Annotated in this window: 63 protein-coding genes and 1 pseudogene (2 of these 64 only partly in view); 25 read left to right on the top strand and 39 right to left on the bottom strand. The window is 63.3% G+C overall.

The features are described 5' to 3' along the window. Nucleotides 1-144, bottom strand: partial view of an RluA family pseudouridine synthase gene (locus K426_RS08505; protein ID WP_066561549.1) — the beginning only. It extends 534 nt beyond the left edge of the window; 144 of the gene's 678 nt are visible here — the first part of the coding sequence; it begins with the start codon at nucleotides 142-144; the stop codon falls past the left edge of the window. Between the two features lie 64 nt (nucleotides 145-208). Between K426_RS08505 and K426_RS08510 the strand changes: the two genes are divergently transcribed. Continuing rightward, the gene (locus K426_RS08510) at nucleotides 209-1,171 is read left to right on the top strand and encodes an acyltransferase family protein (RefSeq protein WP_066555935.1); all 963 of its coding nucleotides are present in this window, start codon (nucleotides 209-211) and stop codon (nucleotides 1,169-1,171) included. A 63-nt stretch (nucleotides 1,172-1,234) separates the two neighbouring features. Here K426_RS08510 and K426_RS08515 read toward each other — a convergent pair whose 3' ends face one another. From K426_RS08515 to K426_RS08550, 8 genes are all read right to left on the bottom strand, one after another. After that, nucleotides 1,235-2,095 carry a sigma-70 family RNA polymerase sigma factor gene (locus K426_RS08515; RefSeq protein ID WP_066555936.1) on the bottom strand — a complete coding sequence of 287 codons (861 nt, stop codon included), beginning with the start codon at nucleotides 2,093-2,095 and terminating at the stop codon, nucleotides 1,235-1,237. Then, complete coding sequence (locus tag K426_RS08520) at nucleotides 2,095-2,550, bottom strand: carboxymuconolactone decarboxylase family protein (protein ID WP_066555938.1); 456 nt, start codon at nucleotides 2,548-2,550, stop codon at nucleotides 2,095-2,097. Before K426_RS08520 ends, K426_RS08515 begins: the two co-directional genes overlap by 1 nt. 184 nt (nucleotides 2,551-2,734) lie before the next feature. Beyond that, nucleotides 2,735-5,521, bottom strand: a complete 2,787-nt coding sequence (locus tag K426_RS08525) for a TonB-dependent receptor plug domain-containing protein (protein WP_066555940.1) — start codon at nucleotides 5,519-5,521, stop codon at nucleotides 2,735-2,737. Nucleotides 5,522-5,701: 180 nt separating this feature from the next. Further along, a complete protein-coding gene (locus tag K426_RS08530; protein WP_066555942.1) occupies nucleotides 5,702-6,466 on the bottom strand; it encodes a metallophosphoesterase in 765 nt (254 codons plus the stop codon). 44 nt (nucleotides 6,467-6,510) lie between these two features. After that, nucleotides 6,511-7,065, bottom strand: coding sequence for a dCTP deaminase (gene dcd, locus K426_RS08535; RefSeq protein WP_066555945.1), 555 nt, complete (start codon nucleotides 7,063-7,065; stop codon nucleotides 6,511-6,513). Nucleotides 7,066-7,072: 7 nt separating this feature from the next. Further along, a complete protein-coding gene (locus tag K426_RS08540) occupies nucleotides 7,073-7,531 on the bottom strand; it encodes a cytidine deaminase (RefSeq protein WP_066561551.1) in 459 nt (152 codons plus the stop codon). Continuing rightward, nucleotides 7,528-8,196, bottom strand: a complete 669-nt coding sequence (locus K426_RS08545; RefSeq protein ID WP_066555946.1) for a glycoside hydrolase family 25 protein — start codon at nucleotides 8,194-8,196, stop codon at nucleotides 7,528-7,530. The genes K426_RS08540 and K426_RS08545 overlap by 4 nt, the downstream gene beginning before the upstream one ends. Before the next feature lie 29 nt (nucleotides 8,197-8,225). Next, nucleotides 8,226-8,708, bottom strand: coding sequence for a UPF0262 family protein (locus K426_RS08550; protein ID WP_066555948.1), 483 nt, complete (start codon nucleotides 8,706-8,708; stop codon nucleotides 8,226-8,228). 135 nt (nucleotides 8,709-8,843) lie between these two features. Between K426_RS08550 and K426_RS08555 the strand changes: the two genes are divergently transcribed. Beyond that, nucleotides 8,844-10,325, top strand: coding sequence for a replicative DNA helicase (locus K426_RS08555; RefSeq protein WP_066555950.1), 1,482 nt, complete (start codon nucleotides 8,844-8,846; stop codon nucleotides 10,323-10,325). Between the two features lie 54 nt (nucleotides 10,326-10,379). Here K426_RS08555 and K426_RS08560 read toward each other — a convergent pair whose 3' ends face one another. From K426_RS08560 to K426_RS08600, 9 genes are all read right to left on the bottom strand, one after another. Next, the gene (locus K426_RS08560; RefSeq protein WP_066555952.1) at nucleotides 10,380-10,775 is read right to left on the bottom strand and encodes an MAPEG family protein; all 396 of its coding nucleotides are present in this window, start codon (nucleotides 10,773-10,775) and stop codon (nucleotides 10,380-10,382) included. Between the two features lie 13 nt (nucleotides 10,776-10,788). After that, a complete protein-coding gene (locus K426_RS08565) occupies nucleotides 10,789-12,681 on the bottom strand; it encodes a CocE/NonD family hydrolase (RefSeq protein ID WP_066555953.1) in 1,893 nt (630 codons plus the stop codon). Nucleotides 12,682-12,786: 105 nt separating this feature from the next. Beyond that, the gene (locus K426_RS08570; protein ID WP_066555955.1) at nucleotides 12,787-13,578 is read right to left on the bottom strand and encodes a phosphoadenylyl-sulfate reductase; all 792 of its coding nucleotides are present in this window, start codon (nucleotides 13,576-13,578) and stop codon (nucleotides 12,787-12,789) included. Next, complete coding sequence (locus K426_RS08575) at nucleotides 13,571-14,011, bottom strand: DUF934 domain-containing protein (protein ID WP_066555960.1); 441 nt, start codon at nucleotides 14,009-14,011, stop codon at nucleotides 13,571-13,573. Before K426_RS08575 ends, K426_RS08570 begins: the two co-directional genes overlap by 8 nt. Next, entirely contained in the window at nucleotides 14,004-15,635 is a 1,632-nt protein-coding gene (locus K426_RS08580; RefSeq protein ID WP_066555961.1) for a nitrite/sulfite reductase, read from the bottom strand. Before K426_RS08580 ends, K426_RS08575 begins: the two co-directional genes overlap by 8 nt. 2 nt (nucleotides 15,636-15,637) lie before the next feature. Beyond that, nucleotides 15,638-15,934: a DUF2849 domain-containing protein gene (locus K426_RS08585; protein WP_066555963.1), complete on the bottom strand. Its 297-nt coding sequence runs from the start codon at nucleotides 15,932-15,934 to the stop codon at nucleotides 15,638-15,640. Continuing rightward, nucleotides 15,931-16,719, bottom strand: coding sequence for a uroporphyrinogen-III C-methyltransferase (cobA, locus tag K426_RS08590; RefSeq protein ID WP_066561553.1), 789 nt, complete (start codon nucleotides 16,717-16,719; stop codon nucleotides 15,931-15,933). The genes K426_RS08585 and cobA overlap by 4 nt, the downstream gene beginning before the upstream one ends. A gap of 96 nt (nucleotides 16,720-16,815) precedes the next feature. Then, the gene (astD, locus tag K426_RS08595) at nucleotides 16,816-18,249 is read right to left on the bottom strand and encodes a succinylglutamate-semialdehyde dehydrogenase (protein ID WP_066555964.1); all 1,434 of its coding nucleotides are present in this window, start codon (nucleotides 18,247-18,249) and stop codon (nucleotides 16,816-16,818) included. Between the two features lie 27 nt (nucleotides 18,250-18,276). Further along, nucleotides 18,277-19,671 carry a protein adenylyltransferase SelO gene (locus K426_RS08600; protein ID WP_066555966.1) on the bottom strand — a complete coding sequence of 465 codons (1,395 nt, stop codon included), beginning with the start codon at nucleotides 19,669-19,671 and terminating at the stop codon, nucleotides 18,277-18,279. A 40-nt stretch (nucleotides 19,672-19,711) separates the two neighbouring features. Between K426_RS08600 and K426_RS08605 the strand changes: the two genes are divergently transcribed. The 5 genes from K426_RS08605 to K426_RS32105 all read left to right on the top strand — a co-directional run bounded on the left by K426_RS08605 (nucleotide 19,712) and on the right by K426_RS32105 (nucleotide 24,186). Continuing rightward, a complete protein-coding gene (locus K426_RS08605; RefSeq protein WP_066561555.1) occupies nucleotides 19,712-20,581 on the top strand; it encodes an alpha/beta fold hydrolase in 870 nt (289 codons plus the stop codon). Nucleotides 20,582-20,596: 15 nt separating this feature from the next. Then, nucleotides 20,597-21,748 (top strand): glycosyltransferase, encoded by a 1,152-nt coding sequence (locus tag K426_RS08610; RefSeq protein WP_066555969.1) that lies wholly within the window; start codon nucleotides 20,597-20,599, stop codon nucleotides 21,746-21,748. 94 nt (nucleotides 21,749-21,842) lie between these two features. Next, on the top strand, nucleotides 21,843-23,246 hold the full coding sequence (locus K426_RS08615; RefSeq protein ID WP_066561557.1) for an NAD(P)H-dependent flavin oxidoreductase: 1,404 nt from the start codon (nucleotides 21,843-21,845) through the stop codon (nucleotides 23,244-23,246). After that, nucleotides 23,246-23,458 (top strand): DUF2093 domain-containing protein, encoded by a 213-nt coding sequence (locus tag K426_RS08620; RefSeq protein ID WP_066555972.1) that lies wholly within the window; start codon nucleotides 23,246-23,248, stop codon nucleotides 23,456-23,458. Before K426_RS08615 ends, K426_RS08620 begins: the two co-directional genes overlap by 1 nt. A gap of 572 nt (nucleotides 23,459-24,030) precedes the next feature. After that, on the top strand, nucleotides 24,031-24,186 hold the full coding sequence (locus tag K426_RS32105) for a hypothetical protein (RefSeq protein ID WP_169576141.1): 156 nt from the start codon (nucleotides 24,031-24,033) through the stop codon (nucleotides 24,184-24,186). Between the two features lie 91 nt (nucleotides 24,187-24,277). On the opposite strand, the gene K426_RS08625 is transcribed toward K426_RS32105, so the two are convergent. Both K426_RS08625 and ygfZ read right to left on the bottom strand, forming a co-directional pair. Next, nucleotides 24,278-24,988, bottom strand: a complete 711-nt coding sequence (locus K426_RS08625) for a glutaminyl-peptide cyclotransferase (RefSeq protein ID WP_443018223.1) — start codon at nucleotides 24,986-24,988, stop codon at nucleotides 24,278-24,280. A 32-nt stretch (nucleotides 24,989-25,020) separates the two neighbouring features. Further along, the gene (gene ygfZ / locus K426_RS08630; protein WP_066555975.1) at nucleotides 25,021-25,758 is read right to left on the bottom strand and encodes a CAF17-like 4Fe-4S cluster assembly/insertion protein YgfZ; all 738 of its coding nucleotides are present in this window, start codon (nucleotides 25,756-25,758) and stop codon (nucleotides 25,021-25,023) included. A gap of 61 nt (nucleotides 25,759-25,819) precedes the next feature. Here ygfZ and K426_RS08635 point away from each other — a divergent pair, with 61 nt between their 5' ends. Next, nucleotides 25,820-27,145, top strand: a complete 1,326-nt coding sequence (locus tag K426_RS08635; protein ID WP_066555976.1) for a dihydroorotase — start codon at nucleotides 25,820-25,822, stop codon at nucleotides 27,143-27,145. On the opposite strand, the gene rarD is transcribed toward K426_RS08635, so the two are convergent. Next, the gene (gene rarD, locus K426_RS08640) at nucleotides 27,142-28,011 is read right to left on the bottom strand and encodes an EamA family transporter RarD (RefSeq protein ID WP_066561558.1); all 870 of its coding nucleotides are present in this window, start codon (nucleotides 28,009-28,011) and stop codon (nucleotides 27,142-27,144) included. The genes K426_RS08635 and rarD overlap by 4 nt on opposite strands. Nucleotides 28,012-28,049: 38 nt before the next feature. Further along, entirely contained in the window at nucleotides 28,050-28,271 is a 222-nt protein-coding gene (locus K426_RS08645; protein ID WP_066555978.1) for a hypothetical protein, read from the bottom strand. Nucleotides 28,272-28,431: 160 nt separating this feature from the next. Here K426_RS08645 and K426_RS08650 point away from each other — a divergent pair, with 160 nt between their 5' ends. The 6 genes from K426_RS08650 to K426_RS08675 all read left to right on the top strand — a co-directional run bounded on the left by K426_RS08650 (nucleotide 28,432) and on the right by K426_RS08675 (nucleotide 32,653). Next, a complete protein-coding gene (locus K426_RS08650) occupies nucleotides 28,432-29,127 on the top strand; it encodes a hypothetical protein (protein WP_066555979.1) in 696 nt (231 codons plus the stop codon). Nucleotides 29,128-29,351: 224 nt separating this feature from the next. Continuing rightward, the gene (gene crcB, locus K426_RS08655; protein ID WP_066555980.1) at nucleotides 29,352-29,735 is read left to right on the top strand and encodes a fluoride efflux transporter CrcB; all 384 of its coding nucleotides are present in this window, start codon (nucleotides 29,352-29,354) and stop codon (nucleotides 29,733-29,735) included. After that, nucleotides 29,732-31,042, top strand: coding sequence for an RluA family pseudouridine synthase (locus K426_RS08660; RefSeq protein ID WP_066555982.1), 1,311 nt, complete (start codon nucleotides 29,732-29,734; stop codon nucleotides 31,040-31,042). The genes crcB and K426_RS08660 overlap by 4 nt, the downstream gene beginning before the upstream one ends. After that, entirely contained in the window at nucleotides 31,039-31,707 is a 669-nt protein-coding gene (locus K426_RS08665) for an HAD-IA family hydrolase (RefSeq protein ID WP_066555984.1), read from the top strand. Before K426_RS08660 ends, K426_RS08665 begins: the two co-directional genes overlap by 4 nt. Further along, on the top strand, nucleotides 31,704-31,961 hold the full coding sequence (locus K426_RS08670; RefSeq protein ID WP_066555985.1) for a hypothetical protein: 258 nt from the start codon (nucleotides 31,704-31,706) through the stop codon (nucleotides 31,959-31,961). Before K426_RS08665 ends, K426_RS08670 begins: the two co-directional genes overlap by 4 nt. Further along, the gene (locus tag K426_RS08675) at nucleotides 31,958-32,653 is read left to right on the top strand and encodes an ATP12 family chaperone protein (protein WP_066555988.1); all 696 of its coding nucleotides are present in this window, start codon (nucleotides 31,958-31,960) and stop codon (nucleotides 32,651-32,653) included. Before K426_RS08670 ends, K426_RS08675 begins: the two co-directional genes overlap by 4 nt. An 18-nt stretch (nucleotides 32,654-32,671) precedes the next feature. Here the strand turns inward: K426_RS08675 and K426_RS08680 are convergent, their stop codons facing one another. From K426_RS08680 to K426_RS08690, 3 genes are all read right to left on the bottom strand, one after another. Beyond that, on the bottom strand, nucleotides 32,672-33,352 hold the full coding sequence (locus tag K426_RS08680) for a murein L,D-transpeptidase catalytic domain family protein (RefSeq protein WP_066555989.1): 681 nt from the start codon (nucleotides 33,350-33,352) through the stop codon (nucleotides 32,672-32,674). Nucleotides 33,353-33,477: 125 nt separating this feature from the next. After that, the gene (locus K426_RS08685) at nucleotides 33,478-33,771 is read right to left on the bottom strand and encodes a hypothetical protein (protein WP_066555991.1); all 294 of its coding nucleotides are present in this window, start codon (nucleotides 33,769-33,771) and stop codon (nucleotides 33,478-33,480) included. Nucleotides 33,772-33,775: 4 nt separating this feature from the next. Further along, nucleotides 33,776-35,248 (bottom strand): L,D-transpeptidase family protein, encoded by a 1,473-nt coding sequence (locus K426_RS08690; RefSeq protein WP_066555993.1) that lies wholly within the window; start codon nucleotides 35,246-35,248, stop codon nucleotides 33,776-33,778. A 58-nt stretch (nucleotides 35,249-35,306) separates the two neighbouring features. Here K426_RS08690 and K426_RS08695 point away from each other — a divergent pair, with 58 nt between their 5' ends. Then, nucleotides 35,307-36,230: a histone deacetylase family protein gene (locus K426_RS08695; RefSeq protein ID WP_066561560.1), complete on the top strand. Its 924-nt coding sequence runs from the start codon at nucleotides 35,307-35,309 to the stop codon at nucleotides 36,228-36,230. On the opposite strand, the gene K426_RS08700 is transcribed toward K426_RS08695, so the two are convergent. From K426_RS08700 to hisB, 7 genes and pseudogenes are all read right to left on the bottom strand, one after another. Next, complete coding sequence (locus K426_RS08700) at nucleotides 36,231-36,812, bottom strand: hypothetical protein (protein ID WP_066555995.1); 582 nt, start codon at nucleotides 36,810-36,812, stop codon at nucleotides 36,231-36,233. A gap of 77 nt (nucleotides 36,813-36,889) precedes the next feature. Beyond that, nucleotides 36,890-37,210 carry a phosphoribosyl-ATP diphosphatase gene (locus K426_RS08705; RefSeq protein WP_066555996.1) on the bottom strand — a complete coding sequence of 107 codons (321 nt, stop codon included), beginning with the start codon at nucleotides 37,208-37,210 and terminating at the stop codon, nucleotides 36,890-36,892. Nucleotides 37,211-37,252: 42 nt separating this feature from the next. Then, nucleotides 37,253-37,402 (bottom strand): annotated as a pseudogene (locus tag K426_RS32490) (PEP-CTERM sorting domain-containing protein); the annotation flags it as partial. A gap of 69 nt (nucleotides 37,403-37,471) precedes the next feature. Continuing rightward, the gene (gene hisF, locus K426_RS08710; protein ID WP_066555999.1) at nucleotides 37,472-38,236 is read right to left on the bottom strand and encodes an imidazole glycerol phosphate synthase subunit HisF; all 765 of its coding nucleotides are present in this window, start codon (nucleotides 38,234-38,236) and stop codon (nucleotides 37,472-37,474) included. A gap of 10 nt (nucleotides 38,237-38,246) precedes the next feature. Continuing rightward, nucleotides 38,247-38,984 (bottom strand): 1-(5-phosphoribosyl)-5-[(5-phosphoribosylamino)methylideneamino]imidazole-4-carboxamide isomerase, encoded by a 738-nt coding sequence (gene hisA, locus K426_RS08715; RefSeq protein ID WP_066556001.1) that lies wholly within the window; start codon nucleotides 38,982-38,984, stop codon nucleotides 38,247-38,249. Then, complete coding sequence (gene hisH / locus K426_RS08720; protein WP_066556003.1) at nucleotides 38,981-39,598, bottom strand: imidazole glycerol phosphate synthase subunit HisH; 618 nt, start codon at nucleotides 39,596-39,598, stop codon at nucleotides 38,981-38,983. The genes hisA and hisH overlap by 4 nt, the downstream gene beginning before the upstream one ends. Further along, a complete protein-coding gene (hisB, locus tag K426_RS08725) occupies nucleotides 39,595-40,182 on the bottom strand; it encodes an imidazoleglycerol-phosphate dehydratase HisB (RefSeq protein WP_066556006.1) in 588 nt (195 codons plus the stop codon). The genes hisH and hisB overlap by 4 nt, the downstream gene beginning before the upstream one ends. A 99-nt stretch (nucleotides 40,183-40,281) precedes the next feature. Between hisB and K426_RS08730 the strand changes: the two genes are divergently transcribed. The 4 genes from K426_RS08730 to gmk all read left to right on the top strand — a co-directional run bounded on the left by K426_RS08730 (nucleotide 40,282) and on the right by gmk (nucleotide 43,319). Then, nucleotides 40,282-40,758, top strand: coding sequence for an SspB family protein (locus K426_RS08730; protein WP_066556007.1), 477 nt, complete (start codon nucleotides 40,282-40,284; stop codon nucleotides 40,756-40,758). Nucleotides 40,759-40,825: 67 nt separating this feature from the next. Next, complete coding sequence (gene fumC / locus K426_RS08735; RefSeq protein ID WP_066556008.1) at nucleotides 40,826-42,211, top strand: class II fumarate hydratase; 1,386 nt, start codon at nucleotides 40,826-40,828, stop codon at nucleotides 42,209-42,211. Nucleotides 42,212-42,260: 49 nt separating this feature from the next. After that, nucleotides 42,261-42,602: a hypothetical protein gene (locus K426_RS08740; protein ID WP_066556010.1), complete on the top strand. Its 342-nt coding sequence runs from the start codon at nucleotides 42,261-42,263 to the stop codon at nucleotides 42,600-42,602. Between the two features lie 51 nt (nucleotides 42,603-42,653). Continuing rightward, nucleotides 42,654-43,319: a guanylate kinase gene (gmk, locus tag K426_RS08745; protein WP_066561562.1), complete on the top strand. Its 666-nt coding sequence runs from the start codon at nucleotides 42,654-42,656 to the stop codon at nucleotides 43,317-43,319. A 49-nt stretch (nucleotides 43,320-43,368) separates the two neighbouring features. Here the strand turns inward: gmk and K426_RS08750 are convergent, their stop codons facing one another. From K426_RS08750 to rpsF, 6 genes are all read right to left on the bottom strand, one after another. Continuing rightward, on the bottom strand, nucleotides 43,369-44,436 hold the full coding sequence (locus tag K426_RS08750; RefSeq protein WP_066556011.1) for a class I SAM-dependent methyltransferase: 1,068 nt from the start codon (nucleotides 44,434-44,436) through the stop codon (nucleotides 43,369-43,371). Beyond that, nucleotides 44,426-45,292, bottom strand: a complete 867-nt coding sequence (gene lgt, locus K426_RS08755; RefSeq protein WP_066556013.1) for a prolipoprotein diacylglyceryl transferase — start codon at nucleotides 45,290-45,292, stop codon at nucleotides 44,426-44,428. Before lgt ends, K426_RS08750 begins: the two co-directional genes overlap by 11 nt. 87 nt (nucleotides 45,293-45,379) lie before the next feature. Continuing rightward, nucleotides 45,380-46,819 (bottom strand): hypothetical protein, encoded by a 1,440-nt coding sequence (locus K426_RS08760; protein WP_066556015.1) that lies wholly within the window; start codon nucleotides 46,817-46,819, stop codon nucleotides 45,380-45,382. 172 nt (nucleotides 46,820-46,991) lie between these two features. After that, nucleotides 46,992-47,588, bottom strand: coding sequence for a 50S ribosomal protein L9 (rplI, locus tag K426_RS08765; RefSeq protein ID WP_066556016.1), 597 nt, complete (start codon nucleotides 47,586-47,588; stop codon nucleotides 46,992-46,994). Nucleotides 47,589-47,601: 13 nt separating this feature from the next. Continuing rightward, nucleotides 47,602-47,826: a 30S ribosomal protein S18 gene (rpsR, locus tag K426_RS08770; RefSeq protein ID WP_004212076.1), complete on the bottom strand. Its 225-nt coding sequence runs from the start codon at nucleotides 47,824-47,826 to the stop codon at nucleotides 47,602-47,604. Nucleotides 47,827-47,839: 13 nt separating this feature from the next. Further along, on the bottom strand, nucleotides 47,840-48,280 hold the full coding sequence (rpsF, locus tag K426_RS08775; protein ID WP_066556017.1) for a 30S ribosomal protein S6: 441 nt from the start codon (nucleotides 48,278-48,280) through the stop codon (nucleotides 47,840-47,842). A 218-nt stretch (nucleotides 48,281-48,498) separates the two neighbouring features. On the opposite strand from rpsF, the gene K426_RS08780 reads away from it, so the two are divergent. Next, on the top strand, nucleotides 48,499-49,902 hold the full coding sequence (locus tag K426_RS08780) for a GntP family permease (RefSeq protein WP_066556018.1): 1,404 nt from the start codon (nucleotides 48,499-48,501) through the stop codon (nucleotides 49,900-49,902). A 48-nt stretch (nucleotides 49,903-49,950) separates the two neighbouring features. Here the strand turns inward: K426_RS08780 and K426_RS08785 are convergent, their stop codons facing one another. After that, nucleotides 49,951-50,322 carry an RcnB family protein gene (locus K426_RS08785; RefSeq protein WP_066556021.1) on the bottom strand — a complete coding sequence of 124 codons (372 nt, stop codon included), beginning with the start codon at nucleotides 50,320-50,322 and terminating at the stop codon, nucleotides 49,951-49,953. Between the two features lie 412 nt (nucleotides 50,323-50,734). Here K426_RS08785 and fabD point away from each other — a divergent pair, with 412 nt between their 5' ends. The 5 genes from fabD to fabF all read left to right on the top strand — a co-directional run. Next, nucleotides 50,735-51,670 (top strand): ACP S-malonyltransferase, encoded by a 936-nt coding sequence (gene fabD, locus K426_RS08790; RefSeq protein ID WP_066561564.1) that lies wholly within the window; start codon nucleotides 50,735-50,737, stop codon nucleotides 51,668-51,670. After that, a complete protein-coding gene (locus K426_RS08795) occupies nucleotides 51,667-52,473 on the top strand; it encodes a crotonase/enoyl-CoA hydratase family protein (protein ID WP_066556023.1) in 807 nt (268 codons plus the stop codon). Before fabD ends, K426_RS08795 begins: the two co-directional genes overlap by 4 nt. A gap of 1 nt (nucleotide 52,474) precedes the next feature. Next, nucleotides 52,475-53,215 (top strand): 3-oxoacyl-[acyl-carrier-protein] reductase, encoded by a 741-nt coding sequence (gene fabG / locus K426_RS08800; RefSeq protein WP_066556025.1) that lies wholly within the window; start codon nucleotides 52,475-52,477, stop codon nucleotides 53,213-53,215. 215 nt (nucleotides 53,216-53,430) lie between these two features. Further along, a complete protein-coding gene (locus tag K426_RS08805; RefSeq protein ID WP_007689016.1) occupies nucleotides 53,431-53,664 on the top strand; it encodes an acyl carrier protein in 234 nt (77 codons plus the stop codon). A 194-nt stretch (nucleotides 53,665-53,858) separates the two neighbouring features. Beyond that, a protein-coding gene (gene fabF / locus K426_RS08810; protein ID WP_066556027.1) for a beta-ketoacyl-ACP synthase II crosses the window boundary here: on the top strand, nucleotides 53,859-54,475 show its 5' end (the start). The gene runs 643 nt beyond the window's last position; 617 of the gene's 1,260 nt are visible here — the first part of the coding sequence; the start codon lies at nucleotides 53,859-53,861; its stop codon lies beyond the right edge, outside the window.

Below are 54,475 nucleotides of genomic sequence, written 5' to 3' on the forward strand. Positions count from 1 at the left end.
CTGGAAGCCGAAGGTCAGCGAGGAGAGGTGGTTTTCCAGGGAAAGCGACCCGTCGCGCGGCGCGTCGACCGGCAGGCCGGCGGGCTTGTCGAGGATGATGGCCTCGCCATCGATAAACAGGACTCGGTCGTGAAGCAGGGACAAGAGGCGTTTCCGTAAATAGGAGGGCGATTGACGCGCGTGCGGCTTCCTATAGGGCGTGGAGATCATGGAGAACAGGGGGCATGAGGCGCACCCGCCGGGCGGAGGGCGGCTGGAATGGATCGATGTCGCACGCGGCATCGGCATCGTCGCCGTGGTCGTCGGTCATGTATGGACGCGGGGCGCGTTGCGCGACGCAATGTACAGCTTCCACATGCCGCTGTTCTTCCTGCTATCGGGCCTGCTGTCGCGGCCGCAGCCGGTGACGCGCTTCACCTGGCGCCAACTCGCGTCGCAGATGCGGCCCTATGCGGCCTTCCTGATTTTGCTGATCCTTGCCGACCAGATCATCGAAAGGATGAAGGGCGGGCGCCCAATCTTCCATAGCTGGCCGCAGGATGTGGCGCCGGTCCTGTTGGGCGGCTCCTGGCTGCGCGGGCCGTTCACCATTTTCTGGTTCGTGCCCTGCCTGATGATGGCCCGTATCCTGTTCAATATGGCGCTGGCCCGCTGGCCCGATCCGCTTGATCGGCGCTGGACGTTGCTGATGCTGCCCTGCCTGTTGCTCGCTTATGGTGTGGGCAAATTCACCAGCCTGTCGCCGCTTGGCCTGCTCACCGTGCCGATGGCGCTGGTCCTGCTGTGGCTTGGCGCGGTGTGGCGGCTTGTGACGTGGCGAGGCTGGATGCTGGCGCCTCTGATCCCGCTATCGCTGGCGGGGTTGATGGCGCTGCTGCCGACGCTCAATATGAAGGCGGCGGATTATGGCTGGCCGCTCCTGTCGGTCGGCTCGGCAGTGGCCACCAGCTTCCTGCTGTTCCGCCTTTCAGTGCGGATCGCGCCCTTTGGCGGTTGGATCGCGGCGATCGGTCGCGCGTCGCTGGTCATTATGTATCTGCATGTCGCGGTGATCCACTATCTCTCGCCCTATCTCAGCAAGCCGTGGCTGCTGATGCAGGCGCTGTTGCTGCCGATAGCGGCCTATTATCTGATCCGGGCCGTGCCTGGAGCGCGACGGATTTTCCTTTAGGGCTGCCTTATCCTGAAACACGTTCAGCATGACGATGTGCAAAGGATGACCGCCGACAAAAGTTCAATGCAGATGCCGCAGCTTGTCGGGATTCCGCATCACATAGATGCCGGTGACGCGCCCATCCTCGATGTCGAGCGCCGTCGTCTGGAACTCGCCATCCGCCTCGCGGGTGACGAAGCCGGGCAGGCCATTGATCAGCCCCAAGCGCACCAGCGTCGAGCCATATTTGCCGAACAGCACCGCCAGCGCCTTGTGGATCTGCATGACCTGGCCGAAGCCGAGCACCGGAACCACCGCTGCTGGCCGCTTGCCGCCGCCGTCGCTGTGGAGGCTGACATTCTGCGCCAGCATCGCACCCAGCGCCGTCATGTCGCCGCTGCGAGAGGCCGCGAAAAAGGCGCTGGCGATCTCCAGTCCGCGCTGCTTTTCAAGCCGGTAGCGAGGCCGGGCATCCCGCACATGAGCCCGCGCCCGCGCAGCCAATTGACGACAGGCCGCCGGATCGCGATCGACCGTCGCGGCGATTTCCTCAAAGCCGACGCCGAACACGTCATGCAACAGGAAAGCGGCGCGCTCCAGCGGCGAGAGACGTTCGAGGGCGAGCATCAGCGGCAAAGTCACATCCTCCTCTTCCTCAGCATCCTCGATCACCGGATCTGGCAACCAGGGGCCGACATAGGTTTCGCGCTGGTGCCGCGCCGATTTGAGCTGGTCGAGGCACAGCCGCGTCACCGTGCGCCGCAGGAAGGCCTCCGGTTCGCGAACGGCTTCGCGATCCACCCCCATCCAGCGGATAAAGGCCTCCTGCACCATATCCTCGGCATCAGCGACCGATCCCAGCATGCGATAGGCGACGCGGGTCAGGCGGGGACGCAGCGGGTCGAAGCTCTCCGCCGCGTCCGCATGCGTCCCCTGGGCCATCACGCAGCCGCCTTGGCCGGGGTTTCGTACCAGAGGCCGAAACCGACCGCGATGCGGTTCCAGCCGTTGATGACATTGATCATCAGGGTCAGCTTCACCCGTTCCTCCTCCGAAAACTCGGCTGCCAGCGCCGCATAGGCCGCGTCATGGCTGTGCCCTTCGGAGAGGCGCGTCAAGGCTTCCGTCCATTCCAGGGCAGCCCGCTCGCGAGACGTGTAGCAGGGCGCCTCGCGCCAGGCCGACAACAGATAGATGCGCTGCTCGCTCTCACCCTGGGCGCGGGCGTCGGTCGTGTGCATGTTGATGCAATTGGCGCACTGGTTGATCTGCGAAGCGCGTATCTTCACCAGTTCGATAAGGCTCGGCTCCAGGCTGGCATTGACGGCGTTGGATGTTGCGAACCAGCTTTTCATGAGCTGGGGCGCGGCGGCAAAGGGATCGAGCTTGGCAGTCATGGTCGGCACCTTTCTTCCTGGATTGTGCTGACATGACGAGACAGGATCGGCCACTGTGACATGAACTGTGAAAAATTGCAGCGTGCATGACGGAAAAGAGGGGAAGGCAGGCATTTCCGCCTTCGTCATCCGCGCTTCCGCGAGGATGACCAACTTCGAAAATATCCGCGCCCGGCCGGTTCAATCAGAATTCGAAGTTCAACCGGCCGTAATAAAAGCCGCCGCTGGTCCCGTAGGGCGAATATTGGTTGTAGAGGGAGAAGCCATTGCCCTGCAGTACGGGCAGCAATTTATCGGGATAGCTGTTGAACAGATTGTTGGCGCCCGCTGACAGCTTGATGCCCTTGCGCAGTTCCACCCCGGCTTCCAGGTCGACGATGATCTCGGGATCGATTTCCGCATCCAGCGAGGGCGTGGTCGGATGGACCATCGTCACCTTGCCAAAGCGGGTGGCGCGCAGGTTCAGGCTCGCCGGTCCCTTGGTCCAGAGGATATTGGCGATGAACTTGTCGCGCGGCGTGCCCTTGGTGAAGTCGCCCTGCTTCGACCGGCCGATCAGCGCCAGCCCGGAACTGGCCAGTACGCTCGGCACGGCATCGACATGGGTGAAGACGGTCTTGTTGAAATTGGCCGACAGGCTGAACACCGCATGGCCCAGGTCGTTGAAATCGGCGCGCCAGGTGCTGACCACATCGATCCCGCGCGTCCGCGTATCGGCCGCGTTGGAGAAGTAGAAGCCGCCCGCCGAAGAGGTGATGCCCGCCGCCGCCAGCACGCTGCGCACCAGCGGACCCTGCAGGGTTTCGGACAACAGGATGCGATCCTTGATCTTGATCTGATAGGCGTCGACCGTGATGTTGAGGCGCGGCGTCGGCGTGATGACGATGCCGGCGGAAAGGTTCCTCGACTTTTCCGGTTTCAGCGGTGTTGCGCCCAGAGCGATGGCCGCCGCTGAATCCACCGGCAGCGCCGATACGGGCAGCAGCACACCGCCCACATTGATCGTGCTGGCGGAGGAATAATGCTGCTGTTGCAGCGTCGGGGCGCGGAAGCCCGTGCTTGCCGTGCCGCGCAGCGCCAGGCCGCGCACCGGCTCGATACGCAGCGACGCCTTGCCGGTGTCGGTGGTGCCGAAGTCCGAATAATCCTCATGCCGCCCGGCCAGCGCGACCTCGAACCCCTCTATGACCTGCTGTTCCAGGTTCAGATAGGCGCTCCAATTGTCGCGGTGCCATTTTCCGGCGGAGGAGAGGGGGAAACCTGTCACACCCTGCGATCCGGATGTCCGCAGCACCCCTGCATTGGCGCCGCTGGTCGAGCGATATCCGCCGTCGATATAGGATTCGGGGTCGCCCGAACCGATGGCGTAGCTGTTCCAGCGATATTCCACCCCCAGCGCCACCAGCAACGGTTCAGCCAGGCCCAGATCGACCGTCTTTTGAAGGTCGAGATTGGTCGTCCACTCCTTCGACGTGACGGAGCCGATATACATGTCGGCAGGGCTCGCCGGGCCGAGCGACGCGTTGACGACCGAGCTTTCCCGATATTTCACCCAATTGCGGGCAAAGCTGCTGGACAGGTCGTAATGGAATGTGTCGGAGAGATCTCCACGCAGTCCTGCCGCCGTCTGGAAATCCTCGTCATAAATGTGGAGGTGCGGGCTGTAGCCGTTGGGGAAAAGCTCCGGAATATTGTTCGGCGCATCGGGGAAGCGATAGGTCAGCCAGGCGTCGCTATGCCGCCGGGAAGCCGTGCCGAACAGGTAGAACTGTACCGCCTCGCTTACCGGCAGCGACACGTCATAGGCGAAGTTGATGCCCGAAACCTGCGGCTGGCCACCCTTGTTCACGTCGCGGTTGACGGTCGCTTCACGTGGATCGGGCGTGCCAGTGGTCGCTGAATAAGGCTGGCCGAGATATGCATAAAAGCGGCCGGGGTTCAGCGCGCTGCGATAGGTGCGTCCCTGAAGGAAGGCGTCCAGCGTGAAATGGACATGGCCGCCATCACCGATGCCAAAGCCCTTGCTGATCTGGAGCCGGCCCTGTTCGCCGCCGCCGTCCGCCGTGGCGCCGCCCAGGAAGGAAGCCGTGCCGCTGGCGTCATCCTTCAATAAGATATTGACGACGCCTGCAATCGCGTCCGAACCATATTGCGCCGACGCCCCGTCGCGCAGTACCTCTATGCGTTCGATGGAGGAGGAGGGGATGAGGTCCAGGTCCGGCGGCGACTGGCCGTTTTGGGTCGTGCCGTTGATGAAGAGGGTCGCCGTATTGTGGCGCCGCTTGCCGTTCACCAGCACCAGCAACTGGTCGCCCGCAAGCCCGCGCAGCGACAGCGTCTTAACCGCGAAGCTGGCCCCGGCGCCGCTGTTCGACACGTTGATCGACGGCACCAGCGTCCCCAGCAGGTCGCGGACCGATTGCTTGCCGCTCGCTTCCATATCCTTGGCGCTTAGTACGTCGATCGGCGCGAGGCTTTCCGCGACGGTGCGCGTGGTCTGGCGGGTGCCGGTGACGATGATGGGGGCGGACGTCTCCTCCGCTTCGGCGCCCGGTGCCATGGCGACCGGAGCTGCCGCGCCCGCGATGCCGATCTGCGCGAGTTGAACGGCCAGCGGGCGGCGGTGGGCGGCGCTCCGGTTGGCGGGGATCGCGAGCGCAATGACGCCCACGCCCGCCTCGCTATGCTTGAGCGCGGTTCCGGCGAGCAGCCTTTCCAGCGCATCTTCGGTCGATAACCAGCCTTGCACGCGCCGGCTGCGTATCGCGGCTACTTCGTCATAGGGAAACAGGATGCGCACGCCCGACTGCGTCGAAAGCTGGCGCAGGGCGCTGCTCAGCGGCTGCGGTGGAATGTCGAACTTGTGACGCTGCGACAGAGTGGCGTCCGTCTTGGGGGCCGCCAGAAGCTCCGTGGGCGAAACAAGGCAGGTGGCAAGGGCCAACCCTGCCAGCGCATGGCGAAAACGCATTGATTGTTCCCCTGTAGCAGACGGCATTATCGTGCCGTTCCGATTGCATCGAACGAAGCAAAGCTCCCGATCCGCTATCCGGCGGGCGGGAACGATCGATTGCGAGCGATAGATGATCGGAAAATACGCTTAAAATGAGAGTTTCTTATTATAATATTACAACTGCGGCGATGCAGTCGTTCAGGCGCAAGTTTGCAGGAACCAGCGTTGATTTTCCTCCAGCCCGATAGCGGTTAGTCGACCGCTACGGAAAGCGCCGGTGTCGATGCCGATCCGATTGGGCTGAACGTCGACATCCTCGCTGATGCTATGGCCGTGGACGACCATCTTCCCGAACTGTCCCCGGTGGTTCAGGAAATCGCCCCTGATCCAGCGCAGATCGGCGGGAATCTGCGCGTCGAGCCCGATGCGCGGCCGAACCCCGGCATGCACGAACAGATAGTCGCCCACCGGCAGCATGTCGGGAAAATCGTCCAGAAAATCGATATGATCGCGGGGTATATGGGTCAGCATCCATTGGGCCAACGTCTCGTCGCCCATGGTGGCACAATCGTCTGGATCCAGGCCATAGCTGGCCAGCGTCTCGACCCCACCATATCGCCGGAAGAAGCGGGCGGCCTGCGCCCGACCGCGAGCAGCAGCGATGAACATTTCCTCATGATTGCCCTTGATGAAGCGGACATCCTCGCCTGATCGCGCCAGTCCCATCGCCCGTTCGACAACCTGCGCCGATTGCGGTCCGCGATCCACCAGATCGCCCAGCAGGATCAGCAGCCGGGGCAGGGGAGGACGATCCGCTTCATCTCGCCCAATCTTGTCCAGCAATTCGGCAAACAGATCGTCGCGGCCATGAATGTCGCCAATCGCATAGACGCGCGCATCTCCGCCCACGTTGGGGGCTAGCGGTTCGGCAGACGCTTTCCGGCGGCGGAAGGGCATCAGCATGGCGGACAAGGCTCACACATCATGTCCGCCAGTGTCGCATGGCTTCAAAGGCGGGGCAATGTGACGCCCTGCTGCCCCATATATTTGCCCGCGCGGTCGGCATAGCTGGTCTCGCACGGCTCATTGCCCTTGAGGAACAGGAACTGGCAGGCGCCCTCATTGGCGTAGATCTTGGCGGGGAGCGGCGTGGTGTTGGAAAATTCCAGCGTCACATGACCTTCCCAGCCCGGCTCCAGCGGGGTGACGTTCACGATGATGCCGCAACGCGCATAGGTCGATTTGCCGAGGCAGATCACCAGCACGTCACGCGGCACGCGGAAATATTCGACCGTCCGGGCCAGCGCGAAGCTGTTGGGCGGGATGATGCAGACGTCGGTCTTGCGGTCGACGAAACTGTTCGCGGCGAAATCCTTGGGGTCCACCACGGCGCTGTTGACATTGGTGAAGATCTTGAACTCGTCCGCCACCCGCGCATCATAACCATAGGAGGAGAGGCCATAGCTGATGCAGCCGTCACGCCGCTGGCTCTCCACGAACGGTTCGATCATGTTGTGGGTCTGGGCCTGTTCGCGAATCCACTTATCCGACAATATCGACATGGCTGGTTCAGCTCTTTCCTGGGAATATGCCGAGATCCCGGGGACCAAAGGCATGAGGCAATAGTTCAGCGACGCTATGTTCGACCATGGCGTCCCCCTCCGGCGCCGCGCAGTAGATGGCGAGCGTCCGCCCGGCCATCTGCTCGGCTTCGTTCATGATCTGGCGGCACCGGCCGCAGGGCGTGACGATGGCATCGCCTGTGATGGAGCCATCCGCGCCCATGGCGCCCCCAACGACCGCGATCGCCTCCACATCGGCAAAGCGTCCTTGCGCATTCACCGCCGCGAGCGCCACCGTTTCGGCGCAGAGCGACAGGCCATAGCTTGCATTTTCGAAATTGCAGCCGGTGATGATCTGCCCGTCGGTCAACCGCACCGCAGCGCCGACGGCAAAGCGGCTGTATGGCGCATGGGCATGGGCCATAGCCCCGCGCGCCGCCTCGATCAGTTCTTTCGTCGCGCTCATCGCGCCATCGCATCCCATCGCACCGGACCCTCGATGCCGTCGATATGCCGCATATCGCTGGCTGTCCACATCACCCATTTGCGCTTTTCGCTATCAGGGGGAAAGAAATTGCGGTCGAGCCACAGCGTCCGGTTGATCCCCGAGGCAATGCCATATTGCGCGTCGAAATCGTCGCTGACGTTCAGCACCACCGACGTGCCTGCATGGCTCTCGATCAGGTTGATCAGCGTATTCAGTTCTGACAGCACCGCATCCTGCCCCAGCCGCGCCCGGCAGCCAGGCTCGAACGCCAGCCGGATCACCGGGGGCAAGGCGGCATTGTCGCGGGGCACCATGGTCATGAACCCGGTCGCCTGATCGGAAGCCTTCGCACACAGGCTGAATTCGAGCACCGCGCCATAGCGCATTCCGGCCGCTCGCGCCGCCGCCCAATTGGCCTCAAACGCCGGATCGCGAAAATGTCCGCCGCTGGCTGCGCGGATATAGGCGAAATCCGCCCCCTGTGCCGCCAGCGTACCCCATTCGATGGTCCCGTCGGCGGATGATACGGAGACGCCCTGGGTCGGAAATTCTTCGCGGCTCGGCGCCCAGTCGCGGGCATAAAGCCACCCGCCCAGAGCCAACAGGCCCAGAACGGCACAAACCACGCCAAAACGGGCCAGCAAATGGCCGGCACTGATGATACGGATGCCCCTTACCCCTTGATATGCAGGACGCAAATCAGCGTGAAGAGGCGACGGGCCGTATCGAAGTCGACCTTGATCTTGCCCTCCAGCCGCTCGATCAGCGTCTCGGCGGCGGCATTGTGGATGCCGCGGCGCGCCATGTCCACTGTCTCGATCTGCGCGGGCGACGCATTGCTGATCGCCTGGAAATAGCTGTCGCAGATCGCGAAATAGTCCCGGATCGGGCGGCGGAAGCGACCCAGGCTCAGGATGATCGCCTCCAGCGGATCGCCATTGTCCCGCCGGATTTCGATGACCAGCCGCCCTTCCTCGACGCGCAGATGCACCTTGTAGGGACCGGCATAGCCGTCCTCATGGACGCGCTGGGGTTCGAAATAATTATCTTCCAGCAGGTCGAAAATGGCTATGCGCCGTTCCTGCTCGACATCGGCATTGCGCCAGAGGATCGTCCGCTCGTCGAGCGTGATATCGATGATGCGCGGATCGGCCATGGACGCTATGGTCAGTGCGGCGGCGCACAAGGAAATGCAACCGGGAAAAGCAATGGCGACTCTTGTCCACAGCTTTTCCAAATGCTTTCAACGTTCCACCTTGCAAGGGCAGGTCTGCGGCGCGATGAGGGGGCCATGGTCGAACTCGTGCAATTCAACGCCGCCGCGGAATCTGGCATCACTGAACTCCCCCGCAATGTCGAGGCGGAGGCGGCGCTGCTGGGCGCATTGATGATCGACAACCGCATTGCCGAAGATGTGCAGCTAAAGCTCAAGCCCGAGCATTTCTTCGAGCCTCTGCACGGCCGCATCTATGAATCCGTGATGAGGCTGGTCGAGCGCGACATGATCGCGAACCCGGTGACGCTCAAGCCCATGCTGGAGCAGGACCCGGCGCTCAAGGAACTGGGCGGCGTGGGCTATCTGGCGCAATTGACGGGCAATGGCGCCGCGCTGCTGGGCGCGCGCGATTTCGCGACCCAGATTTACGACCTGGCCCTGTTGCGGCAGCTTGTTCATGTCGGTCGTGAACTGGTTGAAAATGCACTGGATACCAGTGAAGATGTCAATCCGCGCGAGCAGATCGAACAGGCCGAAGTCGCGCTCTACAAGGTTTCGGGAGGCGAGGGCGAAAGCGGCTCGGTCAAGAGCTTTGCTGCCGCCACCACCATGGCGGTCCAGATCGCGGAGCGCGCACTCAACAGCGGCGGCCATGTGTCGGGCATCACCACCGGCATTAACAGCCTGAACGAAAAAATCGGCGGCATGCACAATTCGGACTTGATGATCCTCGCGGGTCGTCCGGGCATGGGCAAGACCTCGCTCGCCACCAATATCGCCTATAATGCTGCCTCACGCTGGCTGCGCGATCATGCCGACGGCATTCCACCCGAAAAGAATATGGGCGCCAAGACCGCGTTCTTCAGCCTCGAAATGTCCGCCGACCAGCTCGCTACCCGCGTATTGGCCGAACAGTCGGGCATCAGCGGCGAAGCGCTGCGCATGGGTAAGATCAGCCGCGCGGACTTTCAGAACCTCTCCCGCGCGGCGCGGGAGTTGCAGGAATTGCCGCTCTTCATCGACGATACGCCCGGCCTTACCATCGCCGCGCTGCGCACCCGCGCCCGCCGGTTGAAGCGCCGTCATGACATCGGCTTCGTCGTGGTCGACTATCTCCAACTGCTCCAGGGCACTGGCAAGGGCGATAACCGCGTCAACGAAATTTCAGAAATTTCCCGTGGTTTGAAGACCTTGGCGAAAGAACTTAATTGTCCGGTTCTGGCGCTTTCGCAGCTCAGCCGCGCCGTCGAACAGCGCGAGGACAAGCGCCCGCAGCTCTCCGACCTTCGTGAATCAGGCTCTATTGAGCAAGACGCGGACATGGTCTGGTTCGTGTTCCGCGAGGATTATTATGTTGCCGCCAAGGAGCCGGGGAACAAGGAAAGCTCCGAGCATCTGGAATGGGCGCAGGAAATGGAGCGCATTTACGGTTTGGCCGAGGTGATCGTGGCGAAACAGCGTCACGGCTCCACCGGTCGCATCCGCATGAAGTTCGACGCCAGGATCACCCGCTTCTCTGATCTGGCGGAGGGCAGCTATCTTGAGGATATTGAATAGGGGAAAAGGTGTCCGATCCCCGTTCGTTTCGAGCCTAGTCGAAAAACCTTCGCGCTACCCCGAAACAAAAGCCTGAAAAACCAGCGCCAGCCCCACCATGCTGACCAGATAGGCGACAGTCCGCACCACCGGCACGCCCATGCCGTAAAGCGGCAGATACACAGCCCGAGCCCCCAGCCACATCCATCCGCCAACCGCGGTCAACCCGCTGGTTTTCGCGGCAACCACCACGCCCAGCAGCGTGATGATCGCAATCGGATAGGTCTCCAGAAAATTCGCCTGCGCGCGCACCAATCGCCCGCCCACAGGGTCGAGGGGCGGCAACTCCTCATCACGCGCCCCCATATTCCATTTGGTGCCATATTGCCGCGTCTTGATATGCGCCGCCGCGAAGATGTGGACCAACAGCAACACACAGCTCCACGCCAATATCTTCAGCTCAACGGCCATATCATTTCCCCTTTCAGTCACCCATTGTCGGCAACCATATCGCGCTTGCATGGCCCGCGCCATAATGCACGCTCTGCGTCGCGATCCTGTAGTCGCTCTTCTTCGCCTCAAAGATCGACGGCACGAAACTCTGCGGATTGCGGTCATAGAGGGGGAACAGGCTCGACTGAACCGTCACCATGATCCGGTGGCCTGGCTGGAACACATGGTTCACATTGGGCAGGCCGAATTTGTAATTTTCGATCCTACCCGGCACCAGCGCCTCCGGCTCGTCGAAGCCATGGACATAGCGCCCGCGATAAATCTCCATCCCGATCGGCAGTTCATAGCCCGCCATCTTGGGGACATTGCTATATTGGTCGGGATAGACGTCGATCAGCTTCACCACCCAGTCGCTGTCCGTGCCGGATGTCGCCGCGAACAGATCAACCATCGGCTGTCCGGCAATATGCACGGGCTTGTCCAGCACCGGCGTCATATAGCTCAGCACATCGGTCCGTCCGGACACGAAACGCTGGTCCTTCACCAGCCAGGTCTTCCACGCATCATCCTTGTTCGGCAGCACCGGGCGGGGGAGATAGGGCACCGGCTTTGCCGGATCGGAGACGTAGCTGTCGCTTCCTTCGGCGCCCGGCTTGCTCCAGCTCAGCCCATTGCCGCCAGCCAGATACAGCGCCTTGGGCGAGCCGCCCGGCCACTTCGCCATCACCTGCCATTTGTCCGCCCCGGTGGCGTAGGTAAGCGCCCCCGGTACTTTATATCCCTTGGGAGGATTGTCCTTTAAATAATGGTCTAGAAAGGGTTTCATGGTATCGCGCCGGAACTGAAGCCCAGTGTCGCCCGCGAAGTCCAGATCGCCCAGATGTGACCCGTCATAGTTGACGCCACTATGCCGCCACGGCCCGATGACCAAGCTCACCATGTCGTTAGTCTTGTCCTGCGGTTCCAGCGCTTTGTAGACTGCCGGCGCGCCATAGCTGTCTTCCTGGTCCCACTGTCCCACGACCAGCATGGTCGGCACGGTCAGCTTGCGCTTGGCGAGCAGCTTGTCGAGTGCCTGTTCCTGCCAATAGCTGTCATAGGCCGGATGCTGCATCAGCTTCTGGGAAAAGGGAAAGCCGTCCAGCCCATAGGCGCGCGCGAAATCGCCCGCCGACCCTTCCTTCAGATAGGCATCATATTCATCGCCCGTTCCAAAGGGCACGGCCCCGCCGCCCTTCTTCGCGGTCTGGCCCAGCACATAGTTGAAATTGGGTTGGCGAAAGGCGCCATTGTGGAACCAGTCGTCCCCGATCCAGCCATCCACCATCGGGCTTTGCGGCACGGCGGCCTTGAGCGCCGGATGCGGGTCTATGAGCGCCATCAACGAGGTGAAGCCCAGATAGGACGATCCAGTTATCCCAACCTTTCCATTGCTTTCCGGGACATTTTTCACGAGCCAATCGATGGTGTCATAGGCATCGGTGCTGTGATCGACCTCTGTGTGATTCAACGGCCCCCGTAAAGGCCGGGTCATCACATAGTCACCCTCTGAGCCATCCAGCCCGCGCACATCCTGATAGACGCGGATATAGCCGTCATCGACGAACTCGGCATCGGAAACGGGCAGGATTTCCTCGATCTTCTGGCTGCGGTTGCGGGAGGTCGCCTTGCCCGCATTATAAGGCGTGCGGCTGAGCAATATGGGGCCGCGAGTGGTGCCCTTGCGCATGACGATCACGGTGAACAGCTTCACCCCGTCGCGCATCGGGATCATCACTTCGCGCCGGATATAATCGGCCTGGGGGCGTGCCGGATCGTAAGTCTTGACCGTATCCGGTGTCATCGGATCGATCTGCGCGCCGAGCGGCGGTCCGAACGCCGTCAGGGTCAGAGCGAGGATGGAAATCCGCGCGAATGTTCTCATGGCTTCTTGCTCCCTTGCAGGTGGCAAGGGGTAGTCATTGAACGACTGTATAGCAATATCTGCCAAAATCCTCCCTACGCGAAGCGCGGGGAGGATTGGGAAAGATCAGAACACCGGCTGGTTTGCTGGATCGTCCGGATCGACGGCAGGCGTCGGGATCGGCGTCACTGGCGAGTGGATGCCGCATTCCACCTTGTCCCACCCGCGCCAGCGTCCGGCGCGCGGGTCTTCGCCCGGCAGCACCTTGGACGTGCAGGGTTCGCAACCGATGGACAGATAACCCTGCGCTTCCAGCGGATGGCGGGGCAGGTTTTCCGCCTCGAACCAAGCCTCCAGATCGTCCTTGGTCCAATCGCCCAGCGGATTGATCTTAAGCCGCCCATCCTCGATCTCGAAGCGGGGCAGGTTCTGCCGCGTCACCGACTGGAACGCCTTGCGCCCGGAAATCCAGGCATCCAGGCCTTCCTTGGCGCGGTGCATCGGTTCAACTTTGCGGATTTCGCAGCAGCCGTCGGGGTCGTAGGACCAGCGCAGGCCGGTTTCGTCCTTCTTTGCCAGCACTTCCGCATTGGGTACCACGGCCCGGCTGTCGGTAAAGCCCAGCGTGTTGATCAGCGTCTCGCGATAGTCCAGCGTCTCGCCAAACATCTTGAGCGTATCGACGAAGATCACCGGCACCGTCTTGTCCGCCTTGGCGATCAGCGACAGCAGCACCGCGCTTTCCGTGCCGAAGGAGGACACGACCGCCACATTGCCCGCTAGCCCTTCGGCAAAGACGGTCTTGAGCATCGACAGCGTGTCGACGCCTTCGAAACGCGCGTTGAGCGCGTCCGCGTCCGCCTGGGTAAAGGCGGGGCGGGCGTCGATCACGTCAAGCTTGCGGGCAGGTTCAGCCATTCACAGTCTCCGGGTGCCGTTTCGCCCACAGCGGGCGGCGGCCGTCGACCGTCTTTTGATAGACGTCGGCATAACGATTAAGGGCGCGCTCCACGGCGGCATCGTCCAGCGCCTTGTCGGGCCGGAAACTGTCGAAACCGCAGCGGCGCATAGCATTGAGCTGGTCCACCAGCACATCGCCTACGGCGCGCAGTTCGCCCTGATATCCCGCCTCACGCAGGATACGCGCCGCCGAATAGCCGCGCCCGTCGCCATAGGCGGGGAAGTTCACCTCGACCAGCGACAGCCGGTCGATATAGGGCAGCAATTCGCGCGCATCCTCGCCCGCTTCGATCCGCACGGCGGTCGAGTTGGACTGGCCGGTGAAGGATTCGACCGTCACAGCCGGTTCCTGCGTGGCTTCGCCTTCGCGGAAGGTCAGGAACTCAACCATAGATCGCCTCCTTGAAGGGCTTCATGCCAAGACGGCGATAGGTGTCGAGGAAGCGTTCGCCTTCCTCCCGCTGCGAAAGATACAGGTCAGTGACCTTCTCGATGGCATCGACCACGCCGTCCTCCGAGAAGCCGGGGCCAGTGATCTGGCCGACGCTGGCATCCTCCGCGCCCGATCCGCCGAGCGAGAGCTGGAAATTCTCCACGCCTTTCCGGTCCACGCCCAGCACGCCGATATGACCGGCATGATGGTGGCCGCAGGCATTGATGCAGCCGGAAATCTTGACCTTCAGCTCGCCCAGATCCTTCTGGCGCTCCACAGAACCGAAGCGCTCCGACAGCTTCTGCGCCAGCGGGATCGAGCGTGCGTTGGCGAGGCTGCAATAGTCCAGGCCAGGGCAGGCGATGATGTCCGTGATCAGGTCCAGATTGGCCTCGGCCAGCCCGGCTTCGTCCAGCTTCTGCCAGATGGCGTAGAGATCGGCCTGCCTGACATGCGGCAGGACGAGGTTCTGCGCATGGGTCACGCGCAGTTCGTCGAAAGAATAGGTTTCGGCCAGATCGGCAGCCAGTTCGATCTGCTCTGCCGACGCGTCGCCCGGAATCCCGCCCTTGGGCTTGAGGCTGATATTGACGATGGCATAGCCCGGCTGCTTGTGCGCGGCGACCTGCCGGTCGACCCATAGGGCGAAGGCCGGATCGGTCCGGTCAATCTCGTCGCTCAACCCCTGCTCATAGGCCGGATTGGCAAAGAAGGGCCGGATGCGGTCCAGTTCCTCGGTAGGCGGGTTGAGGCCGAGTTCGCGCATATGCGCATATTCTTCCTCGACCTGCCGCTTATATTCCTCGACGCCCAGTTCATGGACCAGGATCTTGATCCGCGCCTTGTACTTGTTGTCGCGGCGACCGTAGCGGTTATAGACGCGCAGGCAGGCCTCCAGATAAGAGACGATCTCATCTTCGGGCACGAAGTCCTTGATCTGCGGCGCGACCATCGGCGTACGGCCCATGCCGCCGCCGGCATAGACTTCCGCGCCGATCTGGCCATCGCGCAGCACCAGCTTGAGGCCGATATCATGCAGCCGCATCGCCGCCCGGTCTTCCTCATTGGCGATCACGCAAATCTTGAACTTGCGCGGCAGATAGGTGAATTCAGGGTGGAAGGTCGACCACTGGCGCAGCAGTTCCGCCCACGGGCGCGGATCGGTCACTTCATCCGCCGAAACGCCCGCATATTGGTCGGACGAGATATTGCGGATGCAGTTGCCGCTGGTCTGGATGGCATGCATCTCGACCGTCGCCAGTTCGGCCAGGATGTCCGGCGCATCGGCCAGCTTGATCCAGTTATATTGCAGATTCTGGCGCGTGGTGAAATGGCCATAGCCCTTGTCATACTTCGCCGCGATCTCGCCCAGCTTGCGCATCTGCTTGCCGGAGAGGGTGCCATAGGGGATCGCCACGCGCAGCATATAGGCGTGCAACTGGAGGTAGAGTCCGTTCATCAGCCGCAGCGGCTTGAACTGATCCTCGGTCAGATGCCCGGCCAGGCGGCGCTGCACCTGATCGCGAAACTCCTCGACGCGGGCGTCGACGATGGACTGGTCGTAGCTGTCGTAACGATACATGGTCAGATCACCCAGTTGCCGGCATCGGCGTCATTCGGTTTCAGCGTCAGGTCAGGGCGAACAGTCGGCCCCAGAGCGCGGATACGGTCCTTGATATGGGCCGGACGGACGCCTTCGTCGGTCACGGTCGCATCGATCACATAAGCGCCGACAACGCGCAGCGCGGCTTCCTCGGCTCGGGCCAGTTCGTCGCCCTTGTCGCCCACGTCGACGGAGTCCCCGACCTGCCGCGACCAGCCGTCGCCCGCCCACCAGATCACGTCCCCGGTGCCGAGGTCATTGCCGGTCAAAATCTTCACGAAAGCATCTCCGCCCCATTATTTGCCTGCGCGGCCCACCCGGCCAGCACATCCTGCGCCAGCGCATAGGCCGTTACGTCCCCAACGACAATCAGCGCCGGGCTCTCAACCTTTTCCCGCACCACCATGTCGCCCAGATCGGCGAGCAAGGTGCGCAAAGTCCGCATGTCGGCGCGCGTGCCATTTTCCAGCACCGCCACCGGAATTCCCGGCGATACGCCATCCGCGATCAGCTTGTCGGCAATATCCGCCGCCGTCGCCACGCCCATATAGATAACGAGCGTGCGGCCCGCGCCCGCCAGTCCCGACCAGTCCTGATCGGTCAGCCCCTTGCATTGCCCCGCGACGAAGGTGACGGCGCTGGCCGCATTGCGATGGGTGAGGGGCAATTGCGCCTGCGCCGCGCAACCGATCGCCGCGCTGATGCCCGGCACGATTTCGACCGGCACGCCGGCAGCGCGGCAGGCTTCCATTTCCTCGCCGCCGCGCCCGAAGATGAAGGGATCGCCGCCTTTCAGCCGCACCACCTTCCGCCCGGCGAGCGCCAGTTCGACCAGCAGGGCGTTGATCCCGTCCTGCGGCACGGAATGGCGGCTGCGCTGCTTGGCGACCGAAATCAGCTCGGCATACGGAGAGGCGAGCGCCAATATCTCGGTCGAGACCAGCCCGTCATGCACGATCACCTCCGCCTCACCGATCAGGCGCGCCGCGCGCAGAGTCAGCAGTTCCGGATCGCCCGGACCGGCGCCGACAAGGGTGACAGTGGCAGGTGGAGTTTCAGCCATGTTGGGCAAATGGCGAAAGCGGCCAACGGTTTCAATCCAGAATGCTTTGGCCAAGGCGAAGGAAAATTTGGGGGAAGGCTAATTAAACTCCGCCGCTCACTCCCCCATCGTGGCGGTATCGATATCCTTCAGCCCCACGCCAATGGACGCGCGAGGCTGTTCTATTTCCACCGAAGCCACCGGATAGGCGCAATAGTCCGCCGCATAATAAGCGCTCGGCCGATGGTTTCCCGAAATCCCGACGCCGCCGAAGGGGGCTGAGGAAGAGGCGCCGTTGGTCGGCCGGTTCCAATTGACGATCCCCGCCCGGATATTCGCCCAGAACTGGTTATATTGCTCCGGCGTGCCGCCGATTAGCGCCGCCGACAGCCCAAAGCGGGTATTGTTCGCCTCCCTTATCGCAGATTCGAAGTCGGGCACCCGGATGACCTGAAGCAAAGGCCCGAACAGCTCCGTATCCGGTCGTTCCGTCATGGCGGTCACATCGATGATCGCCGGGGTCACGAAGGGCAGACCCTTGGTCGTGCGAACCATATGCTTGATGGGCTTGCCGCCATTGCTCATCAGGTAGAGGAAGCTCTCCGTCAGATGGTCCGCCGCCTGATTGTCGATCACCGGCCCCATATAGGGCGCGGGGTCGGCATGGGGATGCTCGACGATCAGCCGGTCGGCCAGCTTCTTGACCTCCGCGATCAGCGTGTCGGCCAGATCCTCCTTGACGATCAGCCGGCTCGCCGCCGTGCAGCGTTGCCCGCTCGACAGGAAGGCGGATTGCACGATCAGCGTTGCCGCGCTGGCCATATCCGCCGTGTCCCAGGCCAGGATCGGGTTGTTCCCCCCCATTTCGAGGGCCAATATCTTGCCCGGATTGGCCGCGAATTGCCGGTTGATGGCGATCCCCGTCTGCGCCGATCCGGTGAAGAGCACGCCGCCCACATCGGGATGCGCGGCCAGCGCCTTGCCCTCGTCCGGTCCGCCCAGCACCAGCCGCACGGCATCCTCCGGCACGCCCGCTTCATGATAGAAGCGCACCAGCATCTCGCCCACGGCAGGCGTCTTTTCCGAAGGCTTGAAGACCACTGCATTGCCCGCCAGCAGGGCAGGCACGATATGGCCATTGGGCAGATGCGCGGGGAAGTTGTACGGCCCCAGCACGGCCATCACGCCATGGGGCTTGTGCCGTACGGACTGGCGCGCGCCCATGGCTGCCTCCAGCCGCCGCTGTCCGGTGCGTTCGGAAAAAGCCGCGACGGAAATGTCGACCTTGTTCATCACCGCCGTCACTTCGGTGCGCGCATCCCACAGCGGCTTGCCGGTTTCGCGCGCGATCAGGTCGGCCAGCGCTTCCTCATTGGCGCGTACGACATTGACGAAGCGGCGCAGCGTCTCGATGCGATAGGCGATGGGCTGCGCGGCCCATTTGGGCCAGGCGGCACGGGCGCGGGCGACTTCCGCCTCCACCTCGCTGGCAGTCCCCTGCCACAAGAGAGCGCCAGTGGCGGGTTCTATCGAAGTCAGCGCGGCGGACATGGTCCCGATATGGAGGATAATTGGGCGTTAGGGAAGAGGTGGCGCGTCTCCCAACGCATCGCCCATGTCCCGGATCGACGCGACCTTGGCATGGAGCGGTCCCCAGTCATCGTCCTTATCGATAGCGCCCCAGATCGCCTCGACCTCATCGATGTGCATGGAGCAAGGCGAAGGCGCGCTCCAATAGAGGTGATCCTTCGGCCCGCTGGCCTCAAATCCGGCAATGGCTTCGCGGAACCCGGCCCATTCCTCGCCCGTATAGGGAGCGCCCTGACGAGAATCGCCACCGCGCCAGTCCTGAAAGAAGCGATCGATCGGCCTTTGTGTGCCGACCATCCCCCGCACCGCTGCCTCGATCATGGCCGACGCATCGCCGCTCTGCACGACGCCCAAACGCCAGCAGAAGCGCCGGACCATCGCCTCGCCATACAGCGCTGGAAAGCGCTCCAACTGCGCGATCAGCGGTTCCGCCTCCACCAAGGGCCGCAGCGATACGGCGAGTTGCGCCACGTCCCAGTGGATCGCCTCCGCCTGCCGCCCAAAGGCATATAGACCCGCATGATCGAAATAGGCGGCGGTGAAGCCCGGCTCCCACAGCGGCGTGAAGCGCCAGGGGCCGTAATCGAAGCTTTCGCCCGTCACATTGATATTGTCGCTGTTGAGCACGCCATGGACGAAGCCCGCGACCATATAGCTCGCCGCCAGATCGGCGGCGCGCTCGACCACGCGGCCCAGCAATTGCGCGGGCGGGTTATCCCCCGGCACCTCGCCATAAAGCTTCGTCAGCGCATAATCGGTCAGCCGCTCCAGCAAGGCCTTGTCATCGAAATAGGCCGCCCGCTGGAATGACCCGATGCGGACATGCGAATGGCTGAGGCGCACCATCACGGCGCCACGGGTAGGGGATGGCTCGTCATTGCGCTCCAGAGCCTCGCCCGTTTCGATGATGGAGAAGGTCTTGGACGTGTTGACGCCCAGCGCCTCCAGCATCTCGGTCGCCAATATCTCCCGCACCCCGCCTTTCAGTGTCAGTCGTCCGTCCCCGAACCGGCTGTAAGGCGTCTGGCCCGACCCCTTGGTGCCAAGGTCGAGCAACCGTCCGGCGCCGTCCCGCAACTGCGCGAACAGGAAGCCGCGTCCGTCGCCAATATCCGGATTATACACCCGGAACTGGTGCCCGTGATAACGCAGCGCCAGCGGCCCCGGCAGCGATCCCTCCAGCGGCTGAAACCGCCCGAAATGCGCCACCCATTGCTCATCGCTCAGATCGCCAAGTCCCACCGTCGGCGCCCAGCGGTCATTGCGGAACCGCAGGATCGTCTGCGGGAAGTCCGCCGCCGTGACTGGATCGGCAAAATCGGGTTGCAGCGCGGCGATTTCATTCGCGGGGCTGAATTTGGCGGGTTGCAGGGTAGAGCGCATGCGGCGATATGGGGGATGCAGGGCGGAAGGATCAAGCAGCTTGAGCAGCTATAGCGACGGATATTGGTGGTCCCCCGATGGGCTGAGGCTCCATTATCGCGATTATGCAGGGGGGGAGGATGGCCGTCCGCCCTTGCTCTGCCTGCCGGGCCTGACACGCAACGCCCGCGATTTCGAGCCGCTCGCCGCCCGTCTGGCCGGGCAATGGCGTCTGATCTGCCCGGACATGCGCGGCCGCGCCGAAAGCGCGCAGGCGAAGGATCCGATGACCTATGTCCCGCTTACTTATTTGCAGGACATCAGCCGCCTGTTGGCCGACCTGGCCATCACCCGTTGCGTCGCCGTCGGCACGTCGCTGGGCGGCATCATCACCATGCTGATCGCCGCGACCCATGGTGAATGGCTGGCGGGTGCGCTGCTCAATGACGTGGGGCCCACGCTGGAGGAGCCAGGCCTCGCCCGCATCCGTACCTATGTCGGCATCGGCCAATCGCATCCAAGCTGGGTCCATGCGGCGCGCGCGCTGGAAGAAGCCAATCGCGACGTCTATCCCGGCTATGGCCTCGACCAATGGCTGGCTATGGCCAAGCGCCTTTATCGCCTCAACAGCGCGGGGCGCGTCGTCCTGGACTATGACATGCGCATAGCCGAGCCGCTGCGCGTTGCGGGCAGTGAGGCAGGCGTCGACATGTGGCCGGTCATGCAGAGCTTTCGCGGAATTCCGACGCTGATCCTGCGCGGTGAGCGTTCCGACCTGTTGTCCGCCGCCACGACCGCCCGCATGGTGGAGGAAATCGGCCCGGATGCCGAGTACGCCACCATCTCCAATGTCGGCCATGCCCCTGTTCTCGACGAACCGGAATCCGCCGCCGCCATCGACCGGCTGCTTGCGCGGGTTCTGAATGGCTGAAGTGATTTGAGTGAAATGGAAGATTTCACGGCTCGACAATCACGGCAGACAGATGAGCCGCCCCGGTTGCTTCACGTCCACGGCAGCTTCTCCCTGGGTGGCAAGGAAGCGCGGGCCGTCCGCCTCATGAATCTTTGGGGAGAGCGCGCCCATCACAGCATCGTCAGCGCGGCGCCTCATCTGATGAGCGCTCGCGACGCCATTGATCCGGCAACGCCGGTCGATTTTCCCGAGCCGCCTCCACTCGCGGGCAAGCCCGGCATCAAGCGCTTCAGGGCGATCGCGCGGTTCCTGTCGGGATATGACCTGATCCTCAGCTATAATTGGGGTGCGATGGACGCGGTGATGGCGCATCGCATCCATGGCGGCCCTCCGCTGATCCACCATGAAGACGGCTTCAACGCGGACGAGGCGGCTGGGCTCAAGCCCCAGCGCAACCTCTATCGCCGCCTCGCGCTCCAGCGCGCCCATGCGCTGGTGATCCCGTCGATCCGTCTCGACGCCATCGCCCGCATGGTGTGGCGTCAGCCCGTCGCCAAGGTGCACCTGATCCGCAACGGCATAGACACGGTACGCTATGCGCAGCCACCTCTGCCCAACGCCATTCCCGCCCTTCATCGCACGCCCGGCAAGCTGCTGGTCGGCACGGTTGCGGGTCTGCGCGCCGTCAAGAATATTCGCCGCCTCGTCCGCGCCGTCGCCCCGCATCGCAACCACCTGCAACTGGTGGTGGTGGGGGAGGGGCCGGAACGCGATGCCATATTGGCCGAAGCCAAAGCCCATGGCCTGGACGATATCTGCATGGCTGGCTTCATGAGCGAGCCCTGGCGCTTCATGGGGCTATTCGACATTTTCGCGCTATCCTCCGACAGCGAGCAATTTCCGTTCTCGCTGATCGAGGCGATGGCGGCGGGCCTCCCCATCGCATCGATGGATGTAGGCGACGTCGCCAATATGGTTGCGCCGGAAAACCGGGCGTTCGTCGTTCCGGATGAGGCGGCTCTGGCCTCCGCCCTCGAAGCCCTGGCCAGCGACCCCGACATTCGCCAACGGTTGGGTGAAGCCAACCGCCAGCGCGCCCGGCGCGATTTCACGGAAGCCGCCATGGTCGACGCCTATGCAAGCCTTTATGGGCAGGCACTATCCAGCCCCCATATTTTGCGGTAGGGCGCCCCCAAATATTCGTCATCCGACCGTAAAGCTGCTATAGGGCCGCATTTAAGTGGTCGGGGGCCACTGGATTTTTGCGCGGGAGATTGCGTTGTTCAAGGGGTTGAAGCCCATCATTTACGGCGGCCGTGAAGTCTGGCCGCTGGTAGAGGGCGGCAAGGGCGTAGCTGTTTCCAACCATGCCAGCTCCGGCGCCTGGGCGGCGGCCGGCGGCATCGGCACGGTGTCGGCGGTCAACGCGGACAGCTATGACAGCTTCGGCAACGTCATCCCCCAAATCTATCATGGCCGCACCCGCCGCGACCGGCATGAGGAGCTGATCGCCTATGCCGTTGACGGCGCGGTCGAGCAGGTGAAGCGCGCTTTCGAAATCGCGGGCGGCAAGGGCGCGATCAATATCAACGTGCTGTGGGAAATGGGCGGCGCGCAGCGTGTTCTCCACGGCGTATTGGAAAAGACCAGGGGCATGGTCGCGGGCGTCACCTGCGGCGCGGGCATGCCGTACAAGCTGTCGGAGATCGCCGCCTCCTATGGCGTCAATTATCTCCCCATCGTCAGCTCCGGCCGCGCCTTCCGCGCACTGTGGAAGCGCGCCTATTCCAAGGCGTCGGAATGGCTGGCGGCGGTAGTCTATGAAGACCCGTGGCTGGCGGGCGGCCATAATGGCCTCTCCAACGCCGAAGATCCCAAGGTGCCGCAGGACCCTTATCCTCGCGTCCGGGATTTGCGCGCCACCATGCGCGAAGGCGGCATTTCGGATGACGTGCCGATCGTCATGGCAGGCGGCGTCTGGCATTTGAAGGACTGGAACGACTGGATCGACAATCCGGAACTGGGCGCCATCGCCTTCCAGTTCGGCACCCGTCCGCTGCTGACGCAGGAAAGCCCGATCCCTGAGGAATGGAAACAGCGCCTGACCCAGCTTGAACCGGGCGACGTGCTGCTGCATCGCTTCTCACCCACCGGTTTCTATAGCTCGGCGGTCCGCAATCCTTTTCTGCGCCAGCTCGAAGCCCGCTCCGAACGGCAGATTCCGTTCAGCACGGAACAGGCGGGCGACCATACGCACCAGCTTGACGCGGGCGTGAAGGGCAAGAATTTCTGGGTGACGCGGGGCGACCTGCTGCGCGCCCGCGAATGGGTGGGACAGGGCTTCACCTCGGCGCTCAAGACGCCGGACAACACGCTGGTTTTCGTGACCGAAGAGGAAAAGGCCGAAATCCGCAAAGATCAGACCGACTGCATGGGCTGCCTCAGCCAGTGCGCTTTTTCGAGCTGGATGGACAGCGAAACCAACTCGACCGGCCGCCTGGCCGATCCGCGCAGCTTCTGCATCCAGAAATCGCTGCAGGAGGCCGTCCATGGCGGCGACCTCGACAAGAATCTGCTCTTCGCGGGCCATGGCGCCTATAAGTTCAAGCAGGACCCCTTCTATTCCAACGGGTTCGTGCCGACCGTGAAGCAACTCGTCGATCGCATCCTGACCGGCGACTGATGGCGGATATTCAGGGACTGGCGGTGCTGCATTACGACACGCCGCATTTCGACATCGTGCGCCCGGGGCAGTTCGTGCTCTGTGCCGTTTCGGGTGCGCGGATCGAGCTGGACGACCTCAAATATTGGAGCGCGGAGTTCCAGGAGGCCTATCGCGGGCCGGAAGAGGCGACACAGTCCTTTTTGAAGCATCGGGGTTCGACATTCCGATAAGCATCTGATTAAAAAGAAGATGAGTGGATTTTTGCGATAAACGGGCGATTGTCCGCCCGACTGCGCAACCTGAGTTCAAGGTGTGGCTCTTTCAGTCTGGCGTTTATGTGCGCCATTTCGCCGCACTTATCCTGTTTCTTTGCTCGCACTAATGGTTTATCCTTCTTCAACGAAGCGACGAAGATCGCTCGATTGAGGAAGGATGAGAGCGATGTCGCGTATCGACATTTTCGGTGACCGTATATGCGTGGTGACGAGCTTGCTGATTGTGGGCTGGTTTATCTACAATGTAGCGTTCTGACGGACGCATCGCACCCCCTCTTCCTTGCAAGGTTTGCGCTTCCCGTCCGTTCAAGGCGAACATAATGTCCGCCATGCCGTGAAACTTGTCGTCCTGATGCCTTAAGCAAAGCTATCTTCCCTCTCTCTATAAATGAGTAGATATAGGCTTGAGCATGAATGCTCCGCGGCTTTTGAAGGATGTCAGCTTGCTCCGCGTCACCAACGGCTAAAGCGCACGGTACTGAAGCGACCACGCAAGGTTTCGTGTTCCTCCTCAACAGGAGAAGACGATGACCCAGAATGCATCTCGTACCCGCCGGTCGCGCCGCGTGGCCGCCAGCCCACAAATCCATATCCCCCATTCGTCGTGGAACCGCGTGGAACGCGTGCCCGAAAGCGCCGCGCCGGTGAAGCCGGATGAATTCTGGAGCCGCCTGGGGCTTTAGGGTGGTGGTTGTCGTGAGTTGGAGCCTACGACCACCATGATTTCCCGCTTTCAGCCGGAGCCGAGAGTGACCAAAACGCCACCCGGCATCCTCACTTCACAACCTTTATCTCGAACAGCTTGGCCCAATTCTTCCCCGTCACGAACAGGCGATCGGCTTTTGCGTCATAGGCGATGCCGTTCGCCACTGCCTCGCTGTCTTTCGCGCCGCTGGCTTTCAGAAGCGGCGCGATGTCCAGCCAGTCGATGACAGCTCCTGTGCGTGGATCGATCCGCGCAATATGGGTGTCGTACCAGATATTGGCCCAGATCTCGCCTTTCACATATTCCAGTTCGTTGAGCCGATCGACCGGGCGACCGTTCCACGTCACCGTGATCCGCCGCTCCACAGTCAGCTTATCGGGGTTCAGGAACCGCAACTGCGCGGTTCCGTCGCTCATGATGAGGCTGCGCCCATCCTGCGTCAGCCCCCAGCCTTCGCCTTCATAGCGAAACTGGGAAACCGGCGAAAAATCATTCAGCTTCCAGACGAAACCTTGCCTATGCCGCCAGGTCAGGCTGATCAGCCGATCCTTCCAGTTGACGATCCCCTCGCCAAAATAGGGGCGGGGGATGGTTCGGCGGTCCAGTAGCTTGCCGTTCTTGAGATCGACCTTGCGGATCTCGGATTCGCCCTCCAGCCCGGTGCTCTCGTACAGCGCGCCGTCATGGTAGAAGAGCCCCTCGGTAAATGCAGCCGGATCATGCGGATAGCTTCGGACGAGTTTCCACCGCGTCTCCGCCTGCGCCGGAGCGATCAGCAACCATGCGCCCAGCAGCGCAACAAGGGCGCGCCTCATTCGGCGGCCTGCTCCGCCATCGCGCCGGAGAGCCAGCCGGGCAAGGCGGCGGGATCGATATCCTCCACCCGCCGCAATTCGATCGACAGGCCAAGGTCGGGCAGCGCTGCTTTCTGGCGCTTCTCATCGGCTTCAGCGATCGGCACAGCCACCAGGCGCCGGTTCACCTTGTTGCGATAATGCATGCGGGCGGTGTTTTCCTGCCCGACATAGCAGCCCTTGTCATAATCGACGCCGCCCAGTTCCGCGGCATTGGTTTCGAGCCATAAAATCTGGTCCTGCCCCAGTTCGCCGGCCCCTTCGAACACGCCCAGCGACAGCCGGTGCGCCCGGAATGCCGCCGAAGCGTCGCCCTCATCCGGCGGCGCGATCCAGCGATGTCCGAGTTGGGGTAGGCGTGGATCGAAGGGCTTATCCTGTGCCGCCAGCGCCCAGTGCACGGCCAGAGCCTCCTCTCGCGCGATCACGACCTTGCGCCGCAGCCGATAGAGTGTCAGGCGCTTGGCCAGCGCATCGACCTGCGCGGCTTCACAATCGATCAAGACATCATCCCCATCAGCCCAAAGGATGAAGTCGAACAGCGCCTTGCCCTGCGGCGTCAGCAGCGCGGTCCAGCGCGGTTCGCCCTCCTTCAGCCCCGGCACATCTCGCGTCAGCAGGCCTTGCAGAAAGATTTTCGCTTCCTCGCCCGAAATTCTGAGGAGCGCGCGGTCGGTTAGGGTGGTGCCGGTCATCGGCTTTAGGTAGGACACTCGGCAATCATATCCAAGCCCACCCTAAGCAGGCGACACCGACATGACTTTCGACCTCCTTCTCAAGAACGGCACCGTCCACACCCCCGGCGGCGCGGAAAGCGCGGATGTGGGCGTATGCGGCGGCAGAATCGTCGCCATCGGCACATCGCTGGGCGGGGCGGGAGAGGTGATCGATTGCGCCGGACTCGACGTGCTGCCCGGCTGCATCGACAGCCAGGTCCATTTCCGCGAACCGGGGCTGGAGCATAAGGAAGATCTGGAATCGGGCAGCCGCGCCGCGGTGCTGGGCGGCATCACCGCCGTGTTCGAGATGCCGAACACCAACCCCAACACCGACACCGCCGACCGCGTGCACGACAAGCTGAAGCGCGCCCATCACCGCATGTGGTGCGACCATGCCTTCTATGTCGGCGCCACCGCCGACAATGCCGAGCAGTTGAAGGAACTGGAGCGCATTCCCGGCACGTCGGGCGTCAAGATCTTCATGGGCGCCTCGACCGGCAGCCTGCTGGTGGATGATGACGATGCCCTGTCACGCGTCCTTGCGAGCGGCACCCGCCGCGTCGCCATTCATGCGGAAGACGAAGCGCGCATGAACGCCCGCAAGGACTTGCGCGTGGAGGGCGACCCGTCCTCCCACCCCGTCTGGCGCGACGATGAAAGCGCCATGATCGCGACGAAGCGCATCATCGACCTGGCCCGCAAGGCCCGCCGCCGCATCCACATATTGCATGTGACTACCCCCGCCGAGCTGGAATATATCGCCCAGCACAAGGATATCGCGACCTGCGAGGTCACGCCACAGCATCTCACCCTGGCGGCGGAGGATGCCTATCCGCGCCTGGGCACCTATGCGCAGATGAACCCGCCGATCCGGTCCGGGGCGCATCGCGACGGCCTTTGGCACTGGCTGAACCAAGGCGTGCCCGATGTCCTGGGCAGCGATCACGCCCCCCATACGATCGAGGAAAAGGCGAAGGCCTATCCCGCATCGCCCAGCGGCATGCCCGGCGTCCAGACGCTGGTGCCGCTGCTGCTCAACCATGTCGCGGAGGGGCGCCTGTCGCTTCGCCGGTTCATCGAACTGACCTCTTCGGGCCCGCAGCGCGTCTTTGGCCTGGTCGGAAAGGGGCGCATCGCGCTTGGCTATGACGCCGATTTCACCGTGGTCGACCTGAAGAAGCGTTGGACCGTCGGCAGCGACTGGCTGGCCTCGCGCTGCAACTGGTCGCCCTTCGAGGGGATGGACCTGACCGGCAAGGCTGTCGGCACCATCATCCGCGGCCATCGCGTCATGTGGGAAGACACGCTCGCCAACCAAGCGGTGGGCGAGGCTGTCCGTTTCGAGGCGACCGAGTTCGCCTAAACGGTTGCCAGCCGATTGCGGCGGGCAGCGGTCAGGCTGTCCGTCGCGAACAGGATCAGGCTCAGCCAGATCAGTGCAAAGCTTGCCATCTGCCCAGCCGTCAGCTTTTCCCCGAAAAGCAGGGTGCCGCACAGAAATTGCAGCGTCGGCGCCAGATATTGCAGCAGGCCGAGCGTCGTCATCGACAGACGCTGGGCGGCGGTCGCGAACAGCACCAGCGGCACCGTCGTCACTGCGCCGGCAATGATCAGCAAGATGGTCGTCATCATGTCCTGTCCGAAACTGACTCCGCCATGCGCCGACAGCCAGAACAGATAGCCGATGGCAGGCGGCGTCAGCAGCAGCGTCTCCACGCCCAGGCCCATCATCGGCGCTACAGGAGTCAGCTTGCGGATCAGCCCGTAGAAAGCGAAGGTCAGCGCCAGCGTGACGCTGATCCAAAGCGTGGTCAGCGCGGTCGCCGCCATGATGGCGACGCCGACCGCCGCGATCCCGATCGCCGCCATTTGTCCCCGCCGCAGTTTTTCATGGAGCAGCAGCACGCCAAGTCCGACATTCACCAGTGGATTGAGGAAATAACCGAGGCTGGTGGCGATCACATGGCCTGCATTCACCGCCCAGACATAGATCAGCCAGTTCATGCCGATCATCAGGGCCGATCCCGCGAGCGGCAGCATGAGCCGGCGATCCCGTAATATGGTCGACAGCCCGGGAAGGCTCTGCCGTGCCAGCAGGAGCGCCATGACCAACAGCAGCGACCAGAGGATGCGCTGGCCGACGATCTCCACCGGGTTCACATGATGCAGCAGCCGGAAAAAGATCGGCAGCAGACCCCATGCGCCATAGGCGGCAACTGCGGCGAGCAAACCCCGACGGATCACCTGTTCGGATGTGGGCAGGGGACTCAGAGGATGCCTCCGCCCAGGAACAGCCGCAGCGCTCCGAATGCCGCCACGATCAGACAGAAATTGCGTCCGCCATTCTTGGCCGAGAGCATGCCGACAAATGCGCCGAACAGCGCGACCGGCACGAGCAGCCAGTTGAGCGCGCCCAGCAGCGGAAACACTGCCGGGATCATCAGGATCAGGGTGAAAAGGCCGATCAGCGCTGACAGGATGTTAAGCATGGCCGCACAAATGGTGCTTCTGCTCCTTCGCGGCAAGCCGGATGGCGATGCCACTTGGCGGAGACTGGCCCGGACAAAGGAAAAATTCCGGGATTCACCAAAATCCCTAACGGAAAATTAACCTCTGCTCTTCATCCCTTGTTTACGAAGGAGTGAAGCCATGGCGCCTGTTCGATCTTTCTGTGTTCTTGCGCTACTTGCCGCCATGCCGCTGGCGGGTTGCGGCAAGAAGGAGGATGATCTGAACGCGCTGGACGCGCAACTCACCAACAATGCGGTCGACGCGCTGGCCGGTCAGATCATGGTCGACCCCAGGCTTGCAGGTCAGTCGCAGCGGGCTGCGAAGCTGCCGGTGTTGACGGGAGCGGCTGGCAAGGCGCTGGCTGATTCGGTGAAGCTGGCGGGCGGCACCTTGCTCGCCACACCCGCGCCTGTGCAGGAGGAGGCGAAGGAATCCGCGTCCATGCTCGCCGCCGTGGCCAGCGAACAGAAAAAGCCCGGCGGGAACGCCTTCTGCCGCGAGCGACTGATCTATGGCGCCCAATGGGCCAGCCGCTTGCCCGAACCCTTTACCGTCTATCCCGGCGCGCAACTTGTCGAAGCGGCAGGGGCGGAAAAGGACGGATGCACGCTGCGCGCCGCGACTTTCGTGACGCTGGTGCCACGGCAGAGCGTGATGGATTTTTATTACACCCAGGCTCGCCGCGCCGGTTTCGACGCCGAGCATAAGGTGATGGGCGGCGACCATGTGCTGGGAGGATCGCGCAAGGATGACGGCAGCGCCTTCCTACTGCTGTTCACCGAAGCGCCCGGCGGCAAGACCAGCGTGGACGTGCTCGCGGATAACGGCCGCTAGGGGTCGCCGGGGCTGTATTTCGGCCAGAAGTGGACGTTGATAATATCGTCATCCCAGCGAAAGCTGGCATCTCGTGAGGTTAGGTCGTGCGCCATCGCCTGAGATCCCAGCTTTCGCTGGGATGACGGAAATGAGGTCCGATCTCCACCTCATCCGCCGGCCCGTCATTTCCCAAACCAATGACCGCTTCCCAATCCTTGCAAAAATGCTCTAGGGCGGGCGGCATGACCAATATCTTTCTCGTCATGACAGGCGGTGCCGTCGGATCGGCGTTGCGCTACCTGCTCGGACGTCTCTCGGGCCATCTGGCCCCCGGCGCGCTGTGGCCATGGGGCACCTTCGGGGCCAATATCATCGGCGGTTTCGCCATGGGCCTGCTGGCCGGGTGGCTGGCGCGCTTCAGCACGGGCTCAGGCGAACCGATCCGCTTGCTGCTCGCTGTCGGCGTGCTCGGCGGTTTCACCACCTTCTCCTCGTTCAGCCTGGAAACCGTACTGATGATGGAACGCGGCCAATTCGGCATGGCGCTGGCCTATGCCGCCTTTTCGGTCATTGGTGCGGTCGGCGCGCTGGCCGGTGGCCTCGCTGTCATGAGGAGCGTCGCATGAAAGGTCGTCCTCCCGGCAAATCATCCGGCCCTCGCAAGCCCGGCGCCGTTCCCCAGGGTCGCGCTCGAGGCGCCGTCAAGGCCGCTCGCGCTCGCAAGCCCGACGCGCCCAAATCCGCTCCGAAGCCACCGGCTGCCAAGCCGGCCACGGCAAAGCCAGCAGTCCGGCCCGCCAAATCGTCCCCGGCCAAGGGTGTTTCGCTCGACGTCCGGCAATTCCGCGTGGGGGCTGACGATGACGGCATCCGGCTCGACCGCTGGTTCCAGCGGCATCTGCCCGATGTCGGCTTCAATATCGTGTCGCGCTGGGCGCGCACCGGCCAGTTGCGCGTGGACGGAGCGCGCGCCGCGCCGGGCGACCGGGTTGCGGAAGGCCAGAGCATCCGCGTGCCTCCCGCCGAGCCCAAGGCCGTCGAAACCGCCAAGCCCAAGCGCGTCCGCCCGGAACTGAGCGACGATCAGGTCGCCTTCGCCCAGGGACTGGTCATCCACCGCGACGCGCAAGCCATCGTCATCAACAAGCCGCCGGGCCTGGCGACGCAGGGCGGCACCAAGACCGAAGATCATGTCGACGGCCTGCTCGATGCGCTGGAATATGAGCTCGACCAACGGCCCAAGCTGGTCCATCGGCTCGACAAGGACACGTCGGGCGCGCTCCTCATTGCCCGCACCGCCCGGTCTGCCGCCTTTTTCGCCAAGGCCTTCTCCAGCCGCACCGCGCGCAAGGTCTATTGGGCCATCGTCATGGGCGTCCCCTCGATCGAGGACGGCATGGTCGAGCTGCCCATCGCCAAGCAGCCCGGCACCGGCGGCGAGAAAATGCATGTGGATCAGGAGGAGGGGCTTCCCTCCCGTTCGCGCTACCGCGTGATCGAACGCGCAGGCAATCGCGCCGCCTGGGTCGAACTGCAACCCTATACCGGCCGTACCCACCAGTTGCGCGTCCATATGGCGGCAATCGGCCATCCGATCGTGGGTGACGGCAAATATGGCGGCAAGGAGGCCTTTTTGAGCGGCGCGATCAGCCGCAAGATGCACCTCCACGCCCGCCGCATCCGCGTCGATCATCCCGATGGCGGCCGTGTGGATGTTCGCGCCGAACTGCCCGATCATTTCGCCTCCAGCCTTGCCTCGCTGGGTTTCGACCTGTCCGCCGGCGATCTGCCGCTGGACGAGGAAATCGCGCGCGCTCCCACCCGCGAGGATGAGAAGAAGGCGGCCCGAGCCCATGCCAAGCAGATCCGCAAGGGCCGCAAGGGCGAAAGGCGCGCGCGGGGCTCCGGCGGGGGACCGCGCAAGAAGTCATGACGAACAAGCTCGCCGTATTCGACTGCGACGGCACATTGGTCGACAGTCAGCATAGCATCTGCACGGCCATGATTCGTGCATTCGAGGGGGAAAAGCTGCTCGCGCCGGATCGCGCGACGATCCTCTCGGTCGTCGGCCTGTCGCTGCCGCTTGCCATGGCGCGGCTGCTGCCGGAGGCGGAGGCTGATTATCATGACTATCTCTCCGAAAGCTACAAGCTTGCTTTCCAGCAGCTTCGCCGGGAAAATGCGGTGTCGGAGCCGCTTTATCCGGGCATAGCCGAACTCATCCGCCAACTGGATGCCGATGGCTGGCTGTTGGGTGTCGCGACCGGCAAATCGGACAGGGGGCTCCAACTTTGCCTCACCCATCACGGCATCCACGCTCATTTCGTGACATTGCAGACCGCCGACCGCCATCCGTCCAAGCCGCATCCCTCCATGCTGCTCGCCGCCATGGCCGAAGCGGGGGCCGCGCCCGAAACCACGGTGATGATCGGTGACACCAGCTTCGACATCGACATGGCTCTGACCGCTGGCGCGCGTGCCCTTGGCGTCGGCTGGGGCTATCACACGCCGCAGGATCTGATCGCGGCGGGCGCGCATAGCGTAGCGATGGACAGCGCGGAATTGCATGGCCATATCCACGCCTCCGACATCAAATGACCGACCTGCCTCCACTTCCGCCAGCCGACCCTGAAAAGGTCGCCCGCCAGCGCTTCTTCGCGCTCGGCCTGTTCCGCCTGTCGGGCGCTTTGCTGGTGATGTTCGGCTTCCTCATATTGATGCAACGCTTCCATTGGGTGCAGGGGAGCAAGGCCAAGGCGATGGGCGCGATCTTCGTCGTCGTCGGCTTGTTCCAGTTCGTGATCGTGCCGCGCCTGCTGCTCGCATTGTTCAGGAAACCGCCGCAATCATGAAACGCTTCTACAAGGACGTCACGGTCGTTCCGGGTGAAACCGGTTTCGAGCTTCGGCTCGATGGCCGCCCGGTCCGCACGCCAGCCCGCGCCGCTTTGGCTCTGCCCAATGTACGCCTTGCCGAAGCGATCGCGGACGAATGGCGCGCCCAGGGCGATATGATCGATCCGCGCTCCATGCCCTTCACTGGCCTTGCCAATGGCGCCATCGACCAGATCGCGCCCAATCGCGAAAGCTTCGCCGCGGATATTGCGCGCTATGGGGAGAGTGATCTGCTCTGCTACCGCGCGGAAGGGCCGGCCGAACTGAACGCCCGCGAAGCTGCGGCCTGGGATCCGCTGCTGGATTGGGCCCGTGGCCGCTATGACGTTGCTTTCCGGGTGACGCAGGGCATCATCCCGGTCGAACAGCCCGCCGAGACTCTGGAACGGCTGGGCGGGGCGGTGGCTGTCTTCGACCCCTTCACCCTTGCGGGCCTCTCGACATTGGTGACGCTGTCCGGATCGCTGGTTTGCGGGCTCGCGATCGTGGAAGGCGGCTATGATGGCGATATGGTCTGGACCGCTTCCGAAATCGACGAGGCGTGGGAAGTCGAGCAATGGGGCGACGATGCCGAAGCCGCTGCCCGGTCGGCACGGCGGAAAGAGGAATTTGCCATGGCAGTGGCGTTTTGCGGGATGACTCGTGCCTGACGGGTTACGGCAAAGGCCTCAAGCCACCCCGCCGATGATCTTGTCGGCAAAGAGCAGCCTGCCCGGACCCATCAGCCCGATAAATTGCGGCAACATATGACGCGCCAGCGCGAAGCACCCTTCGCTGCGGCCAATCTTGCCCCAGGTCGCGATGTGATCTTCGCTCACATAATCCGCGCCATGCACGACGATGGCGCGCATTTCCGCATTGTTGTTCTGCGGGTCCAGCCCCGCCAGGCGCATCGCCCGGCCATGCTGGCCTTCGTAGATTTCGCCCGTCTTGAAGGCGCCCGAACAACTCGCTAGCGAATTGGGCTCGTTGGAAAATGTCTGGAGCCAGCCTGAATGTTCGGGGTCGGAACCGCGGCCATGGGCGACCAGATAGGAACTGGCCTGTCCGCCGATCAGATCGACCACATGGAAACGCAATTCCCGCGAGGGCGCGTTGAAGTCGGCCAATCCCACCCGGTCGCGCAGCGTGAACATATGGCCGTGCTGGTCGAGTGCAGCCTTGGCGCGCTCCAGCAGTTTCGCATAGGGCTGGGTAGCAAGCGGCCCTGCTGAGACCGGACGCGGTGCCGGCGGAGCAGCAGGCTGCGGCGGCGTTTCACCGAACGACGCAGCGCGCCCGGCACTGTCGGCAAGGAATGAAAAAGCCAGCCCGCTCAAAGCGAGCTTGGTGAAACTACGACGATCCATGAATCGCAATATAGCAAAGGAGCGGGGCCGGTCCAAGGGGAACGCCGGATTGCCACCGTCGTCCGTCCCACTCTTTGCTGCAAAACCGCCGTGCCGCCTCGTTTCCGGGGCGGGACGCGCCGATCCTATTGGGTGGCGTTCGCGCCCTCGTCCGCGCCTTCCCGATTCAGGCGCGCGGTCATGCCGGTGGCTGCGGCGTCGTCCTCGATTTGCTGCTGTTCGGAAATGGTCGGGGCGGGGGCAGGAGCGGGCGCGGCGTTATTGCTCGGCTCGGGAGCAGGAGCCTCCGGCTCCTCAACGATCACATTCTCGACCGGCGGTTCGACCAGATTGTTGGTCACCGGCGCCTCTTCCTCCTTCTTCCCGCAGGCGGCGAGGGCGAGCGCGCCGGCAAGGGCGATGAGGGCGAATTTGCGCATGAAATCAGTCCTTGGATGCGATGGAGGCCGCAGGCGCGGCGGTCGGGTCGACACGGCGGCTGGATGCTTCGATCTTTTCCGCAAGCAGCTTGTCCCAGCCATAGGGATCGGAACGGAAGCTCATCGTGCCGTTATTGCTGGCGAAAGCAGTCCAGTAAAGCAGATACACCGCCACTTCCTTGGGCAGCGAAACCCGCTGGGTTTTGCCGGTGTCGATCAGCGACTGGATCTGCCCGGCAAGGTCGGGGTTGCCCGCCACCATCAATTCCGCCAGCGGCACCGGCTTTTCCAGGCGAATGCAGCCATGGCTCGCCAGGCGGTCATAGCTTGAAAATTTCGCCCGCGACGGCGTGTCGTGCAGATAGACGGCAAAGGGATTGTTGAAGTCGAACTTCAACCGTCCCAGCGCGCTGTTGGGCCCGGCGGGTTGTACGATCCGCTCGCCCGTCTCCGGCGTGCCGACGATCTTGTAGCCCTGACGGATCAGCGTCGCGCGCCCCTTGGGCCATAATTCGCGCTTGGCGATGGAGGTGGGGACGTTCCACGGCGGATTGACCACGATCGAATGGATGCTGGATGACAGCATCGGCGTCGCATTGTCCGGCGCCCCCGTCACGGCGCGCATCGACGTCACCGGCTGATCGCCCTCGAACACCGTCAGCACGGCGGCGGCGATGTTTACCTGCACCCGGTTCACTGGCAATTGGCGCGGCATCCAGCGCCAGCGCTCCATATTCGCCATGATCGCGGCGATGCGGTCGTCGACCGGCACGTTCAGTTCCCTGAGCGTCCGCGCATCCAGCAAGCCGGTGGGGTTGAGGCCATAGCGCCGCTGCGCCCGTTGCAGCACGTCGGTCAGCTTTTCGCTCGCCGTGACGCTCTTGTCCTCTATGGCGATGCGGGCGCGCACGGTAACGGGCGAGGATTGCGCCGTCAGCGCAGGCCAACCTCCCGCGTCGCGAATCCGCTCATAATTGGCCAAACCTTTGCGCAGCCCGTCATAGCCCGCATAGGGCGGCGTCAAATTGAGCGCCCATTGCGGCAACCGATCCTCGCTGATCGCCTTGGCCAGGCCCGGTCGCGGATCGAACGGGGCAGGGCGCAACGCCCAGATCGCCAGAAAGTCCGCCGTGTCGACGCGCCCCGTGCTGAGCGCCCTGGCCCGGTCCAATGCTGCCGAAAGCAGGGCATCGCCCGTCAGGTCGCTGGTTGCCTTGCTGCGCGCCATCAGCCCTTGCTGCGTGCCGCCCTTCAGCCAGTCGTTGAGCCAGCGTTCCTGCGTGGCGGACAGGGGGGGCAGCGGTACAGGGGGAGGCGGCGTCACGATGGACGGCGGCAGGATCACCTGCGGAGCAGGGGGGGAGGATGGGGGCGCGGGCAGGATCGGCGCAACCGCCGGAGGCTGCGCCACGGACGGCACCGCGGCCGCACCCAGCAGACAAAAAACGGAAAAACGGATCAATTTGGGACGGTTCATGCTGGACCAGATAGCGCAAAGCCCGCATCGTTCAAACTCGAAGATAGCGGAAAAGATGATGCTGCACGTCGTTCACCATCCAGCCTATGTCTCTCCGGCAACAGCGGGCAGTTCCTTTCGCTTCGACAAATATGGGCTGGTGATGGAAGCGCTGACCATGGCCGCGGCGCCCTTTACCGTGCATGAACCCGCCCCCATGCCGCGCCAATGGATAGAGGCGGTCCATGATCCCGCCTATGTCGATCAGGTCGCGACGCTGAGCCTGCCGCCCGAAAAGGAAAGACGCATCGGCTTTCCCGTGACGGAGCGGGTGATGCACCGCTCCATGCTCTCGCCCGGCGGCACATGGCTAGCGGCCCGGCTGGCGCTGCGTCATGGCTATGCCGCCAACGCGGCGGGGGGCAGCCATCATGCGCTGGCTGACAGCGGCGCGGGCTATTGCGTGTTCAACGACCTTGCCATTGCGGCCAATCGATTGATCGGGGAAGGGGATGCACGGCGGATATTGATCCTGGATCTCGACGTGCATCAGGGCGACGGCACCGCCGTGCTGACGAGCGGGCGCGGGGATATCTTCACCCTCTCGATCCACGCGGAACGCAATTTCCCTGTGCGCAAGGCGCGTTCGACGCTCGACATCGGCCTGCCCGATGGAACGGGCGATGATGGCTATATGGATGCCCTGATGGAGGCGATGCCGCCTGTGCTGGACGATTTCCGGCCCGACTTGATTCTCTATCAGGCGGGGGTCGATCCCCATGCAGACGACCGTCTGGGTCGCCTTGCGCTCAGCGATGCAGGTCTGGACCGCCGCGACCGCGCCGTGATGCGCGCCGCGCGCAGCCGGGGCATAGCGCTCGCCAGCACCATGGGGGGAGGCTATGGCGCGGATCGCATGACGATCGCCCGGCGGCATGCCGACTGCATGATCCGGCTGGCGGAAGAAGTTGCTCCGGAAGGGGATGCCGGTGCGCAATCCTGATTAGTGCACCGTTTCATCCACGACGGGGTCGAAGCCGGTCGGGCGCCCGCCTTCCATGATCTTTGCCGCCACCAGTCCTGCTGCGACTAACGCGACAAAATCGCTGAAGGCCAGATAAAGACTATATCCCCAGGGCGTATGGTTGAACACGGCTTGCCCGACATGCAGCCACAGCACGGCCGTGAGCGCGAACAATATCGTCACTCTGGCCCTTTCGCCCAGATCGCCACTGATGAAGCGCAGCATCAGCGCGATCAGTACCCCGACCACCAGCGCCAGGATCAGGCCGCCGATCAAGGCGCCGGCGTCCGTCACCGGAAAACCACTGCTGTTGTAGAAGACCATCGCGACCGGCCCCTTGCCATAAAGCACCGTGCCTTCGGCGGTCGCCGGATCGGGGATCACATAGACGCCGGTGCCCGACGGCGTCAGCGCCTGCGCCATGGCAGCCTGCAAATTGCTGCCGGCTCCGGATTCCGCGCGATGAAAGGCGAGGGCGCTCAGCGGCGTCCCCCAGAAGATGAAGCCGACCAGATACATCGCCACACCGCCGATCAGGCCGCCCAACAGGGTTTTGAACATATGCCCTCCTGTCCTCTCGATGGCTTGAGAGGCTGACGGACAAACGCCGATGCGGCAATATCTTTCCGGAAAAGACCTCAATCGGCCTTGCGCGAAGCTTTTTCCGCGATGCCGGGCACGCCTTCGCGCCGGTCCAACTCGTCCAGCACATCGTCCAGACTGATGTCGAGATCGGCCAGCAGCACCAGTAGGTGGAACAGCAGGTCCGCGCTTTCACCGATCGCCCCCTCCCGGTCGGACGCCATGGCGGCGATCACCGTTTCGACGGCTTCCTCACCGACCTTCTGGGCGATCTTGCCGCGCCCCCTGGCGGTCAGCTTGGCCACATAGGATTGGCTGGGATCGGCCTGCCGCCGCTGACGGATGGTCTGTTCAAGATCGAATAGGGTCGCGCGCATGGCGCCATCAAGCGCCGCGCACGCGACCCGTCAAATGAAAACTTACTTCCGCTTGCGGCGCGCGGCGAAAACTCGCGCGCCGAGCACTGCAGCGCCAAGGTCGAACAGAGCCATCTGTTCCGGTTCCGGCACAGGAGTGGGTGCGCCGTCGGACGAAGAGCCGCCCGAGCTGCTGGAGCCGGGGCAGGGCCGTGATGGTTAACGATACCCTGCCGCTACTGGTTAATGTAAGCGCAACCGACGTTTTGCCGAGAAACAGGGTCAGCCTGCCCGAACCGGCACGCCCGCGGCAGCGAGCGCCTGATGCGCTTCAGCAATACTGTGTTGACCGAAGTGAAATATCGATGCCGCCAGCACGGCACTGGCGTGGCCTTCGATCACGCCTTCGACCAGATGCTCCAGCGTACCGACGCCGCCGCTGGCAATCACCGGGATGGATACCGCATCGGCGATGGCGCGGGTCAACGCCAGGTCATAGCCCGCCTTGGTGCCGTCTCCGTCCATCGACGTGACCAACAGTTCGCCTGCGCCCAGCGTGGCGAGTCGAACCGCATGCTCCAGCGCATCGATACCCGTGGGCTTGCGCCCGCCATGGGTGAAGATTTTCCAACGATTCTCGCCCACGCGCCGGGCGTCGACCGAGCCGACGACGCACTGGCTGCCGAAACGGTCGGCAATATCCGCCACCACCTCCGGCCGGACGACCGCCGCGCTGTTCACCGCCACCTTGTCCGCGCCTGCGAGCAGCAGCGCCCGCGCATCCTCCGGACTGCGCACGCCGCCGCCGACCGTCACCGGCATGAAGCAGACCTCAGCGGTCCGCCGCACCACGTCCAATATCGTCCCGCGCGCCTCATGCGTCGCGGTGATGTCGAGGAAGCACAGCTCATCCGCGCCCGCCGCGTCGTAGATCTTGGCCTGCTCGACCGGATCGCCTGCATCGCGCAGATCGACGAAGTTCACGCCCTTGACCACGCGCCCATTGGCGACGTCCAGACAGGGGATGACGCGGGTGCGGACCGTCATGGCTGTTCTCCTAGGCCGCAGCCCGCGCCACAGCCAGCGCTGCCTTCAGGTCCAGCCGACCGTCATAGAGGGCACGGCCCGTGATCACGCCTTCGATCCCTTCATCGGCATGCAGGCTGAGTATCCGGATATCCGCGATCCCCGCGACTCCGCCGCTTGCTATCACCGGAATGTCTGTCGCCCGCGCCAGATCGACGGTCGCGTCGATATTGCAGCCCTTGAGCAGCCCGTCGCGGCCGACATCAGTGAAGAGCAGGCTGGCGACGCCCGCATCCTCGAACCGGCGGGCGAGGTCGACCACCGGCATGTCCGATTTCTCGGCCCAGCCATCGGTCGCGACGAAACCGTCGCGGGCATCGACCGCCACCACGATTCCTCCAGGGAAGTCCCGCGCCGCGGCCTTGACGAAATCCGGATCCTTGAGCGCCGCCGTGCCGATTACGATGCGCGATACGCCAAGATCGAACCAGCGCTCCACCGCCTCCCGGTTGCGGATGCCGCCGCCCAGTTGCACATGGCCGGGGAAAGCCGCGACAATGGCCTCAACCGCTTCGGCATTGACCGCATGGCCCGCGAAGCTGCCGTCCAGATCGACCACATGCAGATGCTGCGCGCCCGCCTCGGCAAAGAGCAGCGCCTGCGCCGCCGGATTGTCGCCATAGACGGTGGCGCGGTTCATGTCGCCCTCCGCCAGACGGACGACCTGGCCGCCTTTTAGGTCGATGGCAGGGAAAACGATCAGGCTCATGGACGCCATTCCAGAAAGCGGGAAAGGAAGGAAAGGCCGTAGCTCTGGCTCTTTTCCGGGTGAAACTGGCAGCCGATGATCGTATCCCGCGCAACTGCGGCGACCAGAGGTCCGCCATGATCGGTGACGGCGGCGATATGATCCTCTTGCGCCACGTCGAAATGATAGCTGTGCAGGAAATAGGCCTCGCCCGCTTCCAGCAGCGGCGGATTGCCGCGCAGGGTCACGTCGTTCCAGCCCATATGCGGCACCTTGATCGCCGGATCATGAGGCTCGATCAGGCGCACGGTGCCGGGAATCCAGCCCAGTCCCTCATGCCGTCCGAATTCTTCCCCGGCGTCGGCCAGCAATTGCATGCCCACGCACACGCCCAGAAAGGGCACGCCGCGCTCTAACACCGCCTCGTTCATCGCCTCGACCATGCCGGGGATGGCGACCAGCGCATCGCGGCAGGCGCGAAAAGCGCCGACACCAGGCAGGACGATCCGATCCGCCTTCGCCACCAGTTCGGCATCGGCGGTGATGACGGCATTGTCCGCTCCCGCCTTGCGCAGGGCGTTATGCACCGAATGAAGGTTACCCGCGCCGTAATCGATGAGGGCAAGCGCGGTCACAATATCCCCTTGGTCGACGGAATGGCGTCGGCCTTGCGCGGGTCGATCTCCACCGCCTGCCGCAGCGCGCGGGCGAGCCCCTTGAAGCAGCTTTCGACGATATGATGGTTGTTGCTGCCGTAAAGATTTTCGATGTGCAGCGTAATCCCCGCAGCCTGGGCGAAGCTGTGGAAGAAATGCTCGACCATCTCCGTATCCCATTCCCCGATGCGCTGCACGGTGAAGGGGGCCTTGAACACCAGCCAGGGGCGGCCGGAAATATCCAGCGACACGCGGGTCAGTGTCTCGTCCATCGGGGAATAGACGCTGCCGTAGCGGGAAATGCCGCGCTTGTCGCCCAGCGCCTTGGCCACCGCCTCGCCAATGGCGATCGCCGTGTCTTCTGTGGTGTGGTGCTGGTCGACATGCAGGTCACCGACCGTCTTCACATCCATGTCGATCAGCGAGTGGCGGGACAGTTGCTCGATCATGTGATCGAAAAAGCCAATGCCCGTCGAAACGGTATAGATGCCGGTGCCGTCGAGGTTGACGGTCACGTCGATCTGCGTTTCCGCAGTGTTGCGGTGAATGTCGGCCGTGCGCATGGCTGCGCCCTATACCGAAGTGGCCCCACGTTGCAATGTGCCCCAGCAATCTATGGCGCGCTCTTGACCCGCGCCGCCGCGCCGCTAGGACATTGGCGCATGAGTGAAGACCTGCCCGACAGCCTGATTCCCTATGACGAAATCGTGCAGGAGGCTCTGCGCGCTGTGGTCGGCCGTGTTCTGGGAGAAATCGAGCGTTCAGGTGGGCTTCCCGGCGCGCATCATTTCTATATCACCTTTAAGACTCAGGCGGCCGGAGTCGATATCCCGCGTCACCTGGTCGAGCGATTCCCCGACGAGATGACCGTCGTGCTCCAGAATAAATTCTGGGATCTCAAGGTCAGCGATGACGCCTTTGGGGTCAGCCTGACCTTCAATCAGGTCGCCGCGCATCTGTATATTCCCTTTGCCGCGATTACGGCCTTCGTCGATCCTGCGGTGAATTTCGCCCTGCAATTCCAGGCGCAGGCCGACATTGCGCCCGAACCGCATGAAGAAGCGGAAAATGACGCCCCCCAAGTGATGACGGAAGACGGCTCCAATGTCGTCACCGTGGATTTCGGCAAGAAGAAATAAGCTCTGGAATAGGGGGGCGAGCTTCCCCAGATTGGTGGCACTCCAGCAATTTCAGGGAGTGGCTGATTTGAGCGAGACTCGTACCGAAACCGACAGCATTGGCGCCATCGAAGTGCCTGCCGACGCTTATTGGGGCGCGCAAACCCAACGCAGCATCGAAAATTTCCCTTTCGGTCCGGACGAACGCATGCCCGTTGGCATCGTCCATGCCCTGGCGATCGTGAAGCAGGCGGCGGCGCGGGTGAACCGCGGCCATGGCCTCGATTCGGGGCTGGCCGATGCGGTCGAGGCGGCCGCTGCCGAAGTGATTGCGGGCCGCCACGACGACCAGTTCCCTCTCGTCATCTGGCAGACCGGCAGCGGCACCCAGTCGAACATGAACGTCAATGAGGTGATCGCGGGCATCGCCAATGAGGCGCTGACCGGTAAGCGCGGCGGCAAGAGTCCGGTCCATCCCAACGACCATGTGAATATGGGGCAGTCGTCCAATGACAGCTTTCCGACGGCACTGCATATCGCGGCGGCGCGGGCGGTGACCGGGCATCTATTTCCCGCGCTGGACCGGCTGCATGCCGCGCTCGACGCCAAGGCGAAGGCGTGGGCGGGCATCGTCAAGATCGGCCGCACCCATTTGCAGGATGCGACGCCGCTGACGCTGGGACAGGAATTTTCCGGCTATGCGCATCAACTCTACCGGAGCCGCAAGCGGATCGAACCGGCCACCATGTATGGCATGATGGCGCTGGCGCAGGGCGGCACGGCGGTCGGCACGGGCCTTAATGCGCCCAAGGATTTCGATGTCGCCGTCGCAAGGGAGATCGCAACGCTGACCGGATTGTCGTTCCGGACGGCGGACAACAAGTTCGAAGCGCTCGCCTCCAATGATCCGCTGGTGCATCTGTCCTCGACCTTGGCGACGCTGGCGGTGGCGTTGACCAAGATCGCCAATGACATCCGCCTGCTGGGCAGCGGTCCGCGTTCGGGCCTTGGCGAACTCGACCTGCCCGCCAATGAGCCGGGCAGTTCCATCATGCCGGGCAAGGTCAACCCGACGCAGTGCGAGATGCTGACCATGGTCGCCGCCCAGGTCATTGGCAATCATCAGGCGGTAACGGTCGGCGGCTTGCAGGGGCATCTGGAACTTAATGTCTTCAAGCCGCTGATCGGCGCGGCGGTGCTGCGGTCGATCCATTTGTTGAGCGTCGGCATGGACAGCTTTGCCGAACGCTGCGTCGAAGGGCTGGAGGCGAATGAAAGGCGGATAGCCGAACTGGTTGATCGGTCGCTGATGCTGGTGACGGCGTTGGCGCCGGAGATCGGCTATGACAATGCCGCGAAGATCGCCAAACATGCCCATGCCGAAGGGCTGACGTTGAAGGAGGCGGGCTTGGCGTTGGGACTGGTCGATGAAGCCACCTTCGACCGGCTGGTCCGGCCGGAAAATATGGTCTGATTCAGATCGACATGGCGGAACCTGCCGCGCTGCGGTACATTGACACCCCATGAGGAAAAAATCGCCCGACCAGCCGCTGATCGCCGTCCGTCCGCCGCGTAAGGATAGCTTGCTCAAAAAGGCGGCCCGTGTCGGAGCGACGGTCGTCGCGGCCCGCGTTGCGGCGGATACCGGCAAGAAGGGCGTGATCGGCCTGCTCGCGGGAATGGGCGCCAAGCGGCTCATCATGCGCTATCCGGCGGGCGCTCTGTTCGTGACGGGCGCCTATATGGCGGGCAAGATCTACGAAGCGAAGCGCGAAGCGGACCGTAAGCGCAAGGCCAAGACCCTGCCGGACAAAAGCGCGCAGCCGATATTGATCGAGGAGGCGCGCAAGGCCCGCAAAGGCTGAAGCGCGGATTGTCCCTCTTGCCAAATGGCGTTCATGGCGGCACTAGCGGCCATGGCCGACAGCACCTCCATCGAGACGCCCGATTTCAAGCGCCGCGGCGTCCTGTTCGTTCTTTCCTCGCCTTCGGGCGCCGGTAAATCCACCATTGCGCGCAAGCTGCTTGCGGCTGAGCCGGATCTGGCGATGTCGGTGTCCGCGACGACGCGGCCGATGCGACCGGGGGAGGTCGAGGGCAAGGATTATCATTTCGTCGATCTGGAGGAATTCCGGCGGATGACCGCCGATCATGAATTTCTGGAATGGGCGCATGTCTTCGGCCAGCGCTACGGCACGCCCCGCGAGCCGGTGGAGGCGATGCTGAAGTCTGGGCGCGACGTGCTGTTCGACATCGACTGGCAGGGCGCGCAGCAGCTTCACCAGATTGCGGGGGGCGATGTCGTGCGCATATTCATTCTGCCTCCCTCGATGGAGGAGCTGGAGCGCCGTCTACGGGGCCGGGCGACGGACAGCAATGAAGTGATCGAAGGCCGCATGTCCCGCGCCGCCGGAGAGATCGCGCATTGGGACGGCTATGATTATGTCCTCTGCAATGTCGATGCGGAGGATTGTTTCCAGCGCGTCCAGACCATCCTGCATGCCGAGCGCATGAAGCGCAGCCGCCAGACGGGGCTGATCGGCTTTATCCGCAAGCTCAGCCGTTATCATCAGGACGATTGAGGGTCTGGCTGGCTGAAACCTGCTCCTGCGTAGGCAGGAGCACGGTAATTTATCCCTCAAATCCCGCCGGGTCGGCCCAGTCCGGGTGAACCCAGGCCATGGCCTTGAACAGCGTTCCCATGGCGTCGTCAGCGGTCAGCCGATGACGGGCGGCCTCCACTTCCTCTGCGCGGGTGGGCGCGGTGCGGCTCAACTGATCGGCGCGGGCGTCGATGCCGAGCTGGCGCAGAAAGGCACCTTGACCGACCGTTCGCGTCACGTGCAGCCCGGCTTGCCGCGCCATATTGCCAATCATGGTGAAATCGACATGGGTGGTTAGGTCACTCTCGCCTGGTTCGAAGAAAGGATCAGCGAACCGATGCGCTCTGACGGCCTGGAGCGTGTCGCCGGTGGCCGGGCCTTCATAGCCATAGTCGACGATGATCGCGGCGCCGCCCTGCCGCGCGATGCGATGCGCCAGTTCCAGCGCGATGGCCGATCCGGCGAGCGGCATTTCAAGGATCGTGCCTTCCGGCGCGTCGGCGGCCATGGCGGGGATGCCGGATTCGACTCGGCGGTAACCGGGCATTGGGGCGAAATGCGCGGGCTGTTCGGGATCGGGGCGTACGACCACCCGCTCGCGCCATTCCTGACCGACGCGGACAAGCTGGCGGACGGGAAGGGCATCGAAAAATTCATTGGCGACGACCAGCAGCGGCCCCTGCTCTGGCAGGCTTGAAACGGCGTCGTGGTGTGAGACATTGGGTATCAGCGCCCTTTGCCGTTCCCGCAGGCTGGGGCTGGTTTCGACGAAATGAACGCGGGGATGGAGCGATGCGCTGGCCATGGCGCGCAGCGCGTCGGAGGCAAGCGTGCCGCGGCCGGGCCCCAACTCGACATAATGCACCTCCGGACGGCTGCCCGATCTCATCCACATGTCCGCGAGGCAGAGTCCGATCAGTTCCCCGAACATCTGGCTGATTTCGGGCGCGGTGGTGAAGTCGCCCGCCGCGCCCAGGGGGTCGCGGGTGCCGTAATAATGCTGGTTCGCCTCCGCCATATAATGGGCGACGGAGATCGGGCCGCCTGCCGCGATCTGGCGCGACAGGCGTTCCGAAAGACTGAGTTCAACTGACACTCGCACTGCCTGCAATGGGCTCCACCCGGACACGGCGGCCCTTGGCCGTGACGATCAGGTAGAGGCCGCCCAGGATCATCGGCACGCAGAGCCACTGGCCCATATGAAGGCCGGTGCGGGCGGCGAATTCCATGAGCTGGGCGTCGGCTTCGCGGAAATATTCGATGCCGAAGCGGAAGATGCCGTAGCAGAAGAGGAAGAGGCCCACGAGCATGCCGGGCTTGTAGCGGGCGCGGGTCTTCCAGAAGGCGAAGGCCAGAATGAGGAAGAGGATGATGCCTTCGAAAAAGGCTTCGTAAAGCTGGCTGGGATGGCGGCGGAAGGGGCCGCCGGTCGGGAAGATGATTGCCCAGGCCACGTCGGTTTCCTTGCCCCACAATTCCCCGTTCACGAAATTGGCGAGGCGGCCGAAGAACAGGCCGAAGGGGACGCAACAGGCCACGAAATCATGGATACGCAGCCAGGAGAGATTCTCCTTGCGCGCCATGTAGAGGATGCCGAGCGACACGCCGATCGCGCCGCCATGGAAGGACATGCCGCCGTTCCAGAGCTTGAAGATATCGAGCGGATGCTGGAGGATTTCGGGCTGGTAGAAGAAGACATAGGCCAGCCGCCCGCCAATGATGATGCCTAGCGTCGCATAGAAGATCATGTCGTCGGCATGGCGGCGCGCCATGGGCGATCCGGGCTGGGCGATGAGCTTCAGCAGATACCAGTAGCCGATCAATATGCCGGCCAGATAGGCGAGGCTGTACCATTTCAGCGTGAAGAAGCCGAGGTCGAGCGCGACCGGGCTGAGGCCGAGCTGGTCGAAACGGATGGCGCCCGAAGCGGCGGCGGCAAGGTCAAGGATCAAGTTGTCGTTCCCTTTGGGAAAATCGGACCCGCCATAGAGCAGGTTGGGGGGAAGATGAAAGGGGGCGTTTGATGGGCGCCGGTCCGGCTACAGCTCCGCATAATGGGGCGGCACCGGCGGCAGGGTGAAACGGGCGACGCCGCCGCAGAGCAGCAGCAGCGCGATGGTCAGTCCCGCCCCGCGCCGCCTGCGCAGGGGCGAACGGCCCAGGATCAGCCAGCCGATCGCCGTCGCCAGCATGGGCCAGAGATGATAGCGCAGATCCGACGATATGCTGATGACCGCGAAGCTGGCCTCCTGAAACAGGGCGGAGGCGAAGAGGGCAAGCGCCAAATCCCTGGCACTATTTCCGGCGCTATCCTTGGTCCTTCCGGATGCCAGGGCAAGGCTGGCCCACAGGCCCCAAAGAGCGGCTGCGGTCCACAGGATCGGCCAGGCCAGCGGCGTTTCCGTCAGCCATGCCGCCAGACGCTGCCATGCCGCGACCAGAGGGCTTTGAGGGTTGGCGAGGCCAAGGTCATTGGGTTCGGCCCGAGCCGGCGGCGCGGCGAGCGGCCAGTGGAGGGGAACCAGCCAGCGCTCGGTCGAATTGAGATGGGCGGCGCGATGGGCAAGATAGGCGATCGGATGGCGCGCCGCCGCCATGGCGAGCTGGAGATAGAGCGGGCCGATCGGCGCCTTTTCCATATGCCCGATGGCGGACTGGCAGGCGGGGGTGGCGCTCAGCGAGTCCCAGAACAGCGGACGGACGCAATCATCTTGTCTCAGCGCCTCGATCGCCGCCGTGGAGAGGCCGCTGTCTGCTCCGTCCCCTGCCCGCACGGCAATGCCCGCCAGGTCGTACATCGGCTGGGTGCGGCGGACGCCGCTGTCCTCCGCGTCGAACAGACCGTGGTTGATTGGCTGGGAGAGGAGCAGGATGGCCGGGATGGCGGCGATCATCAGGGCAAAGCGGGCAGCGCCGGATTGCGGCCGGGCAAGCAGCAGCATCGCCAGCGGAACGGTCGAGAAGACCGCATTGGCGCGAACCAGCGTTGCGTAGATCAGGCAGAGGATGATGACGATCAGGGCCGGCGCCGGGATGGGCTGGTGGCGCAGGCGGAAATGGCCGACAAGGCCGGTAGCGAGGGCCAGTGCGCCGATCATCTGGCTGTCCTTGATCACGACGGCGATCCATCCGCTGAGGAACGGCGTCGCGCCGACGGCAAGCAGGACGATGGCCCTCCGGCCGCCGACAGCCTGGGCCAGCAGGCCAAGGCCGATCCAGTAGCCGCTCAGTTGCAGCGCGAACATGGGCGCTGTGCCATGCTGAGCGAAGGGCAGGATCGACCAGAGCCGGGCCATGACCGGCGGATGCCAATCGTCATAGCTTCCGCTCAAAAATTGTTGATATTGAACGACTGTGTCGTAGCTCGCAATGCCCGGCCAGAAGAGAAGCAAAGAGCAGATCAGGAGAATGGCAGCGACGGTGAGTGGCCATGGCCTGGAGGTAATGGCGGCACCGGAAGAGTCGGCATTGATCTGCATGGTTCCCCCTTCAAGGCCTTGATAGCTGCCTGCAATTGCGGTCACTGTCGAGAGGGGGGAGCGGTGAGATCGGATGGGAAGCCGTCATTCCTGCGTTGATCTTTGGCCGTCATATCCAACAAAAAAGCCGCCCGGTGAGGGGCGGCTTCTCTGTTCAGGCCGAAGCTGAAACTCAGGCTTCTTCAGCCGGGGCTTCTTCGGCTTCCACGGCGATTTCGCCGGGTTCCGCGTTCGGATCATAATCTTCGGTGAAGCCGCTCTCGTCCTTTTCGAACAGATCGGCCATCACGTCCACGCCCTGCGACTGCAGTTCGGCTTCTTCCGGCGAGCGGGCGACGTTCACCGTGATGGTGACCGCGACTTCGGGATGCAGCGCAACCTTGACGTCGAACACGCCCAGGGTCTTGATCGGGCGTTCCAGCACGACCATCGCCTTGGTGACGTTGGTGACGCCATCAGCGTGCAGCGCTTCGACGACGTCGCGAACGGCGACCGAACCATAGAGGTGGCCGGCGTTGGACGACTGGCGGATCAGGACGATCTGCTTGCCGTTGACGCCTTCGGCAGCCTTTTCAGCGTCCGTGCGGCGGGCGGCGTTGTCGGCTTCGATCTTCGCGCGGTTGGCTTCGAAGACCTTCTTGTTGGCGTTGTTGGAGCGCAGCGCCTTCTTGTTGGGCAGCAGATAGTTACGCGCGTAACCGTCCTTCACGGTGACGACGTCACCGATGGCGCCCAGCTTCTCGATCCGTTCGAGGAGAATGATTTCCATGAGTCTTACTCCCTCACTTCACGATGTAGGGCAGCAGGCCCAGATGACGGGCGCGCTTGATGGCCTGGGCCAGCTCGCGCTGCTTCTTGGCGGACACCGCGGTGATGCGGCTGGGGACGATCTTGCCGCGCTCGGACACGAAGCCCTGCAGCAGACGGACGTCCTTATAATCGATCTTCGGCGCATCCTTGGCGGCGAAGGGGCAGCTCTTGCGGCGGCGGAAAAACGGGCGTGCCATTGGTCAGATCTCCTTATTCGCCGGCGGCGGCTTCTTCGCGCTCACGGCGCGGGCCACGGTCGCCACGATCTTCGCGGGGGCCACGATCGCCACGGTCACCGCGGGGGCCGCGATCACCACGCTCGGAGCGTTCCTGCTTGCGCATCATGACCGACGGGCCACCTTCCAGCTCATCGACCTTGATGGTCATGTAGCGGATGATGTCTTCGTTGATCTGGGTCTGGCGCTCCAGCTCGGCCACGACGCCGGCAGGGGCATCGATGTTGAGCATGACATAGTGCGCCTTGCGGTTCTTGGCGATCTTGTACGCGAGGCTGCGCAGACCCCAGGTTTCCACCTTGGTCACCTTGCCAGCATTTTCCTCGACGATCTTGGTGGCGGTTTCCGCCAGAGCGTCCACCTGCGCTTGTGCCAGATCCTGGCGCGCAAGGAACACATGCTCATAAAGAGCCATGGGTATTGCCTCATCTGTTGGCCGATCGCTGACGCCCACCCCATGTGGAACGCCCCTCCGGCTGTCGTCTCAAGCATTGATCCGCGCAGCCGCGAGTCACCCCGTGGCCGTGCGAAGCGGCGCCTATGACGGAAATGCGGATGAAAGGCAAGGGAGACTTGGCGTCCTGCCGCGGGTTGCATAGAGGTTGATGCAAGAGACGCAAAGGGGAGAGTGGGATGGCGGTCGGGATCGCGGCCTTGTCGCTGATATTGCTGATGATTGCGGCCTATCGGGGGATGAGCGTCATCGTGATGGCGCCGCTGCTGGCGATGCTGGCGGTGTTTCTGACCGATCCTTCCGCCGTGCCTGCGGTGTTTTCGGGGCTTTTCATGGAGAAGGTGGGGAGTTTTCTGAAGCTCTATTTCCCGGTGTTTTTGCTTGGGGCGCTGTTCGGGAAGCTGATCGAGATTTCGGGCTTTTCGCGCTCGATTGTCTCGGCGGTGATCGGGCTGGTGGGCGCGCAAAGGGCGATCCCGGCGATCATGCTGGTGACGGCGCTGCTGACCTATGGCGGGGTTTCCGTCTTTGTGGCGGTATTTGCGGTTTATCCCTTCGCCGCAGAGATGTTCCAGCAGGGGGATATTCCCAAGCGATTGGTGCCCGCGACCATTGGCCTCGGCGCGATCACCTTCACCATGGATGCGATGCCGGGGACGCCGCAGATCCAGAATATCATTCCGACCAGCTTCTTCGGCACGACGGCCTGGGCAGCGCCGTCGCTGGGGCTGATCGGATCGGCCTGCATCATGGGGATGGGGCTGGCCTATCTCGGCTGGCGGCGGCGGGCGATGAAGGCAGCGGGAGAGGGCTATGGCGCGCCGGAAACCCTGGTGAACGAGCCGGAAGCGGTGGATGGGGGCGAGAAGGTTGCGCATCCTTTGATCGCATTGCTGCCGCTGTTGGTGGTGGGGCTGGGAAATCTGGCTTTGACCATCATGATCCCGCGCATGGTGTCGGGGGAGGAGGTCAGCGTGTCGCTGATCGGCCTTGCCGAGCCGGTGGTGGTGAAGGTGGCGCAGGTGGCGGCGCTCTGGGCCGTGGAGGGCGCGTTGTTGCTGGGGATCGGGACGATCCTGCTCTTCGCCTTTGCGCGGGTGGCGCGGCGCTTTGCCGATGGGTCGAGGGCGGCCGTGGGCGGGGCGTTGCTCGCGGGGATGAATACGGCAGTGGAATATGGGTTCGGAGCGGTGATCGCGGCGCTGCCGGGCTTTCTGGTGGTGAAGGAGGCGCTGAAGGCCGTGCCCAATCCGCTGGTCAATGAGGCGATTACCGTGACCTCGCTCGCCGGGATTACGGGATCGGCTTCGGGCGGGCTGTCGATCGCGCTGGCGGCGATGGCCGAGCAGTTCGCAGCGGCGGGCGATGCTGCGGGCATCCCGCGCGAGGTGCTGCATCGGGTGGCGTCCATGGCGAGCGGCGGGATGGACAGCCTGCCGCATAATGGCGCGATCATCACGTTGTTGGCGGTGACGGGGCTGACCCATAGGCAGGCCTATAAGGATATTTTTGCGCTGACGTTGATCAAGACGTTCACCGTTTTCCTGGTGATCGCAGTCTATTATCTGACGGGACTGGCATAGAAGACGCCCCGGAATTGCCTCCGGGGCGTCAGCTGCTTTGATCCGGTTTTAACGGATGGCGCCGGTGATGACCGAGGCGATGATGCCGCTGGCAAGGGCGACCAGCACTGCGTCATTGCCTGAACTGACCCAGTGATAGCCGCGCGGCGGAGCCTTCAGGCGGTAGCCGCGATAATTGTCGATCACGCGATAGTTGTTCGCATAGCGGCGGTCGAAACGCTGGCCCTTGGCCCAGCGGCGGTGATTGTCGCGGCGGTCGTCCTTGCGAATGACGGTCGTCCGGGTGACGGTGCGGCCATGGGAGCCTTGCTTCACGGTCTGATGGACTTCGCGGTGCGGCGCGGCCTGAGCTTCCGCAGCGACCATCGGGCTCGCCATCATGGTGGTGGCGGTGAGAGCCATCAGCAACTTCTTGAACATCATCATGCTCCTTCTTTCTATGTCTTGCCGCCGTTCCCGGCGTCGCAAACAGAGATAGGACGCATTTGTCGCAGGACTGTGCCGGATCGCGGCAAAGCTGTCGCGAAGTGTAATCCCTATTCGTGACGCAGCGCGTCGATGGGGAGCAGGTTTACGCGCATATGTGCTTGTGCTGAACGGAGGTTGGCGAGACCGGCTTCATCGATCGGCGCGGGCCGAGAGCGCCAGTGCCGTTCCAGCGATCCATGCAATGCGATATCGCACCTTTTCCTTATACTCCGTCATCGTTAAAGGCGGTCCTCCGATGAGGACTGCCGAAATGGGCCGGGGGCTCAACGGCATTTGTGTCTCAAAGGTGTAACGGCTTTGAAAAATTGCGCTTTTGCTGGGCGCGCATGTCAGAAGGTGGATGATGAGGGCATTTCTTTTTCCGGGGCAGGGCAGCCAGTCGGTCGGCATGGGCAAGGCGCTGGCCGAAGCGAGCCCGGCGGCGAAGGAGCTGTTTCAGGAGGTCGATGACGCCCTGAAACAGCATTTGTTCCGCATCATGGTGGAGGGGCCGGAAAGCGACCTGACGCTGACGGAAAATGCGCAGCCCGCGATCATGGCCAATGCGCTGGCGACGCTGCGAGTGATGCAGAAGGAAGGCGGCTTTTCGCTGGCCGAGAAGGGCGATTTCGTCGCCGGGCATTCGCTGGGCGAATATAGCGCCCTCTGTGCGGCGGAGGCTTTCGACATCGGCACAACGGCGAAGCTGCTCAAGCTGCGCGGACGGGCGATGCAGGCTGCCGTGCCGGTGGGCGAAGGCGCGATGGCGGCTCTGCTGGGCGCGGATATCGAGAAGGCTTTGAGGCTGGCCGAGGCGGCTGCCCAGGGCGAGGTCTGCACCGTCGCCAACGACAATGACCCGACCCAGGTGGTGATTTCCGGCCATCGCGGCGCGATCGAGCGGGCGGTGGCGCTGGTCAAGGATCATGGCATCAAGCGGGGCGTGCTGCTGCCGGTGTCGGCTCCCTTCCACTGTCCGCTGATGCAGCCCGCCGCCGAGGCGATGGAGGAGGCTTTGGGCAAGGCGGCGATCAACACGCCGCTGCTGCCGGTCTATGCCAATGTGCTGGCAAGCGCGATCGCCGATCCCGAAGAAATCAAGCTGCGGCTGGTGGAGCAGGTGACGGGCCGGGTGCGCTGGCGCGAATCCGTCGCGGCCATGTGGGACGCGGGCGTGACCGAGTTCGTCGAGCTGGGCGGCAAGGTGCTGGGGCCGATGGTCAAGCGGATCGCGCCCGACGCGACCGTGCGCAGCATCGTGACGATGGATGATATCGAGGCCGCCCTGGGGGCGATGTGAGCGGCGCTCCTGTTCTGACCAGCCGTGACGGGGCCGTGTTGACGGTCACGCTCAACATGCCGGACCGGCGCAATCCGATCTCCGATCCGGCGATGGTCGATGCTCTGTGCGCCGTGTTCGAGGAGGCTGAGCGCGACCTGTCGGTGCATGTGGCTATCCTGACCGGGTCTGGAAGCGCCTTTTCTTCCGGCGGGGATTTGAACGCGATGCGGCCCGATGCGGGTGGTTTGCGGGCAGGTTTGCCTGCGCAGACGCGGCGCAACTATCGGGCGGGAATCCAGCGTCTGCCGCTGCTGTTTCAGGGGATCGAACTGCCGGTGATCGCGGCGGTCAACGGGCCTGCCATCGGCGCGGGCTGCGATCTGACGCTGATGTGCGATGTCAGGATTGCGGCACAATCGGCTAAATTTGCTGAATCTTTTGTGAAGCTGGGGATTGTTTCCGGCGACGGCGGGGCTTGGTTGCTGCCGCGGATCGTGGGTTTTTCCAAGGCGACCGAACTGGCGCTGACCGGCGAGACGATCGATGCGGCGGAGGCGCTGCGGATCGGGCTGGTGGGGCAGGTGGTGCCGGACGCCGACCTTCTGACCGCAGCGCGCAAGTTGGCGGACAAGATCGCCGCCAATCCGCCGCATGCGACGCGGATGACCAAGCGGCTGTTGCGCGCGGCGCAGACGGCGGAATTGAACCAGATCATGGAAATGGCGGGCGCGATGCAGGCGCTGGCCCATGCGACGGCGGATCATGATGAGGCGATCGACGCCTTTTTCGAGCGCCGGACGCCGAATTTCAAGGGAGACTGACATGTTCGATCTGACAGGCATGACCGCGCTGGTGACGGGCGCTTCGGGGGGCATCGGTTCCGCCATCGCAAAAGCCCTCGCCGCGCAGGGTGCCACGCTCGCCCTTTCGGGGAGCAATGAGGAGAAGCTCAAGGCCTTTGCGGCGGAACTGGGCGGGAATCACAAGATTCTGGTCTGCAACCTCAGCGATCCGGCGGCGGTGGACGCGCTGGTGCCGCAGGCGGTCGAAGCGCTGGGCGGCAAGCTCGACATTCTGGTCAACAATGCCGGCATCACCCGCGATAACCTGATCCTGCGCATGAAGGATGAGGAATGGTCGAACGTGATCTCCGTCAATCTGGAGGCGGCGTTCCGGCTGGCCCGCGCTGCTGCGAAGCCGATGATGAAGGCGCGCTTCGGGCGGATCATCTCCATCACTTCGGTCGTGGGCGTCACCGGCAATCCCGGCCAGGCCAATTATGCCGCGTCCAAGGCGGGCATTATCGGCATGTCGAAATCGCTGGGCCAGGAACTGGCGAGCCGCGGAATCACGGTGAACTGCGTTGCGCCGGGCTTCATTCGTTCGGCCATGACCGACGCGTTGAATGACGCGCAGAAGGGCGCGATCCTGACCAGGATTCCGGCGGGTGATCTGGGCGCGGGCGAGGATATCGGCGCGGCGGTCGTGTATCTTGCGAGCAAGGAAGCGGGCTATGTGACCGGCCAGACGCTGCACGTAAATGGCGGCATGGCGATGATCTGAACCGGTCGGGCGCGACGGGTTATTCCCTTGCGCCCGAAAAATTTTGGGCATTTGCAAAGCGGCCGCCTTGTGCCATCGGGGCGAATGAGTCGAATGCAGGCGGGGGCGTGCTTCCCGATTGCCTCTTGCCTCTTGCCTCTTATGGGGCTTGCCTCTAGGGCATGCCTTAACAAATATTCAGAACCATCAACGATACCCAGTAAGAAGGACCACTCATGAGTGAGACCGCGGATCGCGTAAAGAAAATCGTCGTCGAGCATCTGGGCGTCGAAGCCGAAAAGGTGACCGAGGATGCGAGCTTCATTGACGATCTGGGCGCTGACAGCCTGGACATCGTTGAGCTGGTGATGGCGTTCGAGGAAGAATTCGGCGTCGAAATCCCTGACGATGCGGCGGAGAAGATCGCCACCGTCAAGGACGCCATCGATTATATCGACAGCAAGCAGTAAGAGCGTCGGGCGGCCTGCCTTTTTGGGGTTTGGCCGCCGCGTTTGAAGGAATTGGCTCCTCCTGTCCGGCAAAAACCGGGTCTTGGGGAGCCTTTTCGTATCTGGTTCCCGTTCATGTTTTGGCTGTTCACAGGGGCACTTCGAATGGCTAGATGGACGGCGTTGAGCCAAAGAGAATTTTTCGGAGCAAGCATATGCGTCGTGTTGTCGTAACCGGCCTTGGCATGGTCAGCCCGCTCGGCGGGGATGTGGAAACGACCTGGAAGAACATCATCGCGTCCAAATCCGGCGCGGCGACGATCGCGCGCTTTGACGCCAGTGAATATAAGTGCCGCATCGCCTGCGAAGTGAAGCCGGCGGATCATGAATATGGCTATGATGCCGGGCTGGATGTCGATCACAAGATCCAGCGGCAGGTCGACCCGTTCATCGTCTACGGCATTTCCGCCGCCAGCCAGGCGCTGCGCGACGCGGGCCTCGACAATATGAGCGAGGAGGAGCGTCTGCGCGCCGGTTGCTCGATCGGTTCGGGCATTGGCGGCTTGCCGGGCATCGAGAGCGAATCGCTGGTGCTGGCGAACAAGGGGCCGGGCCGCGTGTCGCCGCACTTCGTCCATGGGCGGCTGATCAACCTGATCTCGGGTCAGGTCTCGATCAAATATGGGCTGATGGGGCCGAACCATGCGGTCGTGACGGCTTGCTCGACGGGCGCACATTCCATCGGGGACGCCGCGCGGATGATTGCGATGGACGATGCCGACGTGATGCTGGCCGGCGGTGCGGAAAGCGCGATCTGTCCGATCGGCATTGC

Origin of the sequence: Sphingobium sp. TKS (genome assembly GCF_001563265.1) — a bacterium.
Classification (GTDB): Bacteria; Pseudomonadota; Alphaproteobacteria; order Sphingomonadales; family Sphingomonadaceae; genus Sphingobium.

Coding starts and splice junctions, on each gene's coding strand:
- K426_RS08510 (WP_066555935.1), top strand. CDS start 209: ATGGAGAACAGGGGGCATGAGGCGCACCCGCCGGGCGGAGGGCGGCTG.
- K426_RS08515 (WP_066555936.1), bottom strand. CDS start 2,095: ATGGCCCAGGGGACGCATGCGGACGCGGCGGAGAGCTTCGACCCGCTG.
- K426_RS08520 (WP_066555938.1), bottom strand. CDS start 2,550: ATGACTGCCAAGCTCGATCCCTTTGCCGCCGCGCCCCAGCTCATGAAA.
- K426_RS08525 (WP_066555940.1), bottom strand. CDS start 5,521: ATGCGTTTTCGCCATGCGCTGGCAGGGTTGGCCCTTGCCACCTGCCTT.
- K426_RS08530 (WP_066555942.1), bottom strand. CDS start 6,466: ATGCTGATGCCCTTCCGCCGCCGGAAAGCGTCTGCCGAACCGCTAGCC.
- dcd (WP_066555945.1), bottom strand. CDS start 7,065: ATGTCGATATTGTCGGATAAGTGGATTCGCGAACAGGCCCAGACCCAC.
- K426_RS08540 (WP_066561551.1), bottom strand. CDS start 7,531: ATGAGCGCGACGAAAGAACTGATCGAGGCGGCGCGCGGGGCTATGGCC.
- K426_RS08550 (WP_066555948.1), bottom strand. CDS start 8,708: ATGGCCGATCCGCGCATCATCGATATCACGCTCGACGAGCGGACGATC.
- K426_RS08555 (WP_066555950.1), top strand. CDS start 8,844: ATGGTCGAACTCGTGCAATTCAACGCCGCCGCGGAATCTGGCATCACT.
- K426_RS08560 (WP_066555952.1), bottom strand. CDS start 10,775: ATGGCCGTTGAGCTGAAGATATTGGCGTGGAGCTGTGTGTTGCTGTTG.
- K426_RS08565 (WP_066555953.1), bottom strand. CDS start 12,681: ATGAGAACATTCGCGCGGATTTCCATCCTCGCTCTGACCCTGACGGCG.
- K426_RS08570 (WP_066555955.1), bottom strand. CDS start 13,578: ATGGCTGAACCTGCCCGCAAGCTTGACGTGATCGACGCCCGCCCCGCC.
- K426_RS08575 (WP_066555960.1), bottom strand. CDS start 14,011: ATGGTTGAGTTCCTGACCTTCCGCGAAGGCGAAGCCACGCAGGAACCG.
- K426_RS08580 (WP_066555961.1), bottom strand. CDS start 15,635: ATGTATCGTTACGACAGCTACGACCAGTCCATCGTCGACGCCCGCGTC.
- cobA (WP_066561553.1), bottom strand. CDS start 16,719: ATGGCTGAAACTCCACCTGCCACTGTCACCCTTGTCGGCGCCGGTCCG.
- astD (WP_066555964.1), bottom strand. CDS start 18,249: ATGTCCGCCGCGCTGACTTCGATAGAACCCGCCACTGGCGCTCTCTTG.
- K426_RS08600 (WP_066555966.1), bottom strand. CDS start 19,671: ATGCGCTCTACCCTGCAACCCGCCAAATTCAGCCCCGCGAATGAAATC.
- K426_RS08610 (WP_066555969.1), top strand. CDS start 20,597: ATGGAAGATTTCACGGCTCGACAATCACGGCAGACAGATGAGCCGCCC.
- K426_RS08620 (WP_066555972.1), top strand. CDS start 23,246: ATGGCGGATATTCAGGGACTGGCGGTGCTGCATTACGACACGCCGCAT.
- K426_RS32105 (WP_169576141.1), top strand. CDS start 24,031: ATGACCCAGAATGCATCTCGTACCCGCCGGTCGCGCCGCGTGGCCGCC.
- ygfZ (WP_066555975.1), bottom strand. CDS start 25,758: ATGACCGGCACCACCCTAACCGACCGCGCGCTCCTCAGAATTTCGGGC.
- K426_RS08635 (WP_066555976.1), top strand. CDS start 25,820: ATGACTTTCGACCTCCTTCTCAAGAACGGCACCGTCCACACCCCCGGC.
- K426_RS08645 (WP_066555978.1), bottom strand. CDS start 28,271: ATGCTTAACATCCTGTCAGCGCTGATCGGCCTTTTCACCCTGATCCTG.
- K426_RS08650 (WP_066555979.1), top strand. CDS start 28,432: ATGGCGCCTGTTCGATCTTTCTGTGTTCTTGCGCTACTTGCCGCCATG.
- crcB (WP_066555980.1), top strand. CDS start 29,352: ATGACCAATATCTTTCTCGTCATGACAGGCGGTGCCGTCGGATCGGCG.
- K426_RS08660 (WP_066555982.1), top strand. CDS start 29,732: ATGAAAGGTCGTCCTCCCGGCAAATCATCCGGCCCTCGCAAGCCCGGC.
- K426_RS08665 (WP_066555984.1), top strand. CDS start 31,039: ATGACGAACAAGCTCGCCGTATTCGACTGCGACGGCACATTGGTCGAC.
- K426_RS08670 (WP_066555985.1), top strand. CDS start 31,704: ATGACCGACCTGCCTCCACTTCCGCCAGCCGACCCTGAAAAGGTCGCC.
- K426_RS08675 (WP_066555988.1), top strand. CDS start 31,958: ATGAAACGCTTCTACAAGGACGTCACGGTCGTTCCGGGTGAAACCGGT.
- K426_RS08680 (WP_066555989.1), bottom strand. CDS start 33,352: ATGGATCGTCGTAGTTTCACCAAGCTCGCTTTGAGCGGGCTGGCTTTT.
- K426_RS08685 (WP_066555991.1), bottom strand. CDS start 33,771: ATGCGCAAATTCGCCCTCATCGCCCTTGCCGGCGCGCTCGCCCTCGCC.
- K426_RS08690 (WP_066555993.1), bottom strand. CDS start 35,248: ATGAACCGTCCCAAATTGATCCGTTTTTCCGTTTTTTGTCTGCTGGGT.
- K426_RS08695 (WP_066561560.1), top strand. CDS start 35,307: ATGCTGCACGTCGTTCACCATCCAGCCTATGTCTCTCCGGCAACAGCG.
- K426_RS08700 (WP_066555995.1), bottom strand. CDS start 36,812: ATGTTCAAAACCCTGTTGGGCGGCCTGATCGGCGGTGTGGCGATGTAT.
- K426_RS08705 (WP_066555996.1), bottom strand. CDS start 37,210: ATGCGCGCGACCCTATTCGATCTTGAACAGACCATCCGTCAGCGGCGG.
- hisF (WP_066555999.1), bottom strand. CDS start 38,236: ATGACGGTCCGCACCCGCGTCATCCCCTGTCTGGACGTCGCCAATGGG.
- hisA (WP_066556001.1), bottom strand. CDS start 38,984: ATGAGCCTGATCGTTTTCCCTGCCATCGACCTAAAAGGCGGCCAGGTC.
- hisB (WP_066556006.1), bottom strand. CDS start 40,182: ATGCGCACGGCCGACATTCACCGCAACACTGCGGAAACGCAGATCGAC.
- K426_RS08730 (WP_066556007.1), top strand. CDS start 40,282: ATGAGTGAAGACCTGCCCGACAGCCTGATTCCCTATGACGAAATCGTG.
- K426_RS08740 (WP_066556010.1), top strand. CDS start 42,261: ATGAGGAAAAAATCGCCCGACCAGCCGCTGATCGCCGTCCGTCCGCCG.
- gmk (WP_066561562.1), top strand. CDS start 42,654: ATGGCCGACAGCACCTCCATCGAGACGCCCGATTTCAAGCGCCGCGGC.
- K426_RS08760 (WP_066556015.1), bottom strand. CDS start 46,819: ATGCAGATCAATGCCGACTCTTCCGGTGCCGCCATTACCTCCAGGCCA.
- rplI (WP_066556016.1), bottom strand. CDS start 47,588: ATGGAAATCATTCTCCTCGAACGGATCGAGAAGCTGGGCGCCATCGGT.
- rpsR (WP_004212076.1), bottom strand. CDS start 47,826: ATGGCACGCCCGTTTTTCCGCCGCCGCAAGAGCTGCCCCTTCGCCGCC.
- rpsF (WP_066556017.1), bottom strand. CDS start 48,280: ATGGCTCTTTATGAGCATGTGTTCCTTGCGCGCCAGGATCTGGCACAA.
- K426_RS08780 (WP_066556018.1), top strand. CDS start 48,499: ATGGCGGTCGGGATCGCGGCCTTGTCGCTGATATTGCTGATGATTGCG.
- K426_RS08785 (WP_066556021.1), bottom strand. CDS start 50,322: ATGTTCAAGAAGTTGCTGATGGCTCTCACCGCCACCACCATGATGGCG.
- fabD (WP_066561564.1), top strand. CDS start 50,735: ATGAGGGCATTTCTTTTTCCGGGGCAGGGCAGCCAGTCGGTCGGCATG.
- fabG (WP_066556025.1), top strand. CDS start 52,475: ATGTTCGATCTGACAGGCATGACCGCGCTGGTGACGGGCGCTTCGGGG.
- K426_RS08805 (WP_007689016.1), top strand. CDS start 53,431: ATGAGTGAGACCGCGGATCGCGTAAAGAAAATCGTCGTCGAGCATCTG.